Source organism: Sphaerochaeta sp. UBA5849, from assembly GCA_002432715.1.
Classification (GTDB): domain Bacteria; phylum Spirochaetota; class Spirochaetia; order Sphaerochaetales; family Sphaerochaetaceae; genus Sphaerochaeta.
In genome coordinates, this window is the sequence record DJGJ01000064.1 from 1 (window position 1) to 57,671 (window position 57,671).

Here is a 57,671-nt window from a genome sequence, read left to right on the forward strand (position 1 = left end):
CATCATTTCTTAGGTAATTGACTGGGAAGCCCTTACAGCTTCCACACACTCGATCAACAGCCAATTGGCAATCATCTCGTGTCTTGTATCTTCTCTTCTCTTCTCTCATATGTCTGTCAAAAAACAACCGCCGTCGACTTGGCGTCGCTCAGCGTGCTCCGATAACATAACAAAAGACGCCTTCTAGTGTCAAGCATCCCTTGCAACTATTTCTGCATTTAATTCGCCCGTTTTTTCAGAAGCTCGTACACAATCTCAGAAAATCCTGCACCACCCTCGCTCTCAGAGGCATAGCGAGGAAGCACTTGCATCGATTGGACGTGCTTTTTTATGTTGCCGACACCAAAACTCAAGGGAAAATGAGAAAACATCACCTGGTCGTTGGGGGCATCCCCGCAATAGCAGCTTTTCTGAATCATCGTTGCTTCATCAAGACCAAGGACATCGGCAAAAAAGGCTTTTGTCCCCTGATACTTGTCAAAGGAACCAAACCAAGCATTCACATGAATCGAGCTGACTGCAGTCCCAGCTCCCATGCTTCTGCACACCTCGACCACCTTTGCAATCTGCCGGGCATCCAAATACGGCGGCTCGCTGCCGTGGTCGAACGCAACATCATAGATTCTGGCAAACTGGTCGCTGGAAAGCTTGGAACCGGGGACCTGGGAGAGCACCTTCTGAATCAAGGCGCTTTTTCGCTGTTCATACCCCTCTTGTACGATGGAGGGGTGTACATACTTGCGGATGGCACCATCTTTGCGATACAGGCACACTGCTCCGCTTTCGCTGAGCACGGCCTCAACCGGCCACTGTCTGAGATAGGTGTCGCCCCATCCAGCAGACCCCCCGGTCACACAAATGGTTCGAATGCCTGCTTCCTGCAGGGCATACAAGGCCGCAAGAGCAACCGGCCTGAGCTTTCCTTCGGTTGTAATCGTATCATCAACATCAGTGAGCAAAAACGAGACCTGTGAGGCCTCGTCCTTGCTGAGATTCTGCACACCCAGCATAGTCATCGGGTCATTGTCGAAAGGCTGCCATCACGGATGATCGCCTTGATGTACGTCAAGAAGGACATGACTGAAGATAAGGCCGCCAATACGAAAACCACATACAGGCCGATGCGGGCCCCTTCCATGAAAGGAGCATCGGAGAGCCAGTTGTCCAAGGCGATATAGAGAATGCCCAACGCCCCGCTGATGGCATACAGCACAGCCTTGCTCTTCCCCCAGATGTTTGCCGCCACCGGCTTGCCCTTTCCCATCATCAGCATGCGCACGAACAGGATGGAGAACTCTCTCCACATAATAAGGATGAAGGTCCAAAGAGGCATGACACCGGCCCCCGACAGGCACACAAAGTATGTCAGTCGGGAGAAGGTATCGGCAAACGGATCCATCACCTTGCCTAAATCGGTAACCAAATTCCTGCGTCTGGCAATCTGGCCGTCCAGCAAGTCGGTCAACTCTGTGAGCGCCCATAAAAGAAGAGTCAGGATGGAAGAAAGGCTTTGAAAGTCCTCTCCGAACCAAACGCCCAAATGGAAAGCGATGAAGAACATGGGAGCCATGATCAGCCGGGATACAGTAAGCTTATTCGGAATATTCATGAATACCTCTGATTAGCCGAACAGCCGGCTGAACTTGTTTTCAAGGTAGCTTGTGAACACCGTTGCGTCAAGAGCTTTTCCTGTTACCGCCAGGGCTGTCTCCCGTCCTGTTTTCAAGGCACCCTTCTCATAAACGGCCTTTCTCAGATACGAGCTGATACCTTCCACATCGCCGGGTTGCAGGCCGAGCTGGCTCTGCATATGAGCCCAAATTTGGGCTCCATAGAGATTACCCAGAGCGTAGGTGGGAAAGTACCCGAAGTCACCGCTGCTCCAATGCACATCCTGCAAGACACCCTCCCTGTCAGTTGCCGGCTTGAACCCGAAGAGGCGGGAAAACTCCTCATTCCATGCCTGGGGAAGGTCCGCTACACAAAGGCTTCCGGCAAGCAGGGCCTGCTCAAGACCGAACCGAAGAAAGATGTGCAGGCTGTAGCTCATCTCATCGGCATTGACGCGGATGCAGGTCCGCCCAACCTTGTTGACTGCCCTGACAAATCGGTCGAGACCTACACCGGCAGTCTGGGAGGGGAAGATTTTTTGAAACTGTGGATAGTAGCGCTCCCAGAACTCAGGACTTTTTGAGACCATGTTCTCCCAAAGCCGACTCTGCGATTCGTGCATCCCGTGGGAAGCCCCACCGGCCAGGCTCGTACCTCTCAAGATTGTATTTGAAGCTCCCATCTCATAGAGTGCATGCCCGCCTTCGTGAATCGAGGAGGAAAAACTATCCATGACACTGGGATCGGTATAGCGGGTGGTGATGCGGATGTCGTCGCTTGCAATGGTCGTTGTGAACGGATGAACCGAGACGGCAGAGCTGCCGCGGGTGAAATCGAATCCCATATCGGTCAGCACCTGGTTGGCAAACGCCTGCTGGCCCTCGATTGCATACGCTTGGTGTAAAAAAGAGTCATCCACATCCTTGTCAGCATAGGTCTGCACCATATCCGACAGCGGGCCCTTGATCGAATCAAAGAGGGAAGTCACCTCCTGGGTGTTCATGCCTTCCTCGAACTCAGAGAGCAGAGCATCATACAAGGTTGCTTGGCCGTCAGAAAGGCAGGAGGCCTTCTCCTTCACCAAATCCACCATGACCGACAGGTCTTTTGAAAAAAGGGCGAAGTCGTCGGCTTTTCGGGCCGAAACCCAGCTCTGATGGGCTTTTGCTGCCTGTTCGGTGATGGCCCTCACCAAATCCTTGGGCATTCGGCGCTTTCTTTCGTACTCTCTTCTACGCACCCTGATCAAGGCCCGCTCGAAATCCGATTCACACGTTTTTTCATCCAAGACATCGAGCAACCGCCCCATCTCATCCCCGCTTGCAACAGCATGGGACTGCTCGGCAAGCCAGCCGAGCTGGATGGAGCGCTCCTGTACCGCCTTATCACGGAGAACCATCTCCTGGTCCCATTGCAAGGCTGCGCCGATATGCTCAAGCATCACCAGATGACGGTCAAGCTCCTCAAGGCGTGCAAAGGCTTGTTGTTGATTCATACATCCCTCCACCGATAGAGAGCCGGATCGCTCCGGCTCTCTTGGTATTTACAGCTGCTGCTTGCTCTCTACCTTCTGCTTCACCATATCGATGAACGCCTGGGTGGAAAGCCCGTTCTCCTGCTTGCCGGTTCTCAGCCGTACCGATACCTGGTCGTTCTGAGCCTCCCGTTCGCCGATGATCACCATATAGGGAATCTTCTGCTGCTGGGCGTTGCGGATCTTGGCGTTCATGCGGTCGTCACCAAGGTCGGCACTAACCCGGAAGCCTTCCTTGCGCAGCCTTCCCTCCAGCTCCTTTGCGTAATCGAAGAAGGTCTCACCAACCGGAATCACCTTGATCTGCTCAGGCGACAACCACGGCGGGAACGCTCCTGCATAGTGCTCGATCAGAACACCGAAGAACCGCTCGATGGAACCAAGAAGGGCCCGATGGATCATGTACGGGCGTTTCTCCACGCCGTCCTTGTCCACGAAGGTCATATCGAAGCGCTCAGGCTCGTTGAAGTCAAACTGAACCGTGGAGAGCTGCCATTCACGACCGATGGCATCCTTGATCTTGAGGTCGATTTTCGGTCCGTAGAAGGCTCCACCGCCCTCATCGATCTCATACGACAACCCTTCAGCCACAATAGCCTTGCGCAGTGCCTCGGTTGCATCAGCCCAACGAGCCGGGTCACCTACCGATTTCTCCGGCTTGGTGGAAAGGTATGCATTGATCTCGGTGAATCCGAATGCCTGGAGCATATGCAATGAGAACCGCAAAACCTCCAGAATCTCATCATTCATCTGGTCGGGGGTGACAAAGAGGTGGGCGTCATCCTGAGTGAATCCACGCACCCTCATCAGACCATGCATGGCTCCGGCCTTCTCATACCGATATACGGTACCCAGCTCAGCCCAGCGGAACGGCAGGTCCCGATAGGAACGCTTGCTGTTCTTGTAAATCATGATATGGAACGGACAGTTCATCGGCTTCACATAGTAGTCGCTCTTGTCCATCTCCATCGGAGGATACATGCCTTCCTTGTAGAAACCCAGGTGACCGCTGGTCTCCCAAAGCCATGATCGGCCGAGATGGGGGGTGTAGACCATCTCATAGCCGTTGGCATAATGCTCGCTGCGCCAGAAGTTCTCAATCGCCTGACGGATGCGCGCTCCCATCGGATGCCAATACACCAAACCCGGACCGGCTTCTTCATGCAGGCTGAACAGGTCGAGCTCCTTGCCGAGCTTTCGATGGTCGCGCTTCTCAACATCCTCAAGGTGCTGCAGGTACAATCGAAGGTCCTTCGCATTCTCCCATGCAGTACCGTAGATGCGGGTCAGCATCGGGTTGGTCTCCTTGCCGCGCCAATAGGCACCGGCGATGCTCATCAGCTTGAAGGCATCAGCCTTCAACTCCTTGGTCGACTCCACATGAGGACCGCGGCACAGGTCGGTGAAGCCACCCTGGCTGTACAACGACACCTCCTCATCCTCGGGAATGGCCTCCAGCAGTTCAAGTTTATAGGTCTGGTCGGCGAACTGCTTCTGGGCCTCGGCGCGGCTCACCACCCTACGGACAAACGGCTTGCCCTCGGCGATGATCGCCTTCATCCGTGTGGTAATCTCCTCGAGGTCCTCATTGACCAACTGTCTGGGCAGGTCAAAATCATAATAAAAGCCGTTGTCGATCGCAGGGCCGATCGTTATCTGTGCTGTGGGAAACATTTGCAGCACCGCCTCTGCCATGACATGCGCCATTGAGTGTCTAATTTTGGAGAGTTTCTCTCCTGCATCTTCCTTTGCCATACCATATCTCCTTGTATATACCAACAAAAAAGCCTTCATGCCTTCCCTCTCCGGTACGGCATCATCCGCATCCGGCAAGGACGAAGACATGAGGGCTCTCATGTTCCGCGGTTCCACCTTGCTTCCCTTTTCGATGCTTCGCCACCGAAAAGGACGCTCAATTTACCTGTATCGCCAGGTGTGCGGCATAATCTACCAGGTTTCCCGTTCGGTATGCAGCTCAAAAGGGGTTTTCATCGAGCGCCTGCCAAATTCCTCTCAATCAAGGGAATTCTCCCTGTGGCCCCGTTGTCGACTACTCGTCTTTCTCATCGCCTTGTCAGATAGAATGCTTACATTGCAAAAAATTGTCAAGAGTACAACAGGCGGGAAATAACGGCGGCAGCGCCCTCTAGGAACTCTTGGTCCATCGAGGTGAATCGACCAAGCTTGGGGCTGTCGACATCGAGCACTCCCACCACCCTGCCCTTGGCATCGAGCAGAGGCACAACCAGTTCGCTTCTGCTCGCACTGTCGCAGGCAATATGGTCGGCAAATGCATGCACATCGTCGACTCGAACACTCTTGGCGGTTCGGGCGCACAGTCCGCACACTCCTCTGGAAAAAGGAATGTCGGTGCATGCGACCTTCCCTTGGAATGGGCCAAGCACCAATTTCTGACCTGAATCATCGACAAGGTAGAACCCCACCCAATTGATGTCTTCCAAACATTCAGAGAGCAAAGCCGAGGCATTGGAGAGATGGCAGTAGCGCCTTTGCAGAGTTCCATCCCAATCACCGATCAAAGCAGCAAGCTGATCAAGAATCCCGCCATCCTTGTGCAATACCATATACCACGCTCCTCATCACTGGATTACCGACCGCATGGCTTTCACCGGCGCGGCGGCCTTGTTCCCTCCACGCAGCTTCATCGCCACTGAGGGTTTTACTACCACACCCGGGCCGTTGATGCAACCACCCTCGCAGCACATCACCTCGACCAAGTCGGCCTCGGCAGGTCGTTTCTCCCAGATTTTCATCGTTCTGAACATCTTCTTGTCTACCCCGTTGACCGGGAGCACCTGCACTTCATGGCTCGGGGCAAAGCGGCTCAGCACGCAGGAGGCAACCCCACCAGAGAGTGCAAACTGCCGGCAGTCCTCGAATGAGGAGGTATCACCAAGATCGGAGCCCTCCAATTCCCGTACGTCGATGCCTTTGGCGATGAACAGGGAGGCAAGCTCGCTGAAGGTGATGACAGCATCGACCGTCTTCAACCTGAGTGCCTCCACCTTCTTTGCAAGGCAAGGACCTATGAAGACGTTCTTAGTGGCAGGATTGAGCTCTTTTGCCTTCAGCGCCGCATACCCCATGGGAGAGAGAGCCGAGGAGCGGCGTTCACCGAGGAACGGCAGATGCTTGTCGACAAGCTCCATGTAGGCAGGACAGCAGCTGGTGGTCATATATCCTTCACCCCTCGCTTTACGCTCGGCCAGCTCCTCGGCTTCATGCAGGCTTGTCGTCTCAGCCCCCTCGCTGACCTCCAGCACAGAGGAGAACCCGGCTGCAAGCAAGGCTGCCTTTATCTGGGAAAGCGTACCGGGAAACTGACCTTCTATGGCCGGGGCGATCAGGGCGGTTACATGCTCTTCTTTGCCGAGCATCTTGACTACCGGCATGAGGGATGAACGCTCGACTATGGCCCCGAACGGGCAGCTCATCGCACAGCGTCCACAACTGATGCACTTCTTGTAATCAATCTCCACATATCCCTCTTCGTTTTTCTTCACCGCATTGACCGGACAGGCTTCCTCGCAGGGAACCGGGATATGGACAACTGCATGGAAGGGGCATACTTCCTTGCACTTGCCGCAGCGGATGCAGCGGCTCTCATCAATATGGGCCTGCCCGCCGGAAAAGGTGATGCAATCCTTGGGGCAGTTTGCCAGACAAGGCCTGGCAAAACAGCCTCTGCAGGCATCGCTGATCAGGTAGCGGTCAGGAGGGCAGGAAGAACAGGCGGTACTGATGGTCGTCAGAATCGGTGCGGCGCTCTTGTCTGTCTCCATCACCTCCTCTACATACTCGGCGAGGCTCTTCAGCTCATCGTCATCGGATTCGATATTGATGCCCAAAAGTGCCATGATCCGGTAGCGGACCATCGCCCGCTCCTTGTAGATGCAGCATCTGTTGGGAACCCTCTGCTTGGGAATGATCCTGATGGGAAGCTTGTCGACATTCTCCTTCAGCGTTCCCGCAAAGAACTCCTTGAGCACTTCTGCATGGACCTGACGCTTCATCAGCGTATATTGGTTGTTGAGTTCAAGCACGGGTTGCCTCCGTAAGGAGTTTGCACAGCATCTCCTGATTTACATTGCCATAGACCTTCTCACCGATGCGAACATAGGGGGGACGGTCCTTGGACTGTGCCTCCTTGCAGCCGCCGATGCAGCTGACTCCCTCGATCTCGCAACCGCCAAGTACCGCAGGGTCCAGAAATTCATTATAAAGGAGCAGGTCGGCACCCCCCTGCACAAAACAGGCGGTCCCAACACAAATCTGTACATGCACTTTCTCTTTCTTACCCATATTGCTCTCCTGTTCAAATATATTCCTGTGAGGTCTCTTTCAAATAGACGTCTTCCAATGCCCTTCGAAGCCTGCCGATCAGGTTTCTCCGAATCCCTATCTCCACCGGTATGCTTGGATCCTGGTGGGCCTCATTGATTTTCGTTCCCACAATGAAGTGCACCTGATCGCTCTCCTGCATGACCTGGATGAACTTCTTCACTGCATCGTTGGTCATTGAGCGGACCGGTTTCTTTTGCTCCAGGGCGGTGGCCACCTTGCTGAGGGTAAGCATCCCCTCGGTCACCAGGTCAATGCCTTCCATCATCGAGCACGGGGGAACTTGGGCCGACCAGCAGCTCATATCCACCTTCAAAGGCTTTTGCATGAGACGTGATACAATTTGTGCAGTTGTCCCGCCGCTGACAATCTTTCTCCCTTCAAAATCCTTGATCTTTTGGACCAGCTGCCCATCATGCTCCTTGATGAACGGGGGTCCGGTCACCACCAGGGTACGCCTGGGCCTGCGGACATACACCACCATGCAGGTGATGTCATCCTTCGCACTGAGACGATCCAGGCTGTGTGCCCGACAGACAATGGCCTGGGCGAGATCATGGCTGGAGATGTCGGGATTGGCCTCGATCTGGGTGCGGGTGAACTCCCTGACCCCATCAAGACGCCACCCCAAGGGAAGGGATTTTCCCATCCCCGCCTGGGTGACCCCGTCACTGAAAATCACAAGGCGGCTGCCGATGGGCAACGTGAGCATGGAGTGCCCCAACACCTCTTTCTTGAATGCGCCGTCACGCTGCAGGTCGATATGCTCGACATCCCATTGCAAGCTTCTGCTTCCTTGGAACACCAAGGCGCCGGGATTGTCGTACTCCACCAGGTTCATGGCGACCTGGTCGCTTGGGAGCACCCTCAAATCCGCGATGGTAAAAGTGGCATAACTGATCTTTCGTTCCTTGCAAACCGGAAGCGTATTCATGATGATGCGCGCCGAATGGGTCAGATCCATCGGGCTGAAACTCAACTTGTGTGCCATGCGAGCCGTCAGGCTGGCCAATACGTTTGCCTTGACCCCGCTTCCCAAGCCATCGCTGAGGGTACATACAATCTGGTTGTTCTCAGGGTTCCGGGAGAGCAGGAACACATCTCCCCCGATCTTTTGCCCATCCTTGTAGATTTGGGCATAGTCGACATCGATGAAGAGATCGTTCATGACTCCACCTTGGTGAAACCATCGCTCTGGCTGCTTGGGGGAACCTTGAATGCGTCTATGAGGCTGTTGAGCATGATCTCGGTCTCGGCGGCATTCTCCCCAAGCAGGCTGGCGATCTGCTGCACTGTCTCCAAGCTCTTCTGGATGACATCCTCGGCTTTCTTGATCACCGTCTCCCTCCTGACAGTGGGGGTGGTGACATCTTCGAACAACGCTCCCACCAGATGTTGTTTCTCCACCGAGAAGAGGGTGACTTTCAGAAACTTGTCCTGATAGTGCAGGCGGTACTGCTGGGCCCGGGGATTGGAAAACTGGTTCTGGAATTTCTCATGGAACGGGACAAACCGTTCAAGCGGCAAACCGCCTACCAAACCCAGCAAGTCACCATCGATGGAGAAATCCAGGTCACCGAAAAGCTTGAGAAAGCTATTGTTGCAGTCGACGATTTTCAGCTGGTCATCGACGATGACCACCCCGATTGGAATGGTCCTGAGAAGCACATCGATCTTGCTCTGGGCCTCCTTGCGCATTTTGGTCACGCACATCTCGGGTTCAGCCATTCCATCAAGATACGCAATGGCCATTTCGCGGCAGCTGTTGTAGCCGCAACCCCCGCAGTTCAACTCCTCGGCCTTGTCCCGCTTGCCGAGAACCTTCAAGGCCTTCTCAATTTCGGTTTCATCGTGTAGTGAAACAAAGCTCGAAACCGGCAGGTCTTGACTGTTGTCCCCGGACTTTTCAATCAAGGCATATCCTTTCTCGAGCAAGGTGGCAACAAAGTCCCGGTCACCAGCGAACAGCGGCCCTTCATCGGTAATGCGACTACGGGTATACCGCGAAGAGATGCCTTTCTTTGCCGCAGAGGAGCGCCCCTTTTCACAACCGGGCCCATTGATGCAGCCGCCCTCGCAAAAGAGCAGTTCCAGAAAGTCGGGGTTGACCTGTCCCTTCTCCATTCCTGCAAGCGTCCCGACCACCTGGTTTGAACCGCTGATGGCGACTGCCTTCGTTTGAAACGGGTCGCTCCCCCATGCAAGGGAAGCGATCATGCCGCCTTCGACAGGATAGAGGGTGGAGGAACCTGCCCTGCAGGGAACAAACGGGGGAACCAGGCAGGGATCGGCAGCCACCTGCTCTGCAAGCAGAGCCAAATCGAGGTTCTCCAATTTCAGCCAAGTGCGCAGTTCCTCGAAAGTCAGGGCGAAATCAGGGTATCCGGGCGTCTCATCAGATTCCACCTTCTTTGCAATGCAAGGGCCGATGAAAACAACACCGATCTCCTGCCCATAGAGCTTTCTCAGGTATGCGCTATGGCACTGAAGCGGCGAAGGCACCTTGGCCAAGGAAGGAATCAAGGAAGGATAATACTTCAACACTGTCTGCACCACGGTGGGACACGCAGTGGATATCCAGGAGCATGTGCCTCCATTGCTTTGTGCATGCACTTCAATCGACTCATTGACCAATGCCGCACCGATTGCCGTTTCACTTACCGCACTGAATCCCAGACGATGCAAAGCCAATACCAAGGCATCCACACCCTCGGGGAATTCACTGGCGGCCGATGGAGCAAGGCTGCAGTAGATTTTTCTCCCGCTGGTCAGAAACTGTCTGACGCGGGCAAGATCATTGCGGATTTTTTTAGCATGGGAGGGGCAGATATCGACGCAATGGCCGCAGTAGATGCAGCGGTCCTTCACCACCACCGCCGAGCCATCCTTGACCTGAATCGCCTTGACCGGGCAGCCGCGCACACATTTATAACAATCCCGGCACTCGGTCAACTCGGTATAGATGGGGTGGATCATGCCTTCCATTCCCTGTTGTACAGCTCTCTTTTGACCAGTTCAAGGACGCTTGCAGTATCGAGGCCGCTGTAGGTTTCATTGTCGATCCTCAGGTTCGGACCTTTTGAACAGTTGCCGAGGCACAGGTGACCGGCCAATTCAACCTGATCGGACAAGCCCTCTTCCTTGAGATATGCTTCCAAGGCCTGCAGGGTTTGAGAATTTCCTCGAGCAAAGCAGGAGCTTCCCAGACAAAGTTCTACAACCAATTTATCCATCACTACGACCTCACAACCTGTTGTTGGGCTCAATCGTACTGCGAACACCCCTGCAAGTCAATAATTCTTGAGAAAATGGAACTTTATTCTGAGTTTCCAGTATTTATATGGTATATTAATCCCGTTTAATTCATTTTAATATTCTTCTAGGAATATTTAAAAGGGGTACCGTAACGATACCCCGTATTGCAATCAGTTAATTTACCACTCGTCATCCTCTTCGAGCAGGTCTTCCTTGGCCATTTTCCGCTTGACCTTGGCAGAAAGCACGGCAAAACTGGTTGCCAGGTCGGTACGCTGCACCACCACCCGAGGCGGAAGCTTCAAATCCTTCGGAGCAAAGTTCCAAATGGCAAGAATTCCGCATGCCACCAGTTTTTCAGCAACTTCTTGGGCTTGCACTGCAGGGACGGCGATGACCCCGATGTTCACATGGTTTTCCTCGAGGTACTGCTGCAGATGAGAAAGCGGATACACAGGAACATCGCCCAGTTTCGCACCCCACTTCTGCTGGTCGATGTCAAAGGCAGCCACAATCTTCAGTCCATAGCTCTCAAAACCCTCGTAGCGGGCAAGCGCCGATCCGAGATGGCCTGCTCCGATGAGCACTGCATCGGTCGCATTGTCCCAACCAAGGGTGTGCACGATTGCATCGATGAGTTTGACTACGGTAAAGCCCACCTTTGGTTTGCCTTCAATTCCGGTGCATGAAATATCCTTGCGGACTTGAATCGGTTTCAGGCCGAGCTCATCGGCGAGCATGGTAGCCGATACCATTTCCATCCCCTCGTCGCGATAGCCCTTGAGAAGGCGGAGATAGGAAGGAAAACGCTTGATGGTGGGGATGGGAATTCCACGGTTGTCTGTTGCCATCATTACTCCTGTTGCAGTGCATCGACGATACTCTCTACGAGAGAGGACGGTGTGGATGCCCCCGCTGTAATGCCCAGTATAGCACACTGGCGCATTTCATTTGTGATTTCTGCTGCTTCCTCTATATGCCAAGCCTTCCTGCCCATTTCAAGAACCATCGAGTACAGCGCCTTGGTATTCGCACTGTCCTTTCCTCCGATGACCAGCACAGCATCACATTGCCCGGCAAGCTCGCTCAGGGCGGTCCTGCGATTCACCGAGCTGGGACAGATATCATTTACAAACACCACCTCAATGCCTTTCTGCTGCCAGGATGTCAAGGCAGCCTGTATCTGCATCCACAAGTTCTGGTCGAAAGTGGTCTGTACAAATACAGCGTAAGATACGCCTTCCCCAGGCTCTCCTACGTCCTCAAGAGTTGTGATGAGCCTGCTGGTGATGGGCTTTCCATCGAGCAAGACCTCCTGCATGGCTGTCGACTCAGGGTGTTTGTAGTGCCCGACAACCAGGATCGTATGGGTGACGGCATAGTGGGCTATATGCAGGAGATTGCGTTTGACCACCGGACAGGTGGTATCCACAATCTGATATCCGGCATCCAGAAAATCTGAACGCAGCTTATCCCCCACTCCGTGGGCCCGCAGGACCACCACTCCTCGCTCGTGCCCTTCGGGCCCGGCTATCTCAATCATTCCTGCTTGGGCGAAATGGTTGCAGACTTGCTTGTTATGGATCAATTTACCCAAGGAGTACACAGGAAGCCCGGTCTTCCGGGCATCCTCGATGGCGCCCCAGGCCATATCAAGCGCCCGTGAAACCCCTTTGCAATACCCCATGGTAGGTGACATGACTAGTTTCATAGCATCCAGTATGACAAAAATACTGCCGCAAGGTAACCCCACGGCAGTATCTTTTGGAACGGGAAATTCTTTGTTCCGGTTACTTGGCCGCAACCACCGCACCTTGTTTCTTCTGAGCCTTACTGATCCAGTAGAGCATGGAAGGAGCGAGGAAGTTGGAGGAGAAGGTACCAAATAGAATTCCGAACATCATGTTGATGGCAAAGAGCTGAATATCGCCAGATGCAAAGATTGCAAGCGGAAGAATCGCCACCAAGGTGGTGACTGCACTCATAATGGTTCTGCTCACCGACTGAGTCACACTCAGGTCGATCAGCTTGGACAGGGCAGCATTCTTGTTCAACGTCACATTTTCACGGACACGGTCGAAAATAACGATGGTGTTGTTCAGGGAGTATCCGATGATGGTCAGCAGAGCTGCTATCGTCGTGCTCGAAAACTCAAGGCGCAAAATCGAGATGGCGGTCAGCATCATCAGAATATCATGCACCAGGGCGATCAAGGAGGAGACTGCATAGGCAAAGCGGAATCTGATCCAGACATACAGCAGAATCAAAGCCATGGCGACAACAATGGCCAGAATCGAGCTGGAGAGCAGGTTTGCACTGAACTTGGGCCCGATATAGTCACTCTGCAGGACTACAACGTTTCCTTGTCCAAAGAAAGATGCAAGCGCATTCTTGACCTCTTCTTCCATGGAAGCCTGGGTTGCACCGTCCTTGATTCCCAAGCGGATCTGGAACGTCTGGTTCTCGGCAGAACCCACGGTCTGCACCTTGGCATTTCCAAGAGAGGTGATGGCCGAGCGGACATCCTCGATGGAAGTGGTGCCGGTGCCCTGGAAGTTCAGCCTGGTCGGAGTACTGCTCAACGTTGCAGGAAAACCGTATCCGGAGAGCAGGTCCGCCGTATTCAACGAACCATCAACTGCAACCGCACTAACTTCAGGCACTGCATTCAGCGCTGCAGCAAGATCCTTGGCGGTCGGGTAGGCCTGGGAGTGGAAGCTGGTCGTAGCGACGCCTTCCTCACCGCGAACCTCAAGGCTCAAGGCGGATCCGGAAATTGAAAGGACTGCATCCTTGTTGCCGCTGTATGTCACTTCGAGGCCGACGGGAGCGATTTGGATGCGCTGGCTCAAGCCGCTCTCGAAGTCAACCCCGAGGTTGAAACCCCCGAACACAACAAAGGAGACGGCTCCGGCAAGCAGGAGGACCACAGCCAGAATCCATGCATACCAGCGAAGTTTGATGACAGGAATATCGTTCTTAAGCATTTAGTTTTTCCTCCAGCTGATGTGCAATTTCTTGCCCTCTCGGTGAGCGACCGCCGCATCAAAAATGAGATGCGAGACAAACAGGGCGGTGAACAACGAGCTGACAATACCGATGGCCAAGGTATTTGCAAAGCCTTTCACCGAGCTGCTTCCGAGCTGCGAGAGCACCAAGGCCGCGATGATCGTAGTGATGTTGGCGTCCATGACCGTCCAGAAAGCTTTGTCAAAGCCTGCCTTGATGGCTGCAACGTCGCTCTTGCCCAATCGTCGCTCTTCCTTGATACGCTCAAAAATAATGACGTTTGTGTCGACTGCCATACCCAAGGTAAGGATCAGACCCGCCACACTGGTCAAAGTCAAGGTGAAGTTGAAAGCTGAAAGCACGCTGATCATGATAAAGAGGTTGAACAGCAGGGCCACGTCAGCCACCAGACCGGACACATTGTAGTAGGCAAACATCAGGATGATGACCAAGGCAAGGCCGATTGCAATCGCCTTCACACCTGCATTGACTGCATCCTCACCCAAGGTTGCACCGACAGCCTGCTGGCTGGAGACGATCAACTCGATGGGAAGCGCTGCGGTTCGCAGCACGATGGCCAGGTCACTGGCTTCCTCGGCATTGAAACCGGAAATCTGGACACTATTGCGGATTCCCTCATTGATGGTGGCCATTGCCTTGACTTTTCCATCCATGACAACCGCCATGGTGTCGCCCACATGGGTGGAGGTGAGCTTGTAGAAAATATCCCCTCCAAGACTGTCAAGCTGGAAGTTTACAACCGGGCGGCCGGTGATGCCATCGGTTCCCGTGGTGGCGCTCTCCAGGTGGATGCCGTCCAAGCCGACTTCCTCTTCGATAACCACATAGCTTTCAAGTTCGTCAATGCCATAGGCATCACTGACATAATAGCCGGCGGCAATCTTGCCGGCAGGCAGGAAGTCCGGTTGCTTCAGAGCACCGGTATCGGTATAGACTTCAGAAGGATTGGCCTTGTAGTACGCGTCAAGCTCTGCGGTCAAGGCGGTGTCAACCATCTTGAAGACCAGGGAGCCCTTGCCGCGAAGGAACGAGTTTACCCGCTCGGGATCGGCAGCGCCGGGAATCTCGATCAAAATCTGATCGCTGCCCTGCAGCCTGATGACCGGCTCGCTGACGCCGAACTGGTCGATGCGCTTCTCGAGAATCTCGATATCCTGTCGGATGGCTTCGGCAATCTCGGAAGAGGAGGCAGGGCTGCCCTTCTTCGCCTCGTAACTTGCCGTATCAGCTTCCAGGAGGATACTCATACCACCACGCAGGTCCAAACCAAGCTGTAAAGCCTTGTTTCCTAGGGCCTTCAGGTCAAGCAGGGTTGTGCGGTAATACGCCTCGATGGTATCGAACATATTCTGCTCATTGTAGAATCCACTAAAGAGAGCTTCCAACGTCCATGTCTTGGGGACCGGGCGCTTCATAGCTTTGTAATTTGCCTTGGCACTATCCTTGAGATAGGAATACTGAGCGGGAAGAGCCGCCGCAGGATCCTGGGCCACCAAATCCTTCAAGGAACGCAGGTCCCGTGAAGCCTGCCCTCGGGCATACTCCTTAATCTGTACATTTGAGCCTGTTGCAAGTTCCTTGGTGTCCTGCGGTACGAATCCATACCACTTGATGGTGGGATACAAGAAGTATCCACACAACAAGATGACAGCCAGAACGATCACCAGACGACTCCGTTTTTTCATGATACTCTCCAGATTGTCTTCAACAGAATTTAGTTGTTCTCTTTTTTCTCAGCATCGGCTTCGACTGCAACCACTTCAGGCTTTGCTTCTACAGCCTCGGGAGCACTCACCTGCTCTTTCTTGGCTCTCTTCTTGCTTGAAGGTTCAGTCGTCTCAGCTTTGCGGTTAACAATGCTGCTGATTGCATTCCTGGAGAACTCAATACGGGTATTGTCATCAACCTTGACCACTATGGTAGTCTCTTTTACAGCAACTACGGTTCCGTGGATGCCACCGATGGAAACAACCTTGTCTCCCTTCTTGATGGCGGCAAGCATCTCCTTGGTCTCCCTGTCCCGCTTCTTCTGCGGTCGGATGATCAAGAAGTAAAAGATGACAATGATGAGACCAAAAGTGACAAAGGTAGTCATCATTGAACCAGTTGAGCCCGCGGCACCTGATGCCTCTGGGGCGGCCATAGCACTAAGCATTGAAAGCATGGGTAATCCTCACTTTGCAAGAAATCGGATGCAGAAAAGAGGTGGAAGAGTCCTTCGCATCCAATTTTCCAAGTATCGATAAAAGTAGCACGTTCACGACATGGTAGTCAAGTTTTACCATTACACCAAAAAAGGGGCCGCAGTTGTTGCGGCCCCTCCTCTGTAGGCGATAATTTACATCATTCCGCCCATTCCCTCAGCACCAGGGTTCATTGCCGGGGCTGCAGGAGCAGGAATATCGGTGACGGCACACTCGGTGGTGAGTATCAAGGAAGCAATGGAAGCTGCATTCTGCAGTGCACTGCGGGTGACCTTCACCGGATCGATGATGCCGCTTTCGAACATATTGACCCACTTCATGTTTTCAGCATCGAAACCGACACCGGGCTTCTCATGCTTGCACTTGTCGGCGATCAGGGACCCGTCGAGACCTGCATTCTCTGCAATCTGGCGAATCGGCTCCTCAAGAGCGCGGCGGACAATCTTGTAACCAACCTTCTCGTCCTCGGAATACTTGGACAGGTCGGTCTTCTCAAGCGTTACAGCAGCCTGAATCAGGGCAACACCACCACCGGGGATGACACCCTCCTCGATGGCTGCACGAGTGGCGGAGAGGGCATCCTCAACACGATGCTTCTTCTCCTTGAGCTCTACTTCGGTAGCGGCACCGACGTTCAGTACGGCAACGCCGCCTGCAAGCTTGGCCAGTCTCTCCTGGAGCTTCTCGCGGTCGTAGTCGCTGGTGGTATCGCCGATCTGCACCTTGATTTGAGCAATGCGGTCCTTGATATCGCTCTGCTTGCCGTTTCCGTTGATGATGGTGGTGTTCTCTTTCTCCACCTTGACGGTCTTGGCCCTACCAAGCTGGGAAAGGTCGGCATTCTCAAGCTTGAGACCGAGCTCTTCGCTGATGACCTCTCCACCGGTAAGGATGGCGATGTCCTCGAGCATTGCTTTGCGGCGGTCACCGAAGCCGGGAGCCTTCACGGCTACGACATTGAGAATTCCACGAACGCTGTTGACCACCAAGGTGGCGAGAGCCTCACCGTCCACATCCTCTGCAATGATGAGCAGGGGTTTGCTGGACTGGGCGATTTTCTCCAGGATCGGAAGCAATTCCTTCATATTGGAAATCTTCTTGTCATAAATCAGGATGAAGGGATCGTCGAGGACTGCGGTCATGGTGTCGCGGTTGTTGCAGAAGTATGCGGACAGATAGCCGCGGTCGAACTGCATGCCTTCGACAAAGTCGGTGGTGGTCTCGATGGTCTTGGACTCCTCAACAGTGATGACACCGTCCAAACCGACCTTTTCCATTGCATTGGCAATCTCTTCGCCGATGGTGCGGTCGTTGTTGGCACTGATCGAAGCAACCTGTGAGATTTCTTCCTTGTCCTTGATCATCTTTGCCTGCTTCTTGATTTCGACAACAGCGTCGGCGACGGCCTTGTCGATACCACGGCGGATACCCATCGGATTCACTCCGGCGGCCACACTCTTCATACCCTCCTTGGTGATGGACCAAGCAAGCACGGTTGCGGTGGTGGTTCCATCACCTGCAACATCGTTGGTCTTGGTTGCCACTTCCTTCAGAAGCTGGGCACCCATGTTCTCAAACGGGTTCTCGAGCTCAATCTCACGGGCGACTGATACACCGTCCTTTGTTACGGTCGGAGCACCAAACTTCTTGTCCAGGACGACCAGACGGCCCTTCGGTCCAAGAGTTGCCATGACTGCACGAGAGATCTTTTCGACACCGGTCACCAATGACTTGCGTGCCTCTTCGTTGAACTGCAATTGTTTTGCCATACTATATATCCTCACTTAAAGAATATGTTGTGCGATTACGTGTGGTAAGACCAAACGGAGCTACCGTCATGTAACATACAAATAAAAATGCCGAGAAGCAAGTGAAAAATGCAGATTACGTGAATATCAGGGACAAAGACATGCCCAAAATAGCGGAAGCAACATTACTTACCAAGTTCACCATATCATTATCCACCCACCTTAGTCCACGCTCAAGCGGCAGGGCCCTTCCATCGACGATCGGCCGCTCGGTGATGCAATCATTGGCCTCATCATAATAGTGTGCCTGTACAGTCGCCCCCAAGACACTATCCAACAGACACCCTGCAAAGGAGCTGAGGGCAATGACGGAGGCTGCGAGAACACTCATAGAGCTCATCGGCAGAAAGCATCCCCACACGCACAAAGCAATCAGGACAGCTCCCAAGAGACCGCTGGCGAGGCCGAGCGGACTTATTGCTCCGCTAAGACCAGGGGTCATGGGGCGGCCGGTGATGATGGAAACGGGTTTGGTCTTGGAGAGAATGCCCACCTCGCTTGCGAAGGTGTCGCTGGCCGCCTCCCCCACCGCCGAACCGAACATCACCAGAAACGGGAGACTGGGATTGTAGGCATATAAAAGGGCGGAAACCAAGGCCATCAGGCCATTGGCATATACCTGTACGGCGTCACGGCGCCCGCCTTTCTCTTGAATCTTCATAACATCAAAGGAAATTATCCGCTTGGACAGCTTGCCGAGCACCCCGGCCGCCACAAAGAACAGCAACAAGGTCGCCAAGGCGCCGAAGCCCAGGATCCAAGTGGGGCCGAAACCAACCAAAAAGGCTGCAACAGCTCCAGCGAAGGTGAGTTGGCGGGCGATGTAGGAGCTTACCGCAACAATCAGCATAATCAAGACAAGAACCCAGAAAGCAAAGGGTAACGAAAAAAAGAATCCATTGAAATAGGAGGTGAGAGAACCGGTTGCCGGAACAAGGTTCGCATACGCACTCATACGAATACCCCAAGAAGAAAGGTTGCGAGCAAGGGGACCGTGATATTGTCCAGCCCAAGCGGGGTAACAGCTTCTGTCAAAGCACTTACCAATGCAATCATCAGGGATATACCAAAAACCGAACCCAAACCAAGCGTACTGTATATGCCAAGTCCGATGAAGGTGACGGCAAAGCTTACAGCGGCCATGACCAGGGTCCCGAGATATGACTTGTCGGCAAAGGCGATGGGCAGCTTCTTTTTGCCCCACTTTGCCCCAAAGAGGCCAGCCAGTCCGTCTCCGTATCCCATGATCAGGACTCCGATGCTGCATGCAAGCGAAGAGACAATCCCCTGATGCTGCATCACCACCAAAATCAACAAGGTGATGGGGAAATAGACAAGACCGTAGTTGCGCTTGCGGTCATCCATGCCGAGTGCTTTTCCCCACCCCAAAAAGGTAAAAAGGCTGTTGACAATGATGAAAAATATGGGACCTACCAAAGCATAGCCCAAGCTGGTGAAGAAATTCACCTCGATGAACCACCAGTTGGAAACCCCGATGTGAACGAACTTGCGCATCGATTCACCGGAAATCGAAAACCGATGTTTCAAAAAGATTCCCACTGCTATGACCAAGGCCAGGAAGGGAAACGATATCAGCAATCCAACTATGTTATTATTCATACGCGTCATGATGCAGAGAATGTATAAAAATTTCAAGAGTTGATGCACAATGCAGACATGTGTACAAAAGAGCAAAAATGAATAGACGGAGAATTGACAGCACAGTTGCCTCGTGGTACCGTTTTAGTGCTTTCGATTTTGTGTTGCAGCTGGTACGCAATTCCTAAATGTTCGCACGCGTGCGTTACTGAATCGCTCCCGCAGACAGGTAAGAGTTCAAGACTGCGCCACATGATGCAATATTGCAATGCAGGTGCAGTAGACCTGCGAAGGATGCTTTGAATGGCAAAGAAAATCTATGTTGGAAACCTGAGTTACAACACTTCCGAAGAAGAACTTCGGGACCTGTTCGCACAGTACGGCACCGTTGTCAGTGCCAATATCATCATTGACCGCGAAACCCGCCGTCCCAAAGGGTTCGGGTTCGTGGAAATGGCGGAGGATGCCGCAGCCGATGCTGCGATTTCCCAGCTTGACGGCAAGGAAGTGGGCGGACGCAATCTTCGGGTAAACGAAGCTATTGCAAAGCCTCGGCCGGCACATGGGAATTATCGTAACTAAGCAGCCTTTGTATGATTCAGTAACGGGAACGGAGCCTTGCGGCTCCGTTTTTTCTTATTGTGCTTCCTCCAGCTGAAAACGCAATACCCGCTTGCCGTCAGACTCCACTGTCTCGGTGAACATAGCATACGGACGAACCCACCACCAGGGGGTGCCAAGCGGGCGATACAGGACCATCGTCTCGAGTGTCTCGCTATCGATGACGGTATCCACCACCTCATACAAACCACCCTTGAAGTGCCTATAGACTCCCTTTTGGATAGGTTTTGGTTCTACCATGCGCCTCCTCCACCACCACCGAAACCACCGCCGCTGAATCCACTTGACCCAAAGGAGGAGTGGATCGGAGAGCGACTGCCACCCTTCGCCTGGGTGTAAACGGCTTTCTCCATGATCGAACCATGCAAACGATGGGACAGCGCGCTGTAGAACACAGCATCCCTGATCGGGCGGCTGCCTACATACCACGAGGGTTGCTCGATGGCGATTTTGGCAAACTTCTTCGCCCAGACATCCTCAAGTCCCAATACAATGGCATAGCCAAGTACATGGTAGAAGAGCTGGGGATCGGAGTCGATCATCATCTTCAGCTTGTCCATCTCAACCTTGCTGATGAACTCTTTGTAACCGACAATCTGCTCAAGCTTCTGCTGGGCATATTCGCTTCGCTTGGCTGTCATGATCGTCAAGAAACCAAAATACACAGGGAAAATCACTATAGCCAGGCTCATGACCGCCGAATAGGTCAGACCATGTCCCACCACCGAATATTCGAACAGAAAGGCAAGTCCGAACATCGCAATACAAAAGAGGGCCAGGGCAAAGAACTTGATCGTCCTCTTGGCCAGCGAGCTCATCACCCACGTTGCCGACAACCGACTGGCTGAAAGCATGGCGATGCCAAAACTGAAGAACCCGATCACCAGGAAGGGAACCGTTTCGGCTGAAATATAGGTGATGGTCGAAGCAACAGCATTCAACACTGCAACCAAGGCGCCATACAGCATGGCGATGATCCGCTTTTTCTCTGCGGTGCTGTCATTGAGTCTTCGCTCTCCCTTGAAGTAGGCATGTACGTCGGTTTTCGCCTTATTCAGGGCCTCGGCGAACTTTCCCTTCTCCAATTGCTTCAAGGTAACAGTCTCACCATCCCCGCATGCAAAGAACGCATCGAAGAGCCTCTTCTCATGAGCCTTGTTTGATGATGGCTCCTTGAGTTTGGTAAACAGGAAATCCTTTTTACCCTGTTCCTCGATAGTCAGACAACCTTGGTCGGCCCAGGCAAAAAGCATGCTGGTGACATCCTTGTTGTCCACCACACCGTCGGCCAAATACCCGACTTCCATCGGGCTCAGCCCTTCTGGAGGATCGAAGCGCACCACTGGAATGAACAGCTCCTCCCGGCCATACCGACGAAACAGCATCGCAACATGGACACTTGCAACCAAGGCGACCAACCAGGCAACGATGGAAGCCGGCATGGTGTAATCGACAAAGGGTTTTACGTCGGAAAAGTAACCCTGCTCCATCTGTACACGCAAGGTAAGGGCTTCTGAGGGCATAAGGTTGCTTGCCCGGCCTTCGATGGTCCTTCCATCCGAACTGAGCTTGAAGACACCCCGTTGGGCGGTTGAGCCGTAGGTTCCTCCGGTCAAGAAGATCATGGAAGGATCAACTGGTTTGGGAAAGGTGATGCGAAACGTCATCTCCTTGATCGGAGCCTGCCAGCCCGGCCCAACCAGGTTGTAATAGAACTCGTCATACTCCTCATTGCGATCGTCCCCGATCACATAGGTATAGCGAATTTGATACTCTTTCAGGCCGGTGACGGTTCGATTCTCCGATCCCAGGCGGAAGGTCACCCAACCCGATGAAACGGAATCTTCCTGGATGGGCTCATTGGACTGGAGATCCTTCAGCTTGACCCGCACCTTGCCGAATTGGATGGGAATCTCGCGATAGATTCCGTGGCGCGGGGTGGAAAAGTTGGCCGTTATCTGCTCCTGTACCCGGTAGCTATTGTCCAAACCAGCCTCCATTTCAAGATGAAAGCGCTCAAACACATAGTCTTGTGCAAAGAGCAGAGGGATGCTGCAGAAGAGCAGAAGGACGAAAAGCAGTGTCCGTTTCATTAAAACTTGACCTCGACGCGGGCTCTTGCCTCTTCCTCGATGGTCAAATACGGCTTCTTTGCAAAATGGAAGATTGAAGCGACCAAGGAAGAAGGGAACACCTCGATAATCGTATTCAGGCTCTTGATGATGGCATTGTAGTACTTGCGGGCCCCAAGCAGCTGTTCCTCGATTTTCTGCAGTTGTGCCTGAAGGTCCAGGAAGCCTTGGTTGGCTTTCAGGTCGGGATAGGCTTCGCTGAGGGCGAACAGGGATTTGAGGGTGGAGCTGAAGGCCTTGTCTGCAGCATCCTTATTCTCAAGACCTGTCGCACTGACGGCCTTGTTGCGTGCCTCGATGACTGCAGTCAGGGTTTTTTCCTCGTGTTTTGCATATCCCTTGACGGTCTCCACCAGATTGGGAACCAAGTCATAGCGCTGCTTCAGGTGGGCATCGATTGCCGATTCAGCTTCCTCGCCTTGGTTTCTCAAGCGCACATACTTGTTATACACGCTGACCACATACAAACCGATCAAGATGACGACACCAATGAGAATATACAAAATTGTCATACCAACCTCCCTGTCGGAAATATCAGTTCCCAGCATGCTGCAAGGGAGGCCGTCGGTCAAGAGTTCGGCAAAATAAGGAAGAGGGAAGCTTGCATTCGAGCTAATTCTACTGTATCTTTATTCGTGTAAATCGCATAAATATTCCATTCCAGGAGAATCCAAACCATGAGGGAACGACACAACAGGCTGGCGGTCGTCAAGGAATTGATCAAAAACAACCGCATCGACAACCAGGATACGTTGCTGGAGATGCTCAGGACCGAAGGGTACTCGGTTACCCAGGCTACACTCTCGCGAGACTTGAAAATGCTCAAAGTGGGCAAAATCAGCGATGGCTGGTCGGGGTACTACTACAGTCTTCCCGAGAATGACTTGATCAGTGAGTCTGAGAAAAGCTATATCCAGGATGTCCGCAGAGGCATTTTATCCATTGAATTTTCCGGCAACTTCGGAGTCATCAAGACCAGGCCCGGTCATGCCAATTCGGTTGGCATCGCCTTGGACGTGCTTGCCATCCCGGAAATCCTCGGCACCCTGGCAGGCGATGATACCATTTTCGTCATCCTCCGCGAAGGAATGACCAAAGAAGATTTGCAGGAAAGTTTCAAAACCCGCATTCCCGACATAGAGGAGTAAAGCCACCTTGCACACAAAAGCCCCTCCGCTTACAATGGAGGGGCTTTTGTGTACCATCAGGAGAAGACCATATGAAGTATAAGAATCTCGATACCAGCAATGCATTCAAACAGTTGCAGGCCCTGCCTGCAAGCGACCTGAAAATCGTATTGAAGGCGGACCGCATCAAGGCCTACCATGCAAATGCAGGAGGAGGCCTTACCTACCACTATGGTGCCATGCCCGTTGCAGAGGAGCATTTGAAGGTATTGCAACAGCTCAGCGACGAGTTGTCATTGACTGATAAGTACCAAGCCTTGGTCGATGGACAGGTCATGAATACCGGCGAGAATCGGTTGGTGCTCCACCATCTGACCCGTGGCCGGGTAGGGAAACCCGTACATGCCGACTCCGAGGACAAGGAAGCCTTCTACCAGGCACAGTTGGAGAAGATCAAGCGTTTCTCCGACCAGGTTCGCAGTGGGGCCATTCTTGGGTCCACGGGCAAGAAGTTCTCCACTGTGGTGCAGATCGGCATCGGCGGCAGCGACCTGGGTCCCCGGGCACTCTATCTCGCTCTCAAAGGATGGTGCACGAGTGCCGGCATCGAGTTGCTCGATGCACAGTTCATCAGCAATGTCGATCCCGACGATGCTCAAGCGGTCCTGGCGGGCCTCGATTTGGAAAGCACGCTCTTCATCCTGGTCTCCAAGAGCGGAACAACCCTGGAAACCCTCACCAACCGGGACCTTGTCTTCCAAGCCATCGCCGACAGCGGCATCAGGGGCATCGATCCGGCAAAACACATGGTCGCAGTAACCAGCAAGACCAGTCCGCTTGCCTCATCCTCCACTGTGCTCGATTCCTTCTTCATCGATGACTACATCGGCGGCCGCTACAGCTCCACCAGTGCGGTGGGAGGGGTCATTCTCTCCCTTGCCTTCGGCTTCGACACCTTCAGAACCTTCCTTGATGGAGCCCATGAAGCCGATATGCTTGCACTCAATCCCAAGGTGAAGGAGAACGCCGCCCTGCTCGATGCACTCTTGGGTGTATATCTTCGCAATGTCCTTCACTATCCCACAACGGCAATCCTGCCCTATTCACAGGCCTTGAGCCGGTTCCCCGCCCATCTGCAGCAGTTGGACATGGAGAGCAACGGCAAGCAGGTGAACCGGGACGGACAGCGCCTCTCCTACCCGACTGGACCGGTCATTTTCGGCGAGCCGGGCACCAACGGCCAGCACTCCTTTTATCAGTTGCTGCATCAGGGAACCGATATCGTACCCCTGCAGTTCATCGGGTTTTCCGAGTCGCAGTACCACAAGGATGTCGTAGTGGAAGGCTCCACCAGCCAAGAAAAGCTCAACGCCAACCTGGTTGCCCAAATTGTTGCTTTCGCCTTGGGCAAGAACGATGCTAATGCAAACAAACAGTTTGCCGGTAATCGGCCGTCCTCTCTTCTGTCCGCCAAGCAGCTCGACCCCAGAGCGCTCGGCGCCTTGTTGGCCCACTTTGAGAACAAGGTCATGTTCCAAGGGTTTGTCTGGAACCTCAACAGCTTCGACCAGGAAGGAGTCCAGCTGGGCAAGGTCCTGGCAACCAAGGTCCTGGATGGGTGCAAGGGCGATGAAGTGCTCAAGGCATTCGCAGAACTGCTCTAGGTGATCTGCGGCCCCGGACCGGGGCTGTTTCTTTTGCTTTTCACGCATCTTCAAGGAAAATGGTTGTCGTTGTTCCGTCTTTTCACTATTATCGTTAGCAACCTAACAAATAGTCTGGAGCTCATGGAAACAACACCGCACATTGGATTCACCATTAAAACCCTCTCTCATCGTATTGGAAGGAATCTTGGACAACAACTTCGCTTGGGCCATGACTCTACTTCCACTGCAGTACGCAGTCCCATTCTTGGATACTTTGCCCACCATGAAAAAGAAACCGTCCTGCAAAGCGAACTGCAACAGCATCTGCTTATCAGGCGTTCGACCATGACCAATATCCTTTGCGGCATGGAGGGCGAGGGCCTGATAACCAGGGAGGATTGCCTTACCGATAAACGGCAGAAACAAGTCCGCCTGACCGCGAAAGCAAAGGCCCTGTGCAGCGAACACCTCAAACTGGTCAATGAGTTCGAGGCCTCACTCAGAAGCTGCCTCACCGATGAGGAACTGCATCAGTTCTTCACCATCACGGAGAAACTGAATCACCAATTGGATACCGAATTATGATACGAAACCTGACAAAACAAGCAAAAGGGAACCTGGTTCCCACCTTCCTGACCATCCTCTTCGTCATTCTTGAGGTTGTCATGGATGTCACCATCCCCTTCTTGATGGCCTTCCTGCTGGACAGGGGTGTTGATGCAGGCAACCTCAACGAAATCTTCAAGTGGGGGGCGTTGCTGTTGTTCTGTGCCTTGATAGCCCTGCTGTTCGGGGTGCTCTCCGGCCACTTTGCCGCAAAGGCTTCCACCGGTTTTGCACGCAATGTACGAAAAAGCCTCTTTTATCGGGTTCAGGACTTCTCGTTCTCCAACATAGACAAGTTCTCCACCGCTTCGCTGGTCACCAGGATGACCAGCGACGTCACGAACATCCAGCAAGCCTATCAGATGCTTACCAGAATTGCTGTGCGAAGCCCTGTCATGCTGCTCTTCAGTTTTGTGATGGCCTACAACATCAATGCACGCCTGAGCATGGTGTACTTGGTGGCGATTCCCGTTCTTGGCATCGGTCTTTTCTTTCTGATCCGCGCTGCCTATCCGATTTTCACCCGCGTCTTCAAGATCTACGATCGGCTCAACATGGTGGTGCAGGAGAACATTCGGGGTATCAGGGTGGTGAAGTCGTTTGTTCGTGAGGAGCATGAGAAAACAAAGTTCAACGCCGTCTCCGATGAGATTTACCAGAATTCCACGAAAGCAGAAAAAATTGTGGCGTTCAACAGCCCGTTGATGCAGGGGACGATGTACCTGTCCATCCTTGCGATCTCCTACATCGCCGCCCGCCTGATCGTCTCATCCTCCATGACCACCGGCCAGCTGATGAGCTTCATCACCTACACTTCACAGATCCTGATGAGCCTGATGATGCTCTCGATGGTCATCGTCATGCTGACCATCAGCAAAGCCTCAGCCCAAAGAATCGAAGAGGTGTTGTCCGAGCAGAACAGCCTGGACCCGAACATCGACGGGCTGAAAACCATAGCCGATGGATCGATAACCTTTGAACATGTCGACTTCAGCTACTTCAACAGTGAAGAAAAGCGATGCCTGTACGATATCAATCTGCACATCGAGAGCGGACAGACGGTGGGCATCCTCGGCCCGACCGGCAGTGCAAAAACCACGCTGGTACAGCTCATCCCCCGTCTCTACGACGTGCTGTCCGGTTCGGTGAAAGTCGGAGGAGTCGATGTCCGACGGTACAACCTCGAAAGCCTCAGGGAGGAGGTTGCGATGGTCCTGCAAAAGAACATCCTCTTCAGTGGAACCATTGCAGAGAACCTGCGATGGGGAGCCGAGCACGCCAGTGATGAAGAGCTTGTCCAGGCCTGCAGGATCGCCCAAGCCGATTCGTTCATCAGAGCCATGGCAAACGGGTACGAGACGCATATTGAACAGGACGGCTCAAACGTATCAGGAGGACAGAAACAGCGATTGTGCATCGCCCGAGCCCTGCTGAAGAAACCCAAGATCCTGATTCTCGACGACTCAACCAGCGCTGTGGATACCAAAACCGATGCAGCCATCCGCAAGGCCATGGCAACTGAACTGAAGGATACTACAAAGATCATCATCGCCCAGCGGGTTGCATCCGTCGAGGATGCCGACCAGATCATCATGCTTGATGACGGTCACATCCAGGCGGTGGGGACTCACCAACAGCTGCTCGACTCCTGCCCGCGCTATCAGGAACTCTATGCTGCACAGCTGCGCAAGGAGGAACAAGCATGAGAATGGTCGGTAATCAAAGGCCTCGGATGCACGGCGGAATGCCCAAACTTGACTTTGCCACCCTTAAGCGTCTCTTCTCCCTGATCATCATCCCTTACAAGGGGCGCTTTGTCATCGTGTTTTTCTGCATCATCATCAGTGCCCTCAGCGGCGTGGCGGGATCGGTGTTCTTGCGAATCCTGATAGACTCTTACATAACACCGCTCATCGGGACAACAAACCCCTCCTTCGCCCCCCTCATCCGGGCGCTGCTGGCGATGCTGGCCATCTATGCAAGCGGAGTGGTTGCGTCCTTCACCTACAACCGTTTGATGATCACCATCGCCCAAGGGACACTCAAGGACATCCGCGATGCCATGTTCTCCCACATGCAAACCTTGCCGATCCGTTACTTCGACACCCACTCGCACGGCGATGTGATGAGCCTGTACACCAACGATGTCGACACCCTCAGGCAGATGGTCACCCAATCGATTCCGCACTTCATCAACTCGATCATTACGGTCACAGCGATATTTCTTGCAATGCTGCTGACCAGCTGGCAGTTGACTCTCGTGGTGGTGGCCTCCTTGGCGATGATGCTCTTCATAACATCCAAGGTGGCCATGAAAAGCGGCTCGTACTTCATGGCCCAGCAGAGAGCAATCGGTAAAACCAACGGGTATATCGAGGAGATGATCAACGGTCAGAAGGTCATCAAGGTATTCACCTACGAAGATCGGGCAAAAAAGCGGTTCGACCAGCTCAACGAGGAATTGGCCGGCGATGCCTTCAACGCTCATCGTTTTGCAAACATCCTGATGCCGATCATGGGAAACATCAGTTACATCCAGTATGTACTGGTCGCCATTGTTGGAGGCTTGTTGGCCATCGGCGGCATCGGTTCGCTTACCTTGGGAGCCATAGCCTCCTTTTTGCAACTCAGCCGCTCGATCAACATGCCGATCAATCAAATGGCGCAACAGCTCAACTCTGTGGCGATGGCACTGGCGGGCACCAAACGCATTTTCAACCTCTTGGACGAAATGAGTGAACCCGATGAAGGTCACATCCGCTTGGTGAATGCAAAACAACATGAGGACGGGACGCTCACCGAAACCGATGAGAAGACCAATATCTGGGCCTGGATGGACGATAGGAGCGGCAAATTGACCAAGCTCTGCGGCCATGTGCAGTTGCACGAAGTCGATTTTGCCTACAACGAGGACAAGCTCGTCCTTCAGGATATCACCATTGAAGCCAAGCCTGCTCAGAAAATCGCCCTCGTTGGAGCCACAGGCGCCGGGAAAACCACCATCACCAACCTCATCAACCGGTTCTACGACCTGGCCGATGGGAAAATCCAATACGATGGCATCGACATCAATACCATTTCCAAAAGTCAGCTCAGGCGCTCGCTCGGGGTGGTCCTGCAGGATGTCCACCTTTTCAGCGGGACGGTGATGGAAAACATCCGGTACGGCCGCCTGGATGCAACGGATGAGGAGGTTGTCGAGGCAGCAAAGCTTGCCAACGCCGACACCTTCATCGCCCACCTCGCCCAGGGATACCAGACCCAGCTCTCAGGTGACGGCGCATCCTTGTCCCAGGGGCAGAGACAGCTGCTCTCCATCGCACGGGCCATTGTGGCAAATCCTCCGGTGCTGGTCCTTGACGAGGCTACCAGCAGCATCGACACCCATACCGAGACGGTTGTCCAACGGGGCATGGATGCCCTGATGCAGGGAAGAACGGTCTTTGTCATTGCGCACAGGCTGTCGACCATCCGCAACGCCGATATGATTTTGGTACTGCAGAACGGCAGGATCATCGAGCAGGGAACCCATGCAGAGCTGCTCAAACTGAAGGGCCAGTACTACCGCCTCTATACCGGGGCTTTTGAACTGGAGTAGGTGACCAGTATCACCCCGACCGCTACCAACGGCAGGGAGGCAAGGTACTGCGCGTGCAGTACCGATTCTCCCAGCACAAGGGCGGACAGCAGGGTTCCGAAAACCGGAATAAGGAAGTTGAAAATGGTAATGGAGCTGACTCTGTTGTGCTTGAGCAGGTTTGTCCATAGGGAGAAGGCGGCAGCACTCAGACATGCCATATACACCAGCAGGCCAAAGCCTGCAATCCCGCTCTTCGGAAAAGAGGCCCCCTGAAGCAAAGCGATTCCCAAAAGGATGGCACCACCGAGGAAAAGCTGCAGGGCGGTAAGCAGAACAGGATCGATGGTTTTGCACATCCGTTTGCTGTACAGCGAGCTCATACTGTGCAGCAGGGCGGCAATTACGATGAATCCCTCTCCCTGGAAAGTAAAGGAAAGAGTAAGACTCGATTCAAAATTGACGAGGATGACAGCAAGGAATCCCAAGAGAATACCTACAGCCTTTCGTGTGTTGATTTTATCGTTTGCATAGAAGAAATGTGCGAGCAGGGCACTGAAAAAGACCGAGGAAGCGTTAAGAATCGAACTTTTCGCCCCGGTGGTGTAGGACACACCGATATAGAAAAAGTAGTAGTGAATCGTGGTTTGCATCAACGAGAGCAGTACGATGCCGCCCCATTGCTTTCCATCCAGGCTCTTGGGACTTTGCTTCTCCCCCCTCTGGGCAAACCGGACCAGAAACACAAGCAAGCCTGCCAAGGCAAACCGAAGACCGGCAAAGGCCATTTTGGCTGGTGTATCATCCGCTCCGACTGCAAACAGCTCGTATCCCAGCTTGATAGCCGGGTAGGCGCTTCCCCAAAGCAGGGCACAAAAACTCGCAAGCAGCGCAGCAACCAGCGGTTTCGCCAGTATCGATTGTTTCTCTATTTGCATATCGACAGCTCCTCACAAAATGTATACAAGTCTTGCAAGCTTCCCTTGGGATACGGCTCAAGGCTGGCCTGTTGTTCGTTGATCAGACAATCGGTGACGAGAAATACATCCATGCCGAGCTCTCGGGCCACCATGTCCTCACCTACATCATTGCCGATCATCATGCAGTGGCTTGGCTGTACCCCCCGATGCTTGAGAACCTCGTGATAATACCCCAAATATGGCTTCGCATAGGAAAAATCCTCGTAGGTGGTGATCAGAGAGAAAAGAGATGGATCGATGCCGGCCCAAGCCAAGCGCGCATGGGTTCCCTGCCAAGGGAAAAGCGGAGTGGTGGCCAGCACTGCATCATAGCCTTTGTTGCGAACCATGGTTACCAAATCGGATGCAAGGGAAGATTTCCTGCTTGCCTCCTTGAGCTGATGAAAATCCGTTTCATAGAAAGAAGCAAAGCGGGTATTGAATTCGCTGCTCGCAATGCCTGTCATCTGCTCGAATGTCTGATCGAATCGCTCTTTGTTGGTCATCGTCCCGTCGTTTGCAAGCATTGCTTTCAGTCCAGCCTGAAGGGCTGCAAGTGAAGAATCTGCCTCATAACCGAGCTCTGCACAGCGTTTCCCAAATAAAGAGAAATACCCTTGCATGAATTGCTTCTGGTCAAGAGGAAGCAATGTCCCATCGAGATCGAAGAGGATGGTGGAAAGTACGGGTGCAGCCATTGGCCGATGATACGCCGAATAGCAGAACGCGTCAATGAATAAAAAAACCCCCAGGGAAAAGGAGGTTAAACCCTGGGGGAACAAAAGGAGGTTAGAAAAAATCCGATTTCGTTGCCATCCGACCCAACGGGCACAGAAGCAAGTCGTTCTCTTTCTGAAAAGTACAGTACCGATAACACAAAAAAACGTCAAGCGGTTTTTTAAATTTTCCTAAAAAATTGCTTTTCTTTTTAATTACTATGCCATAAGTTACTACAGCCTAAAGCCATAATTCTAAAAATTATTGCATGATTGGGAAAATCCTTCACATGCCTGGTCGAAGAAAGGGGGAGTCGCCTCCCCCTTTTGGTCTTCAGTCAAACTTGAAATTCTTCATCGATAATGGCTGGCGGGTATTTTCCAGTACATCCCTCCAGAGCGATCCTTCCAGATCGACATGATTGCGACTCGAAACCGCCACCTTGATCGGCAGATGCACGAACCGGTTGTGCAAGAGCCCGATGAGCGCCTGCGTCTTGCCCGACATTGCCGCATGGACGGCATGCGCCCCGAGTCGGGCGCAATAGATGGAGTCGTAGGAGTCTGCCGGAGCGCTGCGAATGATGTAGGACGGATCGATGTATTTCACATTCATCTCAATCCCCTCGCGCTTGAAGAACTCATTGATTCGGTCCTTGAGGAAAATCCCGATGTCTTGGAACTTCACATTGCCTGAAGCATCAAGCTCTTTGCTGGGGGGCATCAACTCCTGTCCGGCTCCTTCGCTGACCAGCACAACAGCATGACCGCGGTCGAGTATCCTCCGCCTCAGGTGTTCCAGCAAGCCGTTGGGGCCGTCGAGGTCGAACGGATTCTCAGGAATGAGGCAGAAGTTCACATCGCTTTGGGCCAAAGCCGTCTGGGCGGCGATGAAGCCCGATTCACGACCCATGACCTTCACGAGGCCGATGCCGTGAATGGAGTTCTTGGCCTCGACATGGGCGCTTCGAACGACTGGAACCGCCATCTGAACCGCAGTATCGACACCAAAGGAGCTCTGGATCAAGGAAAGATCATTGTCGATGGTCTTGGGGATGCCGATGATGGAAATCTTCAGACCGCGTTTCTTCACCTCTTCGTAGATGTCGTAGGCACCCCGCAAGGTACCATCACCTCCGACGGTGACCAGAATATTGATATTCAGCTTCTCCAAGGAGTCGACAATTTCTTCGACCTGCTTGCCGCCGCCGCGTGCCGAACCGAGGATGGTACCACCCTTCTCCTGAATATCATCAACGACATCGGGATCGAGGGTGATAAGCGGCCAGGGGCTGTTCTCAAGCAACCCTTGGTAGCCGAACTGCACCCCGCTGATCCTGCGCACCCCATAGCGGTACCAGAAACAGCGGACAACCGCACGTATTACGTTGTTCAAACCCGGACAGATGCCTCCGCAGGTGACAATGGCAGCATGAACATGGGCTGGATTGAAGTATATTTTCGCCCTCGGGCCTGCAACCTCCACCGTCTCTTCATGACGCGGCACAGGATGACCGTTCTCATCGATGTCGGTGTCGATACCGAACAGGATGTGATCGTCGTCGCTGACATAATCGGCCTGCCCATCGTTCTGGGTGGTGCTCATCATGATCGGGCTCGAGATTTTCGCCTCGCCGAGTACCGGAATGTTAAAATCCAATTTCTTTGTTGTCACACTTCACCTCCAGATGCATCTTGAGCTTCAAGCAGGACCGCCAGGTCCTGCCTGAAGCGTTCGAATGGCTCGTTCAAATCTTTCTTGGCCTGTTTCTCAAAATTGCGGTACAAGTCAAGAAAGGATACCGCAAAGGCAGTGAGGGTTGCACCCTCACGACTCGATCCACCCTTTCTTCGATTCAGAACAGCAACTCCCAGGCTTTTTTCCAGGTTCTGCACCATGGAAAACGCCTTCGAATAGGAGATGCCCAAGGCCGAGGCGGCCTTGCGCAATGAGTTGTGCACCGCCACCTGATCAAGCAGCCAGAGCACCCCGATTCCCATGAATTTATTGCCTTCCTCGTCGACGAGGTAGAGCTTTGTCTTTAGTTCCATGCTTCTCCTGCCGCCTGATAGACCAAGTCCACCAGTTCAGCAATCTTATCACATTCCACCGAACAATAGGCAAGTCTGAACGTTACATCGGCAATATTGATGCATCCAACCTGATACTTGTCCAGTAAGTAACGACGTAGAGCCTCGGCACTTCCTTTGGTCTTGAAGGCCATGAAGTACCCGCTATTGAAGGGATAGGGTGTCAGAAGAGGATTCCCCTCATGTTTCTTGAGCGCTTCCTTGAGGATCCGGTAGCGCTTTTCCATCTCCGTCTTTGCAGCAAGCTTGTCCGCCTCGTAGCGAGGGCCGTCCTTCATCGCCTTGGCCAGCAGACTCTGCCCGGGCTTGTCACAGTTGGAGACCGTGCTGCGGATGATGCCCAACGTCTTCTTGTTCAGCGCGTCAAAGTGAGCCTCGGTCAAATCCTTGCCGCCATAGGTGATGAATCCGATACGGAACCCCCATACCATGTCTTCTTTGGTTGCAGCATCGCATTTGACGGCGAAAATGTTGGAGTGGGCGTTGCATAGGTAGGCAAACAGGCTCTCAGTGGCGGTCTCTTCCTCGAAGAAAAGGCCATAGTAGGCGTCGTCACTGATGACCATCAGCTTCATTCCACTCTCTGCAAGCTCGATCAAGGCAGCAGCGATGGCTGCCATCTCGGCCTTGCTGGGAGTATAGCCGGTAGGGTTGTTGGGGAAGTTGAGAAGCAGGCGGGCTTTCCTGTCTGCAATCGACAGCAGTGCCTGTTTCATCCCTTCGACATTGAACCGTCCCGCATCCGTGTAGAGAGGGAAGGTAACAATACCAGCATTGACCTGATGGCCGAAGATCAACTCATAGTTGTCCCATGCCAGATCGGGAATGACCAGCGTATCACCTTCTTGGGCGAACAGCTGGGCGAGCACGCTCAGTCCATGGGTGAGGCCTGAGGTAACGATGGGCAGCGAGATGGACTTGCCCGCAAGCGAAGGGTTCTTCACAAGCATCTGGGCTTTCCAAAGTGTCCTGAGCTGCTGGTCCCCTCCACCGGGGGCGTACGAGAAGAGTTCGGAGGGCTTGAAGGAGTTCTCGGCAAACTTGTTGTAAATATCCGACAGATACATAGGCTGGCCTTGTGAGGTGGCCATTCCGATCGTGGCATTGAAACGAGTTGCTTTCTGGCCGGCTTCGGCGCTTTGGGCGACGATTCCCTTAGGGAAAAACATCCTTTGCCCGACGTCGGAGAGCAGTGCATCCACGATGGTGTTTTGCAAAGTCTCATTCAGTTCAGTGGCTAGTGCGTGCATAACATGTCCTCCAGTTATGCATTACTGTATATACGGTTTCCCAAAAAATGTCATTAATACCCGGCTAAAAATCGAATTCTCCCTGCATATCCTCCGTATTCTCCGGTTTTGTCTTCAACATATTGAGAAACGTTTGCTCATCAACAACCGTCACCCCCAGAGAACGCGCAGCCTCAAGCTTGCTTCCTCCTCCTGATCCGGCCAGCAGGTGGGTGGTCTTGCCGGTGACCGTACCGACCGTCCTCCCCCCTCGCTTGATCACTTCATCCATGGCGAGCGATCGGGGGTTGAAATGCTCAAAGGAGCCGGTTACACACCAGACTTGGCCGCTGAAGCTGTCATCGAGCTTTTGCATCCGGTCCTCTTTCTCTTCCATACTGAGGCCCAGGGACGCAAGGCGTGCAATCCTCTGCTGCATGAGAGGATCAGAGAGGGCTTCGATGTAGAGAGCCGCACTTTTCTCTCCGATCTGCTTGATCGAAGTAAGCCGCTCGATGTCCTTGCGCTTGGCAATATCGAGCAAGGCCTCCATGCTGGTTATACCGCTTGCAAGCAGTATCTCAGCACTCTTTTTCCCCAACTCGGGAATACCGAGGGCAACCAGGACCCTGCAAAACGGCTGAGCCTTGCTCTTTTGGACGCCCTGCTCGATCAAGCGGATTTTCTTTTCACCGAATCCCGCTTGATTGGAGAGAGCCTTGCGATAATCGATCCGATAGATATCATCCACGTCCTTCAGGTAGCCCGACTCTATCAGGACGGAAGCAGTCTCAGGACCGAAGTTTTCGATATCCATCCCCTCCTTGCCGATGAAGAACTCAATGCGACCCCGTACCTGGGCAGGACACTCGTTGTTGGGGCAGAAGGTATGGGCACCTCGTATTGTAAGCGTGCTATTGCAGACCGGACAGCGGGAAGGCATGGTATAGAGGCCTTCAGACGCTTCGTTCTTTTCAATGACCCGCTCTACAGCCGGAATCACATCCCCCCGTCGGGATATCTCCACCGTATCTCCGATTCCCAACTCAAGCATGTTGATGTAGTCCTGGTTGTGCAAGGTGATATTGCTGATCGTCGAACCAGCCACCTGTACCGGCGTCACCCGGGCGACCGGGGTGACCCTTCCCGTTCGCCCCACCTGCACATCGATGGACTGAAGGACGGTCTGCGCCTGGGGGGACTCGAACTTATAGGCCAATGCCCATCGTGGGTGATGGCCGGTGTAGCCCAGCATCTCCCTTGCCGACACCGAGTTCACCTTGGCAACCAAGCCGTCGATCTCGTAGTCCAGGGAGGATCGCTTTAGGGTATGCTCCTGGATATAGGAAGCAAGGTCGGAGAAACTTCCACCGAAGCCGGAAAGTCCGGCAGCCTCAAGAGCCTGCCTTGCCTGCACGCCATCCTTGGCAAAGTATCCAAGATTCGGATTGAGCCTGAATCCATAGGAAGCAAGTGTTGAGAGAATCTGCAGATGGTCGCTCTGCACCACATCCTTGGAGAACCCCTCGTAGACAAAAATCTGAAGAGGGACCTTGGCCACTTCGCTGCTCTTGATCCTTCGGATTGTTCCCGCTGCAAGATTGCGGGGATTCGCAAAAGGAACTTCCAAGCTCGCATTCAATGTGGCAAAGTTCGCCTTGGGAAGGTAGATTTCTCCTCGGACAGCCAGATTCGCTTCGGTCGGAAGTCTGAGCGGTATGGATGCTATGGTCTTGACGTTGGCCGTCACATCATTGCCCACCATGCCGTTGCCCCGTGTCACCGCCCGGACAAGCAGTCCATCCTCATAATAGAGCACAATCGAAATTCCGTCGATTTTCTCCTCGATGACAATCCCCACATCCTCGCCGATTTTCGCCTCGGTCTTCTCAATCCAGGCGAGCAGCTCCCCATCACTGTACGCCTTATCCAGGCTGAGCACCGGAATGGTGTGCTCAACCTCGCCGAGGGTCGAGTCGAGGTCGCTTCCCACCCGCTGGGTCGGAGAGTCGACACGCTTTAGGTGGGGATGTTTTGCCTCCAAGGCAACCAAACGGTCGAAAAGCCGGTCGTACTCCAAATCACTGACCAAGGGACGGTTGTCCACATAGTAGGCTTTCTGATAGGCGGCAAGCTGCTCGGAAAGGGTATGGATTTCTTGTTCAAGTTCATTCATGGCTCTGATTGTACGGCTCTCTCAGCACTCATTGCAAGCCGTGGTTCGGGTTTCTCTCATTGCTTTGATGGTTCGTACATGGTATCTTTCTAAGGCGAGAGAGGGAGGGAGCATGGCAGAGAAAAAACCATCGACAAGCAAGGTGACGGCGCTTCATGGACTGATCGTCACCGCCTCGGTCGATGCCGGCCGGATCGAGGAAATTTCCCTCCCCGAACTGGATGCAAACTTCATCTTGGTGACCACCAGGGACATCCCCGGCACGAACAGGGTCCGCACCCTCGACGCGGCCACACCGCTGCTCACCTCTTCGACCATAAGCTACCATCAACAGCCGATTCTGGCACTGTTCGGCTACGACAGCGAATCTGTACAGCTCAAGGCAAGGGAGATCAACATCTCCTACGAGCTGCCCACGGCTCAGGAAAGCCCGACAGCGGTCATCGAGTCGACTCCGTACACCTACCATTTCGGGTCGCTTGAGAGCATCACCAGCGATGCCGGCCTTGCAGTACTGGAGCGCTCCTACCGCTACAGCGGCTCGAACTACCGAAGCAACACCCTCACCCGTATCAGCGTGGAGATGGAAGGTGATATCCTGCACGTCTATACACCCACACAATGGCCCAGTCATGTGCGGGAGACTGTCAGTGATACCACCGCAATCCCCAAGCGCAGGATAGTCGTACATCGCCTCCCCTTCTACGCGCCCCATGACGAGATGCTTACCGCCCCTTCGGCCCTCTGCTCGATCGCCGCCATCGCCTGCTTAAAGGCCGACTGCCCCACCGATCTCATGTGCAAGGTTGAAAGCTTCAGACCCGACCTTTCCATCAAGCGCAAGAGCTGGTATTACAGCGATGGACGGGTCCAGGCGGAAGACATACACGTGCAGGTCAATCAAGGGTGCGAACCGATGTTCAGCGACGAGATGGCCAATCAACTCATCGCAGGCCTGGTTCCTCTCTACCCCCTGCAGGCCTTGAACATCTCGATAACCTTCTCCTCCGGCAACACTCCTCCTTCGCACTTCTTCGGGGACCTCGGGTACGCCGATGCCCTTTCCAGCACCGAGGCCCACTACTGCTCACTGGCAAAGCTTACCGGTTACAACCCCCTCTCATGGAGACTCAAGTTCACCGCAGAGAACACCGGGCACACCCAGGTCATCAGAACCGACAAGTATACCAAGCTCAAGGACCTGATAAACGAATTAAGCACCCGTTGTGATTTCCAGCGTAAGAATGCCGCCTATGAGATGCAGCGCCAGATGCGCGTCAAACTCTCCACCTTCTTCAACTACAGCAGGGGAACCGCCCTGGCCTGCGGCCCGGGGATCAGCGGGTTTTCCAGTGAGTGCCGCTCGCTTCCCCAGCAATCAGTCCAAATCACCCTCAAGCCGAACAACAAGGTTGAGGTGAATACCTCGTTTTACAACAATGGGTCAAGTGCCGAAATCTGGCGGCAGATCATAAGCGAGGAGTTGAGCGTCTCCAAAAGCGACATCTCCTTCATTGAAGACCAAAAGGAGATGCTCGACAGCGGGCCGTCGGTGTTGTCGGCCAACAGCGGGCGCATGCCCCAACAAGTTCTTCGCGCCTGCAACCAGATCAAGGAGAAGCGATTCGTCCAGCCCCTGCCGATTTGTGAAAGCGTGCTCTCGCCCAAGCAACCGGAAACCAAAGGTTCGCTCTTTTTCAGCAACAGCTGGATAGCCCTCATCCTAGAGCTTGAAATCGATGCTGTCCTTCTGCAGCCCTTGGTTCGTTCGGTATGGGTCTCAGTCTCCCTTTCGCGAATATTCGACGAGCAGGTGCTCAAGAGCAAAATCCGCCATACCATCGTCTCCACTCTCAGAGAAGCCGGAGCGTTGCTCTCCCACCGAAGCAGCTTTGAGATCGACATCTCCATCACAAGCGATGGGGAGCAGATATCCTCCTCGGTTACCAGCGCCCTCAAAGGGGTGGTAACCGCAGCCTTCATCTCCGCCCTCGAACAAGCCCTCGGAACCCCGGTGGCCAAGGTCCCTGTGGACGGAGCAACCTTGCTTGCAGCCATGCGGGGAAAATCATGAAAATAGAATGCACCATCGACGGCAAGGCTCTCTCCCTTTCGGTGAACTCAAACAAGCCTCTTTCCCTGATCCTGATGGAGGACGTGGGAAACAGGACCATCATCAGTCACTGCAGGGGGAATGCATGCGGAAATTGCATCGTTCTTATCAACGATGAGGCGGAGCTCAGCTGCATCATTCCCGCCTTCAGATTGCGGGAAGCCAACATCAAGACCTTTGAAAGCTATCAGAAAACGCGTCAGTACCGGGATATCGAACGGGCATACCAATCCACCGGCAACACCCCGTGCCCCAACTGCTATGCATCCAAGACTTTGATCATCGAATCCATTCTCCAAGAGCTTACCAACAGTACGCGGCTGAAGGCCTTGGGCAGAAACAGTCCTCAGCTCCGAGACGAGAAGCAGAGCGAGGAGAAGCTGGATAAGAAAGCCATCATCCAGGAGCTCAGCCTCAATACCTGCCAATGCATGGACATGTCCGAGATGCTGCAGATTGTGGAAATAGCCCTTACCTACAGGAGGCGCAAGCGTGTACGAAGGAATTAGGTCTCCTGTCATCCATACCCCCAAGACCCTCAGTGAGTTCGCCACCATCGCCTACCGCTATCCATCAGCGGTAATATGGGCGGGCGGCAGTTACCTGATGAGCCAAAAAGAGTACTATCCCAGCGAAATCAAGGACGGCATCATCGACCTCGGATCACTGGAGGAGCTGAAGAAAATCACCCGCAACGACCGATTCGTCGAAATCGGGGCGATGGTTACCGCCAGTCAGCTGCTCTTTGCAGGGAAACTGGTCCTGCCTCCTGTGCTGCAGGAGACTCTGCGTACCCTTGCTTCGCAAATCGTGAGGCGCCAGATCACCGTCGGCGGAAGCCTGTGCGTACCGGACATCCGGCTCGCACTCTCCACAGCCTTGGCGGTACTGGACGCCATGGCCGAAGTCAAATACTATCAAGGCGGAAAGGTTTCCACCCATTGGATCCCCATCGCAAAGCTCTACGACAAGGATGGCAAGCTCCTCCTTGGTTCTCAGAAAGCCCTGCTCACCCGCATCCGCATCGGCCTTGAATACGGTGATTACCAGAAGTTCGTTTGCGTTGAGGACCCTATCCGCAATACCGATGAATGTGTTATAGTTGCCTTTCAGGCAAACCGGTCGCAGAACGCTCTTTCAAAGGTCCAGTTCTGCATCACCTTTCCCAACAAGGCCTTCCATATAAGCAAGGACCTTGAGTCGAAGTTGTCGGGTTTGACCCTCCCGATTCATCCAGAACGGGTCAATACGCTCTCCTATGAGCTGGTATCCGAATTGACCAAAATGCACTCAGGAATCAGTGAACTGCAACTTGAGCGTGGAAGAAGGATTTTCGAGTCCTTCCTGCACGATCTCAACGCCCAGACACTCTCATCCTGAGCACGTGGAGCACTCTACATGTCTGAGCTTGAGTCCGAAATTGCAACAAAGCAGAGCAGGTTTGTCCATCTGCACAACCATACCGACTTCTCCCTTCTCGACGGGGCCGCCCCCATCAGCCGCTACATGGAGAAGGCGAAGAGCCTGGGCATGACCAGCCTGGCCATCACCGACCATGGGAACATGTTCGGAGCCCTGCGTTTTTACTATGCCGCCAGGGATGCCGGCATCAAGGCCATCATCGGATGCGAGTTCTATTGCAATCCCGGCGGGCATACCGAGCGACCTGCTCCAGGCGGCCGGAAAACAAACCAATACCACCTTATTCTGCTTGCAATGAACGAGAAAGGGTATCACAACCTGATGGAGCTCAACTCACTCTCCTATACACAGGGTTTTTACTTCAAGCCGCGCATCGACGATGAACTGTTGGCAAAGTACAACGAAGGGATCATCTGCCTCTCTGCATGCCTGGGTGGAGAAATCCTGCAGCACCTGCTCAATGACCAATACGAGAAAGCAAAGCAGCGCGCCCTTTGGTTCGCCTCCGTCTTCGACGACGGGCGCTACTATCTGGAGATGCAGGACCATAACTTGCCCGAACAGAAACGCACCAATCCCCTGCTCAAGCAGCTCAGTGAGGAGACCGGCATTCCGCTGGTCTGCACCAACGACATCCACTATATCGAGAAGGATGATGCCAATGCCCATGACCTGCTGCTCTGTGTGGGCACCAACTCCAAGAAAAACGATCCCGACCGCATGAGGTTCCCCAACCAGGAATTCTACATGAAGAGCGAGCAGCAGATGGCCTCGCTGTTCAGCTGGTGTCCCGAGGCGGTGGAGAATACAGGGAAAATCGCCGAACGCTGCAACCTTGAGATTCACTTCCCCGGACCTCTTCTGCCCGATTTCGAAGTACCCCAAGGCTTTGATGGACCGGCAAGCTACCTGCGCCATCTCTCCCATGAAGGATTGAAGAAGCGGTACAAGCACGTTACCGATGAGTTGAAAAAGCGGCTGGACTACGAGTTGGATGTCATCATCAAAATGAAGTTCGAAGGGTACTTTCTCATCGTCATGGACTACATCCAATGGGCCAAGCAGCACGACATTCCCGTCGGCCCGGGGCGTGGCTCCGGTGCAGGCTCCTTGGTCGCCTACTCAATCGATATCACCGACGTCGACCCGATCAAGTACAACCTCCTGTTCGAACGCTTCCTCAACCCCGAACGGGTAAGCATGCCGGACTTCGACATCGACTTTTGCTTCGAACGGAGGCAGGAAGTCATCAACTATGTAACCGAGCACTATGGGACCGAACGGGTGGCCCAGATCGCCACCTTCGGAACCCTGAAAGCCAAGGCTGTCGTCAAGGACGTCGCCCGGGTTCTGGATATCCCTTTTGATGAGTCGAACAATATCTGCAAACTCATCCCCGATGATTCCAAAATGACCCTTTCCAAGGCGTTTGAACAGAATAAGGAGCTGGTGGAGCTTGAGCAGAAAGGCGGCATCTACGCCGAACTCTTCGATGCGGCACGCCGTCTGGAGGGCTTGAACAGACACACATCCACCCATGCAGCCGGAGTGGTCATCGGCAAGGAAAGGTTGGTCAACTATGTACCGCTCTATCGTGATGCCAAAACCGGTGCCATCTCCACCCAGTACACCATGGACCTCATCGAAGAGTGCGGTCTGGTCAAAATGGACTTTTTGGGCTTGAAGACCCTGACGTTGATCAAGCACACCGAGGACCTGATTCATAAAAAGGACCCGACCTTCACCAGTGCGGCAATCAATGAGCAAGACCCCAAGACCTTTGAGATGCTCTGCCGGGGCGAAAGCGCCGCAGTCTTCCAGTTTGAAAGCCAGGGCATGCAGAACATCCTCAAGGAGGCAAAGCCCTCCAACATCGAGGACCTGGTCGCCCTCAATGCCCTCTATCGTCCCGGTCCCATGGCCTATATCCCCCAATTCATCAACTGCAAGCTGGGTCGTCAGCCCATCACCTACGCCGATCCTGAATTGGAAGACGAGCTGAAGACGACTTACGGAGTCATTGTCTATCAGGAACAGGTCATGAAGGTAGCCCAGATTATTGCCGGCTACTCGCTGGGCAGTGCCGACATTCTCAGACGCATCATGGGCAAAAAGAAAGTTGCAGCCCTGGAGAAAGAGAAGGTGAAGTTCATCGCCGGGGCGAAGGCGCTGGGGCGCAGTGAACAGCATGCCTCTGAAATCTTTGAGATGCTCGAGCCATTCGCAGGATACGGCTTCAACAAGAGCCATGCAGTTGCCTACTCGGTCGTTGCCTACCAGACAGCCTTCCTCAAGGCGAATTATCCCGCCGAGTTCTGGGCGGCCAACCTCACCAACGAGATGGGCAGCCCCGACAAGTTCAGCGAGTACCTGCAGATTGCAAAGGACCAGGGCATTGAGATTCTTCCCCCGTCGGTCAACTACTCGGACAAGCACTTCTCCGTTGTGGACGGCAAGATCGTCTACGGCCTTGCCGGCATCAAGAACGTTGGAGAGGGGGTGGTCGAAATGCTTGTCCAGGAGCGGGAGGCACACGGCCCCTACAAGGACATTTTGGACTTTTTGACCCGGCTTGACGCAAAAGCCATGAATACCAAGCTGTTGGAATCGCTGATCAAGGCAGGGGCTTTCGACACCATGGGAACCAACCGTCCCACATTGCTTGAAAACCTTGCCGATACCATCCTCTATGTGCAAAAGCGCAAGGAAGCAACTGCCTTCGGCCAGATTTCCCTCTTCGACGAGGAGACTGAGGCTTCAATGGAAACCTTCAGCATGAAAGCGGTCGAGGACTGGAAGCTGCCCGAGAAACTGGAAATGGAGAAAGACCTGTTGGGGTTCTACATCTCCGGACATCCCTTGGATGCCTATAGCCAGGCAATCAGAGAGCGGGTGACGGCCAACACCGCCCATCTGGAAACAATCGGTTTCAACCGGCCTACCAACATCATTGCGATGGTCAGCTCGATCAGGCCCTTCACCACCCAGAAGGGGGGCATCATGGCCTTTTTGCAGCTCACCGACCGCAATGCAACCTTCGATGCAACCTTGTTTCCCAAGATTTTTGAACAGTACCGGGACATTCTGCACGTCGACGGCATCTACGGGTTTGTCGGAAAGTTCGACAACTCCAGAGGCAACGATAAGATTTCCTATCTGATCGAACAGATCTTCGAGGACCCCAACCAGCTATCTCCGATTGCCGTCTCGCGTTGTCATATCGAGTTGGAGAAGTCGTTTTGCAACACCGAGCAGATCTCACACCTGCGGGACACCTGTCTCTCCTATGGAGGAAGCTGCAGCGTCCTGCTCCACTTCAGGACAGAGGGGGAAAGCATGCCGCTGGTCGTCGAGTGCGGCCGTGAGTTCTCCGTCCGGTACTGCGACGAGATTGAACCGGCGTTGAGGGAAAATCCCTCGGTGCTGAATATTTGGTTCGACTAATGGAAAAAAGTTCTGTATCTTGAAGATTGGAGGAACAACATGAACCAAACCTACTATGACAGCGGAGTTCCCATCATAGCGGCATCATCCAATGTCTTCATGACCATTGCCTCGATTGCTGCTTCCCTGCTCTCCTTCTATTCGCTGCTGATCTGGCTCAGGATTGTTCTCACGTGGATCCGCATCCCGGGACAGATTCAGGAAAATCCGCTTGCCGCCCTTTTGGGCAGAATCGTCGACCCGTACCTCGCGTGGTTCAGGGGAGTCAGCGGCCTCAAGCGGAGCCGACTGGACCTGACCCCGCTGCTTGCCCTTGCGGTTCTCTCGGTCGTCCAGTCCATGCTGCGTCTCTACGGATCCTACGGGCGCCTTACCGTAGGCATGGTCTTTGCCTTGGTACTGCAGACGCTCTGGTCCTACCTGATCAGTCCGGTGTTCTGGTTTTTGATCATCCTCTTGGGCATACGCCTCGTTCTCTGCTACAAGCGCAGCCCGGGGATCATCGGGTACATCTCCATGCTCGATTCCATCATCGGCGGGGTGCTGAACTGGGTGCAGAGGCTCTTCTACCCCAAGAAAGCCATCAATGACCGTCAGCTGGTCATCACCAGCCTCGTTTTCTTCATCGCCGCCTATATCGGATCTTCCCTGTTGCTGCGTTTTATGGTGGACTTCTTCGCGAAACTCGGATTCTGACCCATGGCGTACGTCCGCGGCCTGAAAACCAGTATCACCGAACTCAGTGGAGTCGGGCCTGCCGCCAAGGCAGGCTATGCCGAGCTGGGGATTGCCACCTTCAGCGACCTGTTGCTGCTCTCCCCCCGCACCTGGGAAGACCGCAGCAAAGTACATCCACTGGGCTTGGTACAAGACTCACAGATGGCCAACACGTTGGTCGAGGTGCTCTCCCACTCCTATTTTGGCAAGAATCGGACGCTCAAGATCATCGTCCGTGATGTTTCCAATCTGGGAGATGGCAGGCTCAGCCTGTTGTGCTTCGGCCGCAACTTTCTGGAAAAGACCATCAAGGTCGGGCGAATCTACTACCTCTACGGCAGCGTCAAGGACAACCGTGGCGAGCTGCAATGTTCCCAGTTTGAACTCTATCCGGCTACCGAGGATGGGGATTTCCCCAAACAGTTCGGCCGTATTCTTCCCATCTATCCCCTACGCGGCTCGCTGAGCCAGCGCTTGATCAGGGCGAATGTCAAGGCGGTTCTGGCAAGCGTCGATACCTTTGAAGATGAATTGACGGCTTCGATGCGCGACCGTTACCACCTCATGACCACCGATCAGGCCATCAGGGCCTATCACTTTCCTCCCTCGATCGAGGTGTTGCAGCAAGCCCGCAGGACCCTTGCCCTCACCGAACTCTTCTACCTGCAGTTGGTCGCACGCAGGCACAAGAGCCTTGTGCAACGCAGTGCCAAAACAGGACCAAGCATTCCTACCAAGCTCGAATTGAAGTTCATTGAAGGCCTCCCCTTCAGCCTGACAGCAGACCAGATAACCAGCCTGAAGGAAATACGGGAAGATCTGGACAGTGAAATACCCATGAACCGTTTGCTGCAAGGCGATGTAGGCAGCGGCAAAACCCTGGTGGCTTGGATCAGCGCCCTGCATGTCCTTTCCCAAGGAGCCCAGGTGGCCTTCATGGCCCCTACCGAGCTTTTGGCCCGACAGCACGCTGAATCAGCTGCTGCACTGCTGCAGGATCTGGGTATCAGGCTGGCTTTTCTGACCGGTTCGGTCAAGAACAAGGAACGCAGGCTTCTGCTTGAAGCCATCAAAGAGGGGGAAGTCGATATCGTCATCGGCACCCACGCCCTCTTTTCTGCGGAAGTCGCCTTTAAAAACCTCAGGTATGTCATCATCGATGAACAACACCGCTTTGGAGTGGAACAACGCCTCGCCCTTTTGGAAAAGGCGCAGGTCCCCGACCTGCTGCTCATGACGGCGACCCCCATACCCCGCACGCTCTCGCTGACTGTATTCGGGAACCTCAACGTCTCCACCCTCAAAACCATGCCCCCCGGCCGCAAACCGGTGATCACCCATCTGGTCAACGAGCAGAGCCGCAAGCGCATGTACCAGGCGGTGGGGGTTGAGTTCCAACGCGGCCATCAAGCCTACTTTGTCTACCCCCGCATCGATGACAGTGGAGAAAGCGACCTGCGCGATGTGACAAACATGTATGAGTTTTTGAAAAACGAGTATCCAGACGTACCATCCGCCTTGATCCACAGCAAGCTGGACGAGGATGAGAAAGTACGCATCCTCAAAGAGTATCAGGGGGGAAGACTCTCCTACCTTGTCTCCACCAGCGTCGTGGAAGTCGGCATCGACATTCCCAACGCCACCTGCATGGTCATCGAACACGCCGACCGTTTCGGGCTGTCGGCCTTGCACCAGCTGCGAGGGCGCGTCGGCCGCTCGGTGTTGCAGTCCTATTGCTTTTTGGTCTTCGGCAATGAGCTTACCGATGAAGCGAAGCAGCGTCTGAAGGTGATGAAAGAGTCCAATGACGGCTTTTTCATCGCCGAACAGGACCTTCTCATCCGCGGCCCGGGCGAACTTACCGGCACCAGGCAGTCGGGATACCTCAAACTCATCTACGCTTCACTGACCGAAGATCTTCCCCTCATCGAAATCGCCCGCAACGAAGCCGACCTCATATTGGAGCGTGATCCGGGGCTGCTTCTTGTCGAGCATGAACCGATCAGGGCGGTCTTGGCCGAGGCTCCACCTTTTGAAGCAGAGCACAGCGAGGCATGAAACGGCAACTTGCATAAGTGTGCTCAGGTTACTATCATCGAAGTGAGGTGTAGAGCATGCGCATAACCGGAGGAATCTATCGGGGAAGGACAGTCGCCTGTCCCCCGGGAATCATAAGACCTGCAATGGATATGATGCGGGAATCGCTTTTTTCCATCCTGGGAAACCTGGAAGGAAAGAGTTGGCTGGACCTGTTCACCGGCAGTGGTTGTGTCGGCATCGAGGCGGCAAGCCGAGGGGCGGCTCCTGTCCATTTGGTTGAAAAGGACCGTCTCAAGAAAGCCACGATCATTGAGAACATCAGCATGGTTGAGAGTGAAATCACCCTGTTCATGGCCGACGTTCATCGCTTCATCCCTACTGCAAAACGCCAATATGACATCGTATATGCCGATCCACCCTTCCCCATGCAAGGCAAGGTCGGCCTCGCACAAGCGGTGGACAAGCAGAAGCTGCTCTCCGAAGGAGGGCTGTTCATCATCCATTACCCCTCCGAGGAGAAGGGCCAGTGGCCCGAGCAGGTGGGAAACCTGGTCTGTTACGACCAGCGCAAGTACGGCAGGAGCACCCTCCGCTTCTACAAGAATACCCTGAATGCAGGAGAACAGCATGAAATCTGACCTTGTCTCGATCGATGAAAACAACATTGCACACAGCTCTTTCACCACCTACAGCTATGAGACGGACTGCTTCGCCGAAGCGCGATTGGCCTTCTATTTCCAGATCGTCCAGGAAGCCGCCGGCATGCATGCAGCCATGCGCGGTTGTTCGATCAACAATCTGCACAAGGAAGGAAAGACATGGGTCATCACCCGCAGCAGCATGGAAATCATGCGATACACCTGTTGGCCCGAGGTGATCGAGGTCCAGACCTGGGCCCAGGAGCCGATCAGGCTGCACCTGCCCCGTGTCGTCAAAGGCTTCGACAAGGCGGGCAATGCCCTCTTTACAGCCAAAACCCACTGGGCCATCCTCGACATGGACAGCGGCAGGCCGTTGCGACCCATGGACATGTCACTGAGGATCGGGCTTCCACCGGCCGACCATACTCTGGACATGACCCTTCCCAAAAAGCAGGATGACGAGAACCAGGTGCTGCTGTGCAGCTTCAAGCCGACCATCGCCTACCTCGATACCGACCGAAACCTCCATGTTAACAACATATCGTACCTCAACTGGGCTCTTGAAAGCCTGCCTTCGGCTTTCCGCAACCGCTGCAAGGTCGCATCGGTCGATGTCTCATACCTGAGGCAGACCTATCTCGAGGACGATTTGTGCGTGTACACCTATGGCCTGGAGCAAGACGCCCTGTTCGGCGATGAACCGACACTCCGGCATACGATTATGCGCAAGGAGAAGGATGGAACGACCACCTTGGTGTGGTCTGGAACCACGGGCTGGAAACGAAGGGAAGACCTTAGATAAAGACCTTGCGCAGGGTGGGATCCTTGCCCAACAAAAGACCTATGGACTCGCGAACGGGAAACAAGCCGTTCTTGGAGTTCGCACTGTAGTAACAGTACCAACAGCCTTCCTCGCTCTTGTAGTGGACATCACAGCTGACAACATAGCGGCTCGCCCAACCCGATTGGGGGGGGACGAGCACCGGGGCACGGAACGAAGGCTTGAAAGCAAGCCCGTCGGTGCTTTCCAACTGCAACAGCATGCTGGTTGTCTTGGCCCGTTTCTTGTCCCAGTACATCGCACACTCGAAGCCTACATATCCATCGTCGGTCTTCACCACCTTGATGCTTCCCACAGCCATGTTCCGGTAGGGGTCGTCGGCATAGGGGGAGAGCAGGGGCTCTCCCTCATTGGCCAAGGCATAGGGGCCTTCCAAGCTGCTTGAAAGGGCCATGGCGAAATGTCTGCTGGTCTTCTGCTTGGTATCGGGGAGAAGCAGGTGGGAGGCACCGAAATAGAGCCGGTAGCCCTGTTCGGTCTTGATGATTTGGGGACGGGATATCCGGCTTTTCTTCAATCCATCCTTTGCAAAGGGAACGGTGCGGCTGTCCAAAAGAATTTTCGGCTCGCTGAACAGGATCAAGTCGGTCGAGGAGCGCATCTCAAAGCGGCTGTAGGTGATTTTCTCCTGTTCCCTTCGTCTGAACCTTCCTTTTCGGATGGGTGGCAATGAAGCATTGTGCTTCTCATAAATCAGGTAGTAGATGCCATCCTCGTAGTATATCGAGGGGGAATGACCCCTGAGCTCAATCATCTTCCTGGGTTCCCAGCTGATCCCATTCTCACTGATGAAATGCTCGAGGCCCACCCAGGTGTGACCAAAAAGATGCCACTTCCCATCCGGACTCTCCTCGGGAAACAGGAAGAAGGGATCGCAGAGCCGGCTCATGTACCACTGGCTGCGGATAACCGGTTCATCGCTGAAAGGATACCACGAGATTTTTGAAAAGGTGGAGAGACAGAGGGCCATCGGACCTACTCCTGCTTGCGCTTGTTGGGTCTACGACCCCAAAGCGGACTGAGGTTCTGCTCAAGATTGAACTTCTTGTTCATCCACTTGATGATCTTTGAGTAGACAAAGAAGCTTCCTCCGATGCTCACCACAAACGTCAAGCCCAGCCACATCGGGATCAGGGAGCTGTTGGGATCGACAAAGCGGGTGATCAGGACGAAGCAAACAATGAAGAGAACCATCATCAACAGGATGTTCAGCACCGTGGCAGCCAGCATAAACCAGAGGGTATTCGATTTCTTAGACATGCTTTCCTTCCTTGGATTCCAAGATGATGCTTGCCGCAAGCAGGATACCGCTGACAACCAAGGATGCATCAGCAATATTCCATGTCGGCCAACGTTCAAAACCCAGAAATCCATAGACTTTGACGCTGATGAAATCCACCACCCTGAAATTCCGGAAAATCCGGTCGATCAGGTTTCCGATGCCTCCGCCCAAAAAAAGGGCCAACACCCATCGGTGGAATGAACTGAGTACAAAACGCTTGGAAAAATAGACGAACAAAACGGCGATGACCAACAATACCGGAACAATGATGAAAAACAACAGCTTGACGGCCAATGGCAGGCTGTCGCCCATGCTGAAAGCAATGGCGGTATTGCGTACGTGGACAATAGCCAAAAAGTCACCCAGGAATTGAAACCCAACGGTGTTCTCTGCAACGTGCCTCACTATCCAAGCCTTGGAAAGCTGGTCGAAAAGGATAATACAAGCTGTGAGCAACAAGGGCTGATAGCGTCGTTTGTTTTGTCCCATAGTGCTGACTATACTATAACCCGGTGGGGTTGGCAACAAAGACAACGGTAAGGCCGAAGGTATCGCGGACATGCTGCATGAGCGCCAAAAGACCGAAGGTCTCGGTCGTATAGTGCCCTCCTGCGATAACCGTAATCCCGCCTTCTGCTGCATCATGATAGTGCTGATGCTCGAATTCACCGGTCACAAAGCAGTCAAGGCCGTCAGAGAGGGCGGCAAGCACATCCGAACCCGCACCTCCGCTGACAATGCCCACCTGGTGTATCAGCTCATTGCCGAAAGGCAGGATCAGGGGATTCTCGAATCCCAAACGAGAGGCGATCCAATCCGCACTGCGGCCCTCGCCAAGGGTCCCCTTGAACCCGAGCAGCCTTCCCTTATAGGGGCCAAAGCCCTGGATGTCCTGAAGGCCGAGCTTGTGCGCCATGACGATATTGTTTCCCACCTCACTGTGGGCATCCAGCGGAAGGTGGGCCGCATACAAATCAAGATTCCCCTCGATGAGAGTCTTCAACCTGGTATAGTGCGGCCCGCATACTGCAATCGGATTCCCCCAGAACAGACCGTGGTGCACCACCAAGAGGTCGGCATGCTCTTCCATCGCCTTCTCGAACGTGGCTTGGCAGGCGTCGACGGCAAAGGCAACGGTATGCACCTCGCGCTCCGACGGTCCCACCACCAAGGAATTAAGCGACCGATCGATTCCCTCAAAGGAGGCAACTTCCAAATACGCATCAAGATAGGAGACAAGTTCACTACGTTTCATAGCCTCAGTATAGAGAGTTGACACCTTTTGTTCCACCACCTATAGTTCGAGCATGACCGATACACAGGTGAGAGTAAAACCGCTCACATACGAAGAAGCTTCCTTTGACTTCGACCTTGCAACCATTCGAACATGCAGAGCTCTTGGCAGCAGCGAACCGATTGTAGGCCAGCCGCGCGCCCTGAGAACCCTTGAACTGGGCCTTTCCCTCTCCAAAAGCGGCTACAATATTTTTGTCAGCGGCGACAGCGGCAGCGGCAGGCACAATGCAGTGCGACATGCAGTGCGGAATCTCAGGCATGACACTTCGTCATTGCGCGACCTGGTCTATGTCTACAACTTCCTGCAGCCCAACAGCCCCAGGGTTCTTACCTTCAATTGCGGGGACGGCCAACTTTTTTGTGACGCCGCAGAAGCCTTCAACCAGGAAATCCTTGCCCTTGCCCTGCACAAGCGGGACTTTTATGCAACGGCACTCCAGCTGCTCTCAGAGTTCGAATCCCAGTTCCCCCAAGCCTCGTTGCGCGACCATTTCGTCCATATACGTACGGACCTCAAGCGAATGGAAAGGCATATCCAGAACCTTGACGAAAAGGCCTGCAAGGTTGATCCGATCGCAACCAAATACCGGGCCAACCTCTTGGTCAACCATGCAAAAGCAACCGAAAGGCCCTTCATCATTGAAACTCATCCATCCTTTTCGAACCTGTTCGGTTCGGTGGACAGCAATCAGAACATGCCCCACCTTGCGTTGCATGCGGGGACCCTGATGGAGGCGATTGGGGGCTTTTTGGTCATCGATGCCGAGGAGCTGCTCAGCGAGCAGGGCCTGTGGGATGCACTGAAACGCTACCTTGATGCCAACGCCCTGACCGTTGAGAGCAACGTCATCACCAAGGGAGAGCTCCGAAGCCCTTTTATCAGGCCGCAGATGCCCCCGCTGCCGGTCAAAGTCATCCTCATCGGCAGTGAAGAGACCTACGACACCCTTACCGAAGGGGATGAGCGCTTTCTCACCCTTTTCAAACTTTGTGCGCAGTTCGACTACTCCATGAACCTCGATGAGAAGGCAATCGCCCAGACAATCGCAAACCTGGACAATTACGCAAAGACCAATGGGTTGCTCGACCTCAGCGATGAAGCCTTCCTCCAGCTGCTCAGATACAGCTGCTGGTATGTAGAGTCGCGTGAACACCTGAGCACCCAGTTCTCCACCCTCTACGACCTGCTTGAGGAGGCGAACTGGTGGGCTCACTACCATCAGAAAAAGCAGATTGATGACCAGGTGGTCCTCACCGCCCATGCAGAGCGGGAGTATGCCAACGGCATCAGCGAAAGCAAGATCAACGAAGAGATCATCAGCGGCGATATGATCATCAGCCTCACCGGCACCAAGATCGGCGTGGTCAACGGCTTGGCCGTCATGGACAGGGGAAGTGCCTCCTTCGGGACTCCGACGGTGATCAGCTGCACTGTAGCCCCGGGCAACGAGGGCATTGTGAACATCGAGCATGAGGCAGGCCTGAGCGGGGAAATCCACGACAAGGGCCTGTTGATTCTCGAGGGGTACCTGCGCAAGCACTATGCCCGAACCTTCCCGCTTTCCATCTATGCAGGAATTGCCTTCGAGCAGTCCTATGCCGAAGTGGATGGGGACAGCGCCTCATCCAGCGAGCTGTATGCCTTGCTTTCAGCCATCGGCGAGCTTCCCGTGCGTCAGGACATAGCGGTAACCGGTTCAGTGAACCAGATGGGCATGATCCAGCCGGTGGGCGGCATCAACGAGAAAATTGAAGGCTTCTTCCATACCTGCCAGGCGACCGGCCTCACCGGCAGGCAGGGAGTGATCATTCCTTTCCAGAATGTACGCAACCTGATTCTCGGCTATGAGGTGCTTGAAGCGATCAAGGCCAAACAATTCTTCATCTACCCCATCAAAACCATCGACGAGGGCATGCAGCTCTTGACTGAACGGCCGGCAGGCATCCGCAACGCAAAGGGCAACTACAGTGCCGGCAACTTCAACTACGATATCGAGGACAGGCTGAAAAAGATGTATCAGGCGGTCCTAGCCAACAGAGGCTAGGCTCTGCAGCCGCTTCAAGAAAGGCAGGATGTAGGCAAGCGACAGGACAAAGGTAAGCACATCAGCGATGGGCTGGGCAAGCTGCAAACCGACAATTCCGACCAAACCGGGAAGCAGGGCAATGACCGGAATGAAGAAGAAACCCTGCCTGGCCAAGGCCAAAACCGAGCTCGAACTGCTGTGTCCGGTGCTTTGGAACACCATCCCGCTCAAGGTGTTGAAGGCTGACAGGGGCATCAGGATGCATTGGTACCGTATGGCAACCGTCCCGATGGCGATGACAGCCGGGTCGGAGAGAAACAACAACATGATGTAGTGCGCTGTGGCAAAACAAATCACACCGATGAAGGTGAAGGCCAACACCCCGGTACGTACACAAAACTTGAAGGCTTCGATCAGGCGGTCGTAGCGCTTGGCCCCCCAGCTGAATCCGGCAACCGGCTGCAACCCTTGTCCGAATCCGATCAAGGCCGAGTTGAGGAACTGCATCACGCGCGTGGTGATGGACATCGCGGCAATCGCCACGTCGCCGAAGGGGGCGGAAAAAACGTTCAAGCAGATTGCAGAGACGGTGTGCAGCATGGTCCGAAAGAGCGAAGGGGCACCGACGGTGAAGATATTCCGGTAAATCCACCACTTCAGTTTCACATGGCGCACAGACAGATGCAGGTTGCTTCTTCTCTTGACGAAATGAGAAAAGAGGATGAAAAAACTGACGCCTTGACTAAGAACCGTTGCAAGGGCGGCCCCCCTGATGCCCATATCCAGGGCGAAGATGAAAATCGGATCGAGAATCACATTGAGAACGGCCCCGCTGCTCATCCCGAGCATGCCAAGGTGGGCCTTGCCTTCCGATCGGAGGTTGTTGTTCATCGTATAGCAGACCGTCATCCAAGGGGCGCCGATGAGAATCACCGAGGCATAGCGCTCTGCCTCGGGTGCAATGGTCGGTGTGGCACCAAGAAACCGTACCAGCGAACCGGTTCCCGCCAACCCCAGCAGGGTGAAGATCATGGCGATGCCCATCGAGGTGAAAAAAGCGGTACTGAAGACCTCGTCGGCTTCAGTGCGTTTCTTAGAGCCGAGCAAGCGCGAAACCGTATTGGCCGAGCCTTGGCCGAATGTGATGCCGATCGACTGGATGATGCTCATGATTGAATAGACAATCCCCACCGCAGCACTGCTCTCGGTGCCCAATCGGCTGACAAAAATCGTATCGGTCATTGAATAGAAGGAGGTGATGAGCATGCCGATGATCGTCGGGGCGGCCAACTGCAGGATGAGCGACTGTACCGGTTGCTCGGTCATCCGCTGATAGTTCTGCTCTGCATTGAGAGAGGGGGTGCGCATCAGTTTCATACGGTGAACCAGCCATGCATCATGATCCCGGCGGCTACTGCAACATTGAGGGAACCTTTGGTCCCGGCTTGCACGATGGAAAGCCTGCCCAGCGATGCTTCTGAGGCGCCAAGCAAAGCCGGGCTCACCCCCAGCTCCTCACTGCCGATCACGGCAACCCCCTTGGAGGGGAATGCAAATGCATCAAGCTCGGTCCCCCCGGTTTCCAGGGCAAACAGCGGAAGGTCGAGTGCTTGCAACCGCTCAAGCATGGCCTCCTCGCCGATCACCTCATGCTCTACGGTTTGGGTGCACCCACGGCTTGTCTTGAGTGCCCGGCTATGGTCGACGGCGGCGCACCCCTCAATGAGATAGATTTTCTGGATGCCGAACGAGTCTGCAGAACGGAAGATGGAACCGATGTTGTAGGGTGAGCGGATCCGGTCAAGGACGAGGATATGATCGAGGATCGTACGCCGGCTCGCATCGAGGTTTCCCAGTTCATCGATAAAATCCCAATCGGCACTATCAGTTCCCAATGCCTGCAAGAGCAGGTAGTGGATATCATCGCACGTTACCGCCAGATCCAGGCCTTGCACCACCCCAAGTTTCCTGCCAAGAGTGAGCAGGCGGGAGCGTTCATCTTCAGCAAGCACGGCTTGGAACTGTGCAGAGTCAAACAGACCGGCCAAGGCTGAAAGATATACCCGATCGTGCTGATTGCGCAGTGCGAGCTTCGCCTGCTGGTGAAACAGCAGGGCGCACTTGCGTACGCATGTGCGATCTCCGAGTGTCCTAAGCTTCGCTATCGTTATCATCGTCTTCGCTCACCTGCCTGGGAGCCACCAATACGGCGAACTCCCCCTTGATTGCATCCCTGCCTGCAAGCGTGGAGGCAACCTCGCCTGCACTACCTTGGAGAAACTCCTCAAACTTCTTGGTCATCTCCCGACCAGCCACCACCATCCGCTTCGCATCGAGGGCGGCTATCTCCTCCAAAGTTTTTACGATGCGGAAGGGGGATTCATAGAGGACGAATGCCTCATCGCGTTCCAACAATTGCACAAGGCGCTTGGTCCTTCTGCCTTTCCTGGGGCTGAGAAATCCCTCGAAGGTGAAGCTCTTGCCGACATAACCGGCAACGCTTACCAAAGTTGCAACGGCGCTGGGGCCGGGGATGGGGACGATGGGAAAACCCGCCTCCCTGACGGCGGTGACGACCCTGGCTCCCGGGTCGCTGATCCCGGGGGTTCCGGCATCGCTGACGAAAGCTACATCCAATCCACTGCCCAAGAGCTCAACAATGCCTTTGGCCGAGTTGATTTCGTTATGGGCGTGACAAGCGATCAGGCGCTTGGAAATTTCAAAATGATTCAGCAGCTGCTGGGTGTGGCGGGTGTCCTCGCAGGCGATCACATCCACGCTTTTCAGCGTCTGTACAGCCCGGTAGGTGATATCCTCAAGGTTCCCGATCGGTGTCGCCACCATATAGAAAGTACTCATGAGCTTCAGTCTACATGTTCTGTTGCGTCCTTACAAGCACGATGGATTGGCATCGTTTCCCATGCTGTTTGGTATTTTTTACCACAGCAAGGCAAAAACCGACCAATTCTGCGCTGTCCGAAACAAAAAACCTAGGAAAAGTACGTGTTTGGAAAAGTTGGCACGCCATCTGCATATGTATCTACGTAACAACGAAACCACAACAGCCACCCGGTGGCGAAAGGAGACAATGATGCAGATGTTTAAAAGAATCGCCGATATCTTCAACTCACACGTCAACAGTGCTTTGGACAAGCTTGAAGATCCGGCAAAGATGATCAGCCTGATGATCACCGAACTGGAGGATACCCAGACCAAGGCCCGTTCTTCCATGGCAGCCCGCAAAGCGGAGCAAGCAAGCCTGGAGAGAGAAAAGGCCGAGTTTGAGAAATCCGTCCTTCGTTGGGAAGACCGTGCAAAGCTGGCCATCACCAATGGTCGTGAGGACCTGGCCCGCGAAGCCCTCCTGGAGAAAAAGCATGCCGCAGAGCAGGTACAGCGCATTGAAGAGCAGCTTGCCAATCTGACTTCCATCCTTGCAAGCCAGAGTGCCCAGCTCATCCAGATCGCCGACAAGCTCAAGGAAGTCAAGGACAAACAGCAGATCCTCGTCCAGAGAGCAAGAAGCGCCAAGGAGAAGAAGCAGGTTGCCCAAACGCTGAAAAGCAGCGACAGTGCAGACCTTGCCCGCAAGTTCAGCGAGCTTGAAAGCAAGATCGAGCGGATGGAAGCCGATGCCGAGATGGCCGGTTATCATGGGAAGCCCTCAGCCAGTGACGAGTTTGCCAGAATGGAATCCGATAGCACCATCGAGGCCGAGCTTGAGAGTTTGAAACAGTCTATGACCAAGAAGAAGGAGCAGAAATAATGTATTACGACAGAGAAGAGGATCGTACCCTGTATCGTGAAAGACGGGGCATGATATTGGGAGTGTTCCAAGGATTGGCCACCTGGTCGGGGCTTCCAGTACTCCTGCTCAGAATCATCGGCCTTATCCTGCTCTTCTCGGTTGGATTCGTTCCGATGGCCATCGCCTACATCCTGACAGCACTCATGCTGCCTTCACGATAACCGAATCAGACGTTTTTTCATGACTGTCATTGAGTTTCTTCCTTGAGCAGGACATTATTTGGTGTCCTGCTCTTCTTCTTGCAGACGGTCCTGATATTTGCGGTACAGCCCCCGCAACTGATCATAGGTCAGATTGAGCAGCTTGGCCGCCTCTTTCTGGTTGCCTGAAGCCATCTTCAGTGCTTGACGCAGATACTTGAGGTCCAATTCCAGGCGGGCCGTCTCAAACTGACGCAAATCAAGTTCTGCTTCCTGCAAGGGAGGATCGGTGATTTCCTGACTCTTTTGCTTGAAAGGATTGTCGAAGGGGTTGAACTCCAGGTATTCGATCAAGGAAGCATCACTGCGATAAACGGCCCGCTCAACGACATTCTTCAACTCACGAACATTTCCAGGCCAAGGATAGCCAAGCATCTGGGAGATGACGGAGTCAGTGAAGGAAGGCATCTCCTTGCGCCCGCACTCAAGAGCCATCTTGGAGGCGAAATACGTGGCCAGGAGAATGATATCCTCGCCCCGTTCTCGAAGCGGGGGAAGAAACAGAACCTCGAAGGAGAGCCGGTCCAGCAAATCCTCCTTGAACTTCCCTTCCTTGCACAAGGACGGCAGATCGGAATTGGTCGCCCCGATGATCCGCACGTTTGTTTCATGGGTCACCGAAGAGCCCACCCGCTCATAGGTGCCGTACTCGACCACCCGAAGGATTTTTTCCTGGACTTCCAAGGGGATCAGGCCGATCTCGTCCAAAAAGAGCGTCCCTCCTTCGGCTTCCTCGAATCTTCCCTTGCGGGTTTTCTGTGCTCCGGTGAAGGCACCTTGCTCATAGCCGAAGAGTTCGGTTTCGATAAGGGATGGAGGAAGGGCTGCGCAGTTGACCGTCACCAAGTTCTGCTGCCAACGCTGAGAGAGGAAGTGAAGACGCCTGGCGGCAATCTCCTTGCCGCTGCCCCGCTCCCCTACAAGCAGCACCGAGCGATTGACGGTTGCAGCCCGGCTGAGTTTGCTTTGGAAGTCCAAAAAGACTTCACTCTCACCCAAGGGTTGTTGGTTGTATCCGGCTTGCACGGCTTCCATATACTTCACCTCACTTGGTAAATTTAGCCATCCTTGGCAGGTTTCACCAGCGTCAGGGTAGCACAGCTTGGACAGTGCGAAAAGAGGAGGGGCCGCAATCCTCGATAAAATGGCGATTTAGATACTTTTTATCAATCTTTTAATAGTTGGCACGATTCGTGCATCTAGATTTTCACGAACACAGGTGGTACTACTACCTAAGGAGAGAAGTATGGGAGTGTTTTCAAGATTCTTAGATATAGTCAACGCAAATATCAACTCACTGCTCGACAAGGCGGAAGATCCGGAAAAAATGATCAAGTTGATGATGCAGGAGATGGAAGATACCCTGATCGAGCTGAAGAGTTCCTGCGCTGCAAAAATGGCCAGCAGAGCCAAAACCGAACGCACCTACAAGGAGGCGCTCAGTGCCGTCGACCGCTGGCAGAGCAGAGCGGAGCTTGCCATCAGCAAAGGGCGGGAAGATCTGGCCAGGGAAGCTCTCTTGGAGCGAAAGCAGGCCAAGGCATCCCTTGATCAGTT

General features: G+C 53.9%; 53 protein-coding genes (1 of these 53 running past the window's edge). 18 read left to right on the forward strand and 35 right to left on the reverse strand.

The genetic code is table 11. The annotated features are described in order from the left end of the window. Positions 1-218: 218 nt before the first annotated feature. The 18 genes from B3K89_RS10750 to B3K89_RS10835 form a co-directional block, all read right to left on the reverse strand. Entirely contained in the window at positions 219-1,016 is a 798-nt protein-coding gene (locus B3K89_RS10750) for a haloacid dehalogenase (protein WP_293894315.1), read from the reverse strand. Further along, positions 1,013-1,609: a CDP-diacylglycerol--glycerol-3-phosphate 3-phosphatidyltransferase gene (gene pgsA, locus B3K89_RS10755; protein WP_293894317.1), complete on the reverse strand. Its 597-nt coding sequence runs from the start codon at positions 1,607-1,609 to the stop codon at positions 1,013-1,015. Before pgsA ends, B3K89_RS10750 begins: the two co-directional genes overlap by 4 nt. A 12-nt stretch (positions 1,610-1,621) precedes the next feature. Then, on the reverse strand, positions 1,622-3,106 hold the full coding sequence (locus B3K89_RS10760) for a carboxypeptidase M32 (protein WP_345907392.1): 1,485 nt from the start codon (positions 3,104-3,106) through the stop codon (positions 1,622-1,624). 48 nt (positions 3,107-3,154) lie between these two features. Then, complete coding sequence (thrS, locus tag B3K89_RS10765; protein ID WP_293894321.1) at positions 3,155-4,900, reverse strand: threonine--tRNA ligase; 1,746 nt, start codon at positions 4,898-4,900, stop codon at positions 3,155-3,157. A 350-nt stretch (positions 4,901-5,250) separates the two neighbouring features. Then, positions 5,251-5,730 carry a GAF domain-containing protein gene (locus B3K89_RS10770; RefSeq protein ID WP_293894323.1) on the reverse strand — a complete coding sequence of 160 codons (480 nt, stop codon included), beginning with the start codon at positions 5,728-5,730 and terminating at the stop codon, positions 5,251-5,253. Positions 5,731-5,745: 15 nt separating this feature from the next. Then, positions 5,746-7,209, reverse strand: a complete 1,464-nt coding sequence (locus B3K89_RS10775) for a monomeric [FeFe] hydrogenase (RefSeq protein WP_293894325.1) — start codon at positions 7,207-7,209, stop codon at positions 5,746-5,748. Then, positions 7,202-7,468 carry an NAD(P)H-dependent oxidoreductase subunit E gene (locus tag B3K89_RS10780; protein ID WP_293894327.1) on the reverse strand — a complete coding sequence of 89 codons (267 nt, stop codon included), beginning with the start codon at positions 7,466-7,468 and terminating at the stop codon, positions 7,202-7,204. Before B3K89_RS10780 ends, B3K89_RS10775 begins: the two co-directional genes overlap by 8 nt. Positions 7,469-7,481: 13 nt before the next feature. Continuing rightward, entirely contained in the window at positions 7,482-8,675 is a 1,194-nt protein-coding gene (locus B3K89_RS10785; protein WP_293894329.1) for a SpoIIE family protein phosphatase, read from the reverse strand. Continuing rightward, positions 8,672-10,483 (reverse strand): [Fe-Fe] hydrogenase large subunit C-terminal domain-containing protein, encoded by a 1,812-nt coding sequence (locus B3K89_RS10790; protein ID WP_293894331.1) that lies wholly within the window; start codon positions 10,481-10,483, stop codon positions 8,672-8,674. The genes B3K89_RS10785 and B3K89_RS10790 overlap by 4 nt, the downstream gene beginning before the upstream one ends. After that, complete coding sequence (locus B3K89_RS10795) at positions 10,480-10,740, reverse strand: (2Fe-2S) ferredoxin domain-containing protein (RefSeq protein ID WP_345907393.1); 261 nt, start codon at positions 10,738-10,740, stop codon at positions 10,480-10,482. Before B3K89_RS10795 ends, B3K89_RS10790 begins: the two co-directional genes overlap by 4 nt. A gap of 201 nt (positions 10,741-10,941) precedes the next feature. Further along, a complete protein-coding gene (locus B3K89_RS10800) occupies positions 10,942-11,613 on the reverse strand; it encodes a redox-sensing transcriptional repressor Rex (protein WP_293909186.1) in 672 nt (223 codons plus the stop codon). 2 nt (positions 11,614-11,615) lie between these two features. Next, positions 11,616-12,473, reverse strand: a complete 858-nt coding sequence (ispH, locus tag B3K89_RS10805; protein ID WP_345907394.1) for a 4-hydroxy-3-methylbut-2-enyl diphosphate reductase — start codon at positions 12,471-12,473, stop codon at positions 11,616-11,618. A gap of 79 nt (positions 12,474-12,552) precedes the next feature. Beyond that, positions 12,553-13,749 carry a protein translocase subunit SecF gene (secF, locus tag B3K89_RS10810; RefSeq protein WP_293892153.1) on the reverse strand — a complete coding sequence of 399 codons (1,197 nt, stop codon included), beginning with the start codon at positions 13,747-13,749 and terminating at the stop codon, positions 12,553-12,555. Then, entirely contained in the window at positions 13,750-15,477 is a 1,728-nt protein-coding gene (secD, locus tag B3K89_RS10815; RefSeq protein ID WP_293892156.1) for a protein translocase subunit SecD, read from the reverse strand. A gap of 29 nt (positions 15,478-15,506) precedes the next feature. Continuing rightward, positions 15,507-15,890, reverse strand: a complete 384-nt coding sequence (gene yajC / locus B3K89_RS10820; protein ID WP_293892159.1) for a preprotein translocase subunit YajC — start codon at positions 15,888-15,890, stop codon at positions 15,507-15,509. A gap of 240 nt (positions 15,891-16,130) precedes the next feature. Continuing rightward, positions 16,131-17,765 (reverse strand): chaperonin GroEL, encoded by a 1,635-nt coding sequence (gene groL / locus B3K89_RS10825; RefSeq protein WP_293892162.1) that lies wholly within the window; start codon positions 17,763-17,765, stop codon positions 16,131-16,133. A gap of 115 nt (positions 17,766-17,880) precedes the next feature. Continuing rightward, complete coding sequence (locus B3K89_RS10830) at positions 17,881-18,759, reverse strand: DUF92 domain-containing protein (protein ID WP_293892165.1); 879 nt, start codon at positions 18,757-18,759, stop codon at positions 17,881-17,883. Next, complete coding sequence (locus tag B3K89_RS10835) at positions 18,756-19,424, reverse strand: diacylglycerol/polyprenol kinase family protein (protein WP_293892168.1); 669 nt, start codon at positions 19,422-19,424, stop codon at positions 18,756-18,758. The genes B3K89_RS10830 and B3K89_RS10835 overlap by 4 nt, the downstream gene beginning before the upstream one ends. A 282-nt stretch (positions 19,425-19,706) precedes the next feature. Here B3K89_RS10835 and B3K89_RS10840 point away from each other — a divergent pair, with 282 nt between their 5' ends. Next, the gene (locus B3K89_RS10840; protein ID WP_293892171.1) at positions 19,707-19,985 is read left to right on the forward strand and encodes an RNA recognition motif domain-containing protein; all 279 of its coding nucleotides are present in this window, start codon (positions 19,707-19,709) and stop codon (positions 19,983-19,985) included. 54 nt (positions 19,986-20,039) lie between these two features. On the opposite strand, the gene B3K89_RS10845 is transcribed toward B3K89_RS10840, so the two are convergent. From B3K89_RS10845 to B3K89_RS10855, 3 genes are read right to left on the reverse strand one after another with little or no spacing between them, the layout of a single operon-like run. Continuing rightward, entirely contained in the window at positions 20,040-20,264 is a 225-nt protein-coding gene (locus tag B3K89_RS10845) for a DUF1653 domain-containing protein (protein WP_293892174.1), read from the reverse strand. Continuing rightward, on the reverse strand, positions 20,258-22,117 hold the full coding sequence (locus tag B3K89_RS10850; protein WP_345907395.1) for a DUF2207 domain-containing protein: 1,860 nt from the start codon (positions 22,115-22,117) through the stop codon (positions 20,258-20,260). The genes B3K89_RS10845 and B3K89_RS10850 overlap by 7 nt, the downstream gene beginning before the upstream one ends. Beyond that, on the reverse strand, positions 22,117-22,668 hold the full coding sequence (locus B3K89_RS10855) for a LemA family protein (protein ID WP_293892180.1): 552 nt from the start codon (positions 22,666-22,668) through the stop codon (positions 22,117-22,119). Before B3K89_RS10855 ends, B3K89_RS10850 begins: the two co-directional genes overlap by 1 nt. A 165-nt stretch (positions 22,669-22,833) precedes the next feature. Here B3K89_RS10855 and B3K89_RS10860 point away from each other — a divergent pair, with 165 nt between their 5' ends. From B3K89_RS10860 to B3K89_RS10880, 5 genes are all read left to right on the forward strand, one after another. Next, on the forward strand, positions 22,834-23,304 hold the full coding sequence (locus B3K89_RS10860) for an arginine repressor (protein ID WP_293892183.1): 471 nt from the start codon (positions 22,834-22,836) through the stop codon (positions 23,302-23,304). 71 nt (positions 23,305-23,375) lie between these two features. Next, on the forward strand, positions 23,376-24,947 hold the full coding sequence (locus B3K89_RS10865; RefSeq protein ID WP_293892186.1) for a glucose-6-phosphate isomerase: 1,572 nt from the start codon (positions 23,376-23,378) through the stop codon (positions 24,945-24,947). 123 nt (positions 24,948-25,070) lie between these two features. Further along, positions 25,071-25,514: a MarR family winged helix-turn-helix transcriptional regulator gene (locus B3K89_RS10870; protein WP_293892189.1), complete on the forward strand. Its 444-nt coding sequence runs from the start codon at positions 25,071-25,073 to the stop codon at positions 25,512-25,514. Beyond that, positions 25,511-27,241 carry an ABC transporter ATP-binding protein gene (locus tag B3K89_RS10875; RefSeq protein WP_345907396.1) on the forward strand — a complete coding sequence of 577 codons (1,731 nt, stop codon included), beginning with the start codon at positions 25,511-25,513 and terminating at the stop codon, positions 27,239-27,241. Before B3K89_RS10870 ends, B3K89_RS10875 begins: the two co-directional genes overlap by 4 nt. Next, positions 27,238-29,133: an ABC transporter ATP-binding protein gene (locus tag B3K89_RS10880; protein WP_293890651.1), complete on the forward strand. Its 1,896-nt coding sequence runs from the start codon at positions 27,238-27,240 to the stop codon at positions 29,131-29,133. Before B3K89_RS10875 ends, B3K89_RS10880 begins: the two co-directional genes overlap by 4 nt. On the opposite strand, the gene B3K89_RS10885 is transcribed toward B3K89_RS10880, so the two are convergent. The 6 genes from B3K89_RS10885 to ligA all read right to left on the reverse strand — a co-directional run bounded on the left by B3K89_RS10885 (position 29,106) and on the right by ligA (position 36,283). Further along, positions 29,106-30,050, reverse strand: a complete 945-nt coding sequence (locus tag B3K89_RS10885) for a DMT family transporter (protein WP_293890649.1) — start codon at positions 30,048-30,050, stop codon at positions 29,106-29,108. The genes B3K89_RS10880 and B3K89_RS10885 overlap by 28 nt on opposite strands. After that, positions 30,041-30,769 carry an HAD family hydrolase gene (locus tag B3K89_RS10890; RefSeq protein WP_293890647.1) on the reverse strand — a complete coding sequence of 243 codons (729 nt, stop codon included), beginning with the start codon at positions 30,767-30,769 and terminating at the stop codon, positions 30,041-30,043. The genes B3K89_RS10885 and B3K89_RS10890 overlap by 10 nt, the downstream gene beginning before the upstream one ends. Positions 30,770-31,121: 352 nt before the next feature. Then, positions 31,122-32,462: an ATP-dependent 6-phosphofructokinase gene (locus B3K89_RS10895; protein WP_293890645.1), complete on the reverse strand. Its 1,341-nt coding sequence runs from the start codon at positions 32,460-32,462 to the stop codon at positions 31,122-31,124. Next, positions 32,459-32,839, reverse strand: a complete 381-nt coding sequence (locus tag B3K89_RS10900) for a winged helix-turn-helix domain-containing protein (RefSeq protein ID WP_345907397.1) — start codon at positions 32,837-32,839, stop codon at positions 32,459-32,461. Before B3K89_RS10900 ends, B3K89_RS10895 begins: the two co-directional genes overlap by 4 nt. Next, positions 32,830-34,128, reverse strand: a complete 1,299-nt coding sequence (locus B3K89_RS10905) for an aminotransferase class I/II-fold pyridoxal phosphate-dependent enzyme (protein ID WP_345907398.1) — start codon at positions 34,126-34,128, stop codon at positions 32,830-32,832. Before B3K89_RS10905 ends, B3K89_RS10900 begins: the two co-directional genes overlap by 10 nt. Before the next feature lie 64 nt (positions 34,129-34,192). Then, on the reverse strand, positions 34,193-36,283 hold the full coding sequence (ligA, locus tag B3K89_RS10910; protein WP_345907399.1) for an NAD-dependent DNA ligase LigA: 2,091 nt from the start codon (positions 36,281-36,283) through the stop codon (positions 34,193-34,195). A gap of 112 nt (positions 36,284-36,395) precedes the next feature. Here ligA and B3K89_RS10915 point away from each other — a divergent pair, with 112 nt between their 5' ends. From B3K89_RS10915 to B3K89_RS10950, 8 genes are read left to right on the forward strand one after another with little or no spacing between them, the layout of a single operon-like run. Continuing rightward, the gene (locus B3K89_RS10915; RefSeq protein WP_293895486.1) at positions 36,396-38,357 is read left to right on the forward strand and encodes a molybdopterin cofactor-binding domain-containing protein; all 1,962 of its coding nucleotides are present in this window, start codon (positions 36,396-36,398) and stop codon (positions 38,355-38,357) included. Further along, on the forward strand, positions 38,354-38,905 hold the full coding sequence (locus tag B3K89_RS10920; protein WP_244772355.1) for a 2Fe-2S iron-sulfur cluster-binding protein: 552 nt from the start codon (positions 38,354-38,356) through the stop codon (positions 38,903-38,905). The genes B3K89_RS10915 and B3K89_RS10920 overlap by 4 nt, the downstream gene beginning before the upstream one ends. Further along, positions 38,889-39,776 carry an FAD binding domain-containing protein gene (locus B3K89_RS10925; protein ID WP_345907400.1) on the forward strand — a complete coding sequence of 296 codons (888 nt, stop codon included), beginning with the start codon at positions 38,889-38,891 and terminating at the stop codon, positions 39,774-39,776. Before B3K89_RS10920 ends, B3K89_RS10925 begins: the two co-directional genes overlap by 17 nt. An 18-nt stretch (positions 39,777-39,794) precedes the next feature. Beyond that, positions 39,795-43,262 (forward strand): DNA polymerase III subunit alpha, encoded by a 3,468-nt coding sequence (dnaE, locus tag B3K89_RS10930; RefSeq protein ID WP_293892864.1) that lies wholly within the window; start codon positions 39,795-39,797, stop codon positions 43,260-43,262. Positions 43,263-43,301: 39 nt separating this feature from the next. Next, positions 43,302-43,958, forward strand: a complete 657-nt coding sequence (locus tag B3K89_RS10935; protein ID WP_293892867.1) for a YggT family protein — start codon at positions 43,302-43,304, stop codon at positions 43,956-43,958. Positions 43,959-43,961: 3 nt separating this feature from the next. Continuing rightward, entirely contained in the window at positions 43,962-46,037 is a 2,076-nt protein-coding gene (gene recG, locus B3K89_RS10940) for an ATP-dependent DNA helicase RecG (RefSeq protein ID WP_345907401.1), read from the forward strand. A gap of 56 nt (positions 46,038-46,093) precedes the next feature. Beyond that, positions 46,094-46,657, forward strand: coding sequence for a 16S rRNA (guanine(966)-N(2))-methyltransferase RsmD (gene rsmD / locus B3K89_RS10945; RefSeq protein ID WP_293892873.1), 564 nt, complete (start codon positions 46,094-46,096; stop codon positions 46,655-46,657). Next, positions 46,647-47,462, forward strand: coding sequence for an acyl-[acyl-carrier-protein] thioesterase (locus B3K89_RS10950; RefSeq protein ID WP_345907402.1), 816 nt, complete (start codon positions 46,647-46,649; stop codon positions 47,460-47,462). Before rsmD ends, B3K89_RS10950 begins: the two co-directional genes overlap by 11 nt. On the opposite strand, the gene B3K89_RS10955 is transcribed toward B3K89_RS10950, so the two are convergent. Genes B3K89_RS10955 through B3K89_RS10970 form a run of 4 tightly spaced genes read right to left on the reverse strand, consistent with a single transcriptional unit; the run spans position 47,455 to position 50,038 of the window. Beyond that, entirely contained in the window at positions 47,455-48,471 is a 1,017-nt protein-coding gene (locus B3K89_RS10955) for a hypothetical protein (protein ID WP_293892879.1), read from the reverse strand. The genes B3K89_RS10950 and B3K89_RS10955 overlap by 8 nt on opposite strands. A 5-nt stretch (positions 48,472-48,476) precedes the next feature. Next, on the reverse strand, positions 48,477-48,761 hold the full coding sequence (locus tag B3K89_RS10960) for a leader peptide processing enzyme (RefSeq protein WP_293892882.1): 285 nt from the start codon (positions 48,759-48,761) through the stop codon (positions 48,477-48,479). Continuing rightward, complete coding sequence (gene lspA / locus B3K89_RS10965; protein WP_293892885.1) at positions 48,754-49,272, reverse strand: signal peptidase II; 519 nt, start codon at positions 49,270-49,272, stop codon at positions 48,754-48,756. The genes B3K89_RS10960 and lspA overlap by 8 nt, the downstream gene beginning before the upstream one ends. A 13-nt stretch (positions 49,273-49,285) precedes the next feature. Beyond that, positions 49,286-50,038, reverse strand: a complete 753-nt coding sequence (locus B3K89_RS10970; protein WP_293892888.1) for a Nif3-like dinuclear metal center hexameric protein — start codon at positions 50,036-50,038, stop codon at positions 49,286-49,288. 52 nt (positions 50,039-50,090) lie between these two features. On the opposite strand from B3K89_RS10970, the gene B3K89_RS10975 reads away from it, so the two are divergent. Then, the gene (locus B3K89_RS10975) at positions 50,091-52,124 is read left to right on the forward strand and encodes a Lon protease family protein (protein ID WP_293892891.1); all 2,034 of its coding nucleotides are present in this window, start codon (positions 50,091-50,093) and stop codon (positions 52,122-52,124) included. On the opposite strand, the gene B3K89_RS10980 is transcribed toward B3K89_RS10975, so the two are convergent. Genes B3K89_RS10980 through rsmI form a run of 3 tightly spaced genes read right to left on the reverse strand, consistent with a single transcriptional unit; the run spans position 52,107 to position 54,965 of the window. Then, positions 52,107-53,483 carry an MATE family efflux transporter gene (locus tag B3K89_RS10980; protein WP_293892894.1) on the reverse strand — a complete coding sequence of 459 codons (1,377 nt, stop codon included), beginning with the start codon at positions 53,481-53,483 and terminating at the stop codon, positions 52,107-52,109. The two genes, B3K89_RS10975 and B3K89_RS10980, sit on opposite strands and share 18 nt — an antisense overlap. Further along, complete coding sequence (locus tag B3K89_RS10985) at positions 53,480-54,280, reverse strand: TrmH family RNA methyltransferase (RefSeq protein WP_293892897.1); 801 nt, start codon at positions 54,278-54,280, stop codon at positions 53,480-53,482. The genes B3K89_RS10980 and B3K89_RS10985 overlap by 4 nt, the downstream gene beginning before the upstream one ends. Then, on the reverse strand, positions 54,258-54,965 hold the full coding sequence (gene rsmI, locus B3K89_RS10990) for a 16S rRNA (cytidine(1402)-2'-O)-methyltransferase (protein WP_293892900.1): 708 nt from the start codon (positions 54,963-54,965) through the stop codon (positions 54,258-54,260). The genes B3K89_RS10985 and rsmI overlap by 23 nt, the downstream gene beginning before the upstream one ends. Positions 54,966-55,197: 232 nt before the next feature. Here rsmI and B3K89_RS10995 point away from each other — a divergent pair, with 232 nt between their 5' ends. Both B3K89_RS10995 and B3K89_RS11000 read left to right on the forward strand, forming a co-directional pair. Next, complete coding sequence (locus B3K89_RS10995; RefSeq protein ID WP_293892903.1) at positions 55,198-55,872, forward strand: PspA/IM30 family protein; 675 nt, start codon at positions 55,198-55,200, stop codon at positions 55,870-55,872. Next, entirely contained in the window at positions 55,872-56,075 is a 204-nt protein-coding gene (locus B3K89_RS11000; RefSeq protein ID WP_244772371.1) for a PspC domain-containing protein, read from the forward strand. Before B3K89_RS10995 ends, B3K89_RS11000 begins: the two co-directional genes overlap by 1 nt. A 54-nt stretch (positions 56,076-56,129) precedes the next feature. Here the strand turns inward: B3K89_RS11000 and B3K89_RS11005 are convergent, their stop codons facing one another. After that, a complete protein-coding gene (locus B3K89_RS11005; RefSeq protein ID WP_293892911.1) occupies positions 56,130-57,149 on the reverse strand; it encodes a sigma 54-interacting transcriptional regulator in 1,020 nt (339 codons plus the stop codon). Positions 57,150-57,360: 211 nt separating this feature from the next. Here B3K89_RS11005 and B3K89_RS11010 point away from each other — a divergent pair, with 211 nt between their 5' ends. Beyond that, positions 57,361-57,671, forward strand: the 5' end (the start) of a protein-coding gene (locus tag B3K89_RS11010; protein ID WP_345907403.1) for a PspA/IM30 family protein. Its footprint extends 346 nt past the window's final position; the window shows 311 of its 657 coding nt (coding positions 1-311); it begins with the start codon at positions 57,361-57,363; its stop codon lies beyond the right edge, outside the window.

Bases quoted from the DNA above. Each gene is read 5' to 3' on its own strand.
- B3K89_RS10750 (WP_293894315.1), bottom strand. From the start codon at position 1,016: ATGACTATGCTGGGTGTGCAGAATCTCAGCAAGGACGAGGCCTCACAG.
- pgsA (WP_293894317.1), bottom strand. From the start codon at position 1,609: ATGAATATTCCGAATAAGCTTACTGTATCCCGGCTGATCATGGCTCCC.
- B3K89_RS10760 (WP_345907392.1), bottom strand. From the start codon at position 3,106: ATGAATCAACAACAAGCCTTTGCACGCCTTGAGGAGCTTGACCGTCAT.
- thrS (WP_293894321.1), bottom strand. From the start codon at position 4,900: ATGGCAAAGGAAGATGCAGGAGAGAAACTCTCCAAAATTAGACACTCA.
- B3K89_RS10770 (WP_293894323.1), bottom strand. From the start codon at position 5,730: ATGGTATTGCACAAGGATGGCGGGATTCTTGATCAGCTTGCTGCTTTG.
- B3K89_RS10780 (WP_293894327.1), bottom strand. From the start codon at position 7,468: ATGGGTAAGAAAGAGAAAGTGCATGTACAGATTTGTGTTGGGACCGCC.
- B3K89_RS10785 (WP_293894329.1), bottom strand. From the start codon at position 8,675: ATGAACGATCTCTTCATCGATGTCGACTATGCCCAAATCTACAAGGAT.
- B3K89_RS10790 (WP_293894331.1), bottom strand. From the start codon at position 10,483: ATGATCCACCCCATCTATACCGAGTTGACCGAGTGCCGGGATTGTTAT.
- B3K89_RS10795 (WP_345907393.1), bottom strand. From the start codon at position 10,740: ATGGATAAATTGGTTGTAGAACTTTGTCTGGGAAGCTCCTGCTTTGCT.
- B3K89_RS10800 (WP_293909186.1), bottom strand. From the start codon at position 11,613: ATGGCAACAGACAACCGTGGAATTCCCATCCCCACCATCAAGCGTTTT.
- ispH (WP_345907394.1), bottom strand. From the start codon at position 12,473: ATGAAACTAGTCATGTCACCTACCATGGGGTATTGCAAAGGGGTTTCA.
- secF (WP_293892153.1), bottom strand. From the start codon at position 13,749: ATGCTTAAGAACGATATTCCTGTCATCAAACTTCGCTGGTATGCATGG.
- secD (WP_293892156.1), bottom strand. From the start codon at position 15,477: ATGAAAAAACGGAGTCGTCTGGTGATCGTTCTGGCTGTCATCTTGTTG.
- yajC (WP_293892159.1), bottom strand. From the start codon at position 15,890: ATGATGACTACCTTTGTCACTTTTGGTCTCATCATTGTCATCTTTTAC.
- groL (WP_293892162.1), bottom strand. From the start codon at position 17,765: ATGGCAAAACAATTGCAGTTCAACGAAGAGGCACGCAAGTCATTGGTG.
- B3K89_RS10830 (WP_293892165.1), bottom strand. From the start codon at position 18,759: ATGAGTGCGTATGCGAACCTTGTTCCGGCAACCGGTTCTCTCACCTCC.
- B3K89_RS10835 (WP_293892168.1), bottom strand. From the start codon at position 19,424: ATGAATAATAACATAGTTGGATTGCTGATATCGTTTCCCTTCCTGGCC.
- B3K89_RS10840 (WP_293892171.1), top strand. From the start codon at position 19,707: ATGGCAAAGAAAATCTATGTTGGAAACCTGAGTTACAACACTTCCGAA.
- B3K89_RS10845 (WP_293892174.1), bottom strand. From the start codon at position 20,264: ATGGTAGAACCAAAACCTATCCAAAAGGGAGTCTATAGGCACTTCAAG.
- B3K89_RS10850 (WP_345907395.1), bottom strand. From the start codon at position 22,117: ATGAAACGGACACTGCTTTTCGTCCTTCTGCTCTTCTGCAGCATCCCT.
- B3K89_RS10855 (WP_293892180.1), bottom strand. From the start codon at position 22,668: ATGACAATTTTGTATATTCTCATTGGTGTCGTCATCTTGATCGGTTTG.
- B3K89_RS10860 (WP_293892183.1), top strand. From the start codon at position 22,834: ATGAGGGAACGACACAACAGGCTGGCGGTCGTCAAGGAATTGATCAAA.
- B3K89_RS10865 (WP_293892186.1), top strand. From the start codon at position 23,376: ATGAAGTATAAGAATCTCGATACCAGCAATGCATTCAAACAGTTGCAG.
- B3K89_RS10870 (WP_293892189.1), top strand. From the start codon at position 25,071: ATGGAAACAACACCGCACATTGGATTCACCATTAAAACCCTCTCTCAT.
- B3K89_RS10875 (WP_345907396.1), top strand. From the start codon at position 25,511: ATGATACGAAACCTGACAAAACAAGCAAAAGGGAACCTGGTTCCCACC.
- B3K89_RS10880 (WP_293890651.1), top strand. From the start codon at position 27,238: ATGAGAATGGTCGGTAATCAAAGGCCTCGGATGCACGGCGGAATGCCC.
- B3K89_RS10885 (WP_293890649.1), bottom strand. From the start codon at position 30,050: ATGCAAATAGAGAAACAATCGATACTGGCGAAACCGCTGGTTGCTGCG.
- B3K89_RS10890 (WP_293890647.1), bottom strand. From the start codon at position 30,769: ATGGCTGCACCCGTACTTTCCACCATCCTCTTCGATCTCGATGGGACA.
- B3K89_RS10900 (WP_345907397.1), bottom strand. From the start codon at position 32,839: ATGGAACTAAAGACAAAGCTCTACCTCGTCGACGAGGAAGGCAATAAA.
- B3K89_RS10905 (WP_345907398.1), bottom strand. From the start codon at position 34,128: ATGCACGCACTAGCCACTGAACTGAATGAGACTTTGCAAAACACCATC.
- ligA (WP_345907399.1), bottom strand. From the start codon at position 36,283: ATGAATGAACTTGAACAAGAAATCCATACCCTTTCCGAGCAGCTTGCC.
- B3K89_RS10915 (WP_293895486.1), top strand. From the start codon at position 36,396: ATGGCAGAGAAAAAACCATCGACAAGCAAGGTGACGGCGCTTCATGGA.
- B3K89_RS10920 (WP_244772355.1), top strand. From the start codon at position 38,354: ATGAAAATAGAATGCACCATCGACGGCAAGGCTCTCTCCCTTTCGGTG.
- dnaE (WP_293892864.1), top strand. From the start codon at position 39,795: ATGTCTGAGCTTGAGTCCGAAATTGCAACAAAGCAGAGCAGGTTTGTC.
- B3K89_RS10935 (WP_293892867.1), top strand. From the start codon at position 43,302: ATGAACCAAACCTACTATGACAGCGGAGTTCCCATCATAGCGGCATCA.
- recG (WP_345907401.1), top strand. From the start codon at position 43,962: ATGGCGTACGTCCGCGGCCTGAAAACCAGTATCACCGAACTCAGTGGA.
- rsmD (WP_293892873.1), top strand. From the start codon at position 46,094: ATGCGCATAACCGGAGGAATCTATCGGGGAAGGACAGTCGCCTGTCCC.
- B3K89_RS10950 (WP_345907402.1), top strand. From the start codon at position 46,647: ATGAAATCTGACCTTGTCTCGATCGATGAAAACAACATTGCACACAGC.
- B3K89_RS10955 (WP_293892879.1), bottom strand. From the start codon at position 48,471: ATGGCCCTCTGTCTCTCCACCTTTTCAAAAATCTCGTGGTATCCTTTC.
- B3K89_RS10960 (WP_293892882.1), bottom strand. From the start codon at position 48,761: ATGTCTAAGAAATCGAATACCCTCTGGTTTATGCTGGCTGCCACGGTG.
- lspA (WP_293892885.1), bottom strand. From the start codon at position 49,272: ATGGGACAAAACAAACGACGCTATCAGCCCTTGTTGCTCACAGCTTGT.
- B3K89_RS10970 (WP_293892888.1), bottom strand. From the start codon at position 50,038: ATGAAACGTAGTGAACTTGTCTCCTATCTTGATGCGTATTTGGAAGTT.
- B3K89_RS10975 (WP_293892891.1), top strand. From the start codon at position 50,091: ATGACCGATACACAGGTGAGAGTAAAACCGCTCACATACGAAGAAGCT.
- B3K89_RS10980 (WP_293892894.1), bottom strand. From the start codon at position 53,483: ATGAAACTGATGCGCACCCCCTCTCTCAATGCAGAGCAGAACTATCAG.
- B3K89_RS10985 (WP_293892897.1), bottom strand. From the start codon at position 54,280: ATGATAACGATAGCGAAGCTTAGGACACTCGGAGATCGCACATGCGTA.
- rsmI (WP_293892900.1), bottom strand. From the start codon at position 54,965: ATGAGTACTTTCTATATGGTGGCGACACCGATCGGGAACCTTGAGGAT.
- B3K89_RS10995 (WP_293892903.1), top strand. From the start codon at position 55,198: ATGCAGATGTTTAAAAGAATCGCCGATATCTTCAACTCACACGTCAAC.
- B3K89_RS11000 (WP_244772371.1), top strand. From the start codon at position 55,872: ATGTATTACGACAGAGAAGAGGATCGTACCCTGTATCGTGAAAGACGG.
- B3K89_RS11005 (WP_293892911.1), bottom strand. From the start codon at position 57,149: ATGGAAGCCGTGCAAGCCGGATACAACCAACAACCCTTGGGTGAGAGT.